General features: G+C 36.8%; 44 protein-coding genes, 2 tRNA genes and 1 riboswitch. Of the genes, 22 read left to right on the top strand and 24 right to left on the bottom strand.

Annotated elements, in window-relative coordinates:
- Positions 1-8 precede the first annotated feature (8 nt).
- The 6 genes from AWW83_RS10040 to AWW83_RS07590 are packed head-to-tail and all read right to left on the bottom strand — an operon-like array spanning position 9 to position 3,284.
- Entirely contained in the window at positions 9-344 is a 336-nt protein-coding gene (locus AWW83_RS10040; protein WP_092350521.1) for a co-chaperone GroES, read from the bottom strand.
- Positions 345-377: 33 nt separating this feature from the next.
- Entirely contained in the window at positions 378-626 is a 249-nt protein-coding gene (locus AWW83_RS07610) for a glutaredoxin family protein (protein WP_420021894.1), read from the bottom strand.
- A gap of 5 nt (positions 627-631) precedes the next feature.
- A complete protein-coding gene (locus tag AWW83_RS07605; protein WP_092350517.1) occupies positions 632-1,993 on the bottom strand; it encodes a CoA-disulfide reductase in 1,362 nt (453 codons plus the stop codon).
- A 9-nt stretch (positions 1,994-2,002) separates the two neighbouring features.
- A complete protein-coding gene (gene pdo / locus AWW83_RS07600; protein ID WP_092350515.1) occupies positions 2,003-2,677 on the bottom strand; it encodes a protein disulfide oxidoreductase in 675 nt (224 codons plus the stop codon).
- A gap of 17 nt (positions 2,678-2,694) precedes the next feature.
- Positions 2,695-2,979 (bottom strand): ArsR/SmtB family transcription factor, encoded by a 285-nt coding sequence (locus tag AWW83_RS07595; RefSeq protein WP_092350513.1) that lies wholly within the window; start codon positions 2,977-2,979, stop codon positions 2,695-2,697.
- Between the two features lie 5 nt (positions 2,980-2,984).
- Positions 2,985-3,284 (bottom strand): ArsR/SmtB family transcription factor, encoded by a 300-nt coding sequence (locus tag AWW83_RS07590; protein WP_092350511.1) that lies wholly within the window; start codon positions 3,282-3,284, stop codon positions 2,985-2,987.
- 211 nt (positions 3,285-3,495) lie between these two features.
- On the opposite strand from AWW83_RS07590, the gene AWW83_RS07585 reads away from it, so the two are divergent.
- The 3 genes from AWW83_RS07585 to AWW83_RS07575 are packed head-to-tail and all read left to right on the top strand — an operon-like array spanning position 3,496 to position 6,206.
- A complete protein-coding gene (locus AWW83_RS07585) occupies positions 3,496-4,194 on the top strand; it encodes a (Fe-S)-binding protein (protein ID WP_092350509.1) in 699 nt (232 codons plus the stop codon).
- A gap of 18 nt (positions 4,195-4,212) precedes the next feature.
- Positions 4,213-5,604: a LutB/LldF family L-lactate oxidation iron-sulfur protein gene (locus AWW83_RS07580; RefSeq protein WP_092350507.1), complete on the top strand. Its 1,392-nt coding sequence runs from the start codon at positions 4,213-4,215 to the stop codon at positions 5,602-5,604.
- Positions 5,601-6,206 (top strand): LutC/YkgG family protein, encoded by a 606-nt coding sequence (locus AWW83_RS07575; RefSeq protein WP_092350505.1) that lies wholly within the window; start codon positions 5,601-5,603, stop codon positions 6,204-6,206. Before AWW83_RS07580 ends, AWW83_RS07575 begins: the two co-directional genes overlap by 4 nt.
- Here AWW83_RS07575 and AWW83_RS07570 read toward each other — a convergent pair.
- The gene (locus tag AWW83_RS07570; RefSeq protein ID WP_092350503.1) at positions 6,196-6,732 is read right to left on the bottom strand and encodes a CDP-alcohol phosphatidyltransferase family protein; all 537 of its coding nucleotides are present in this window, start codon (positions 6,730-6,732) and stop codon (positions 6,196-6,198) included. The two genes, AWW83_RS07575 and AWW83_RS07570, sit on opposite strands and share 11 nt — an antisense overlap.
- 13 nt (positions 6,733-6,745) lie before the next feature.
- The gene (locus tag AWW83_RS07565) at positions 6,746-8,101 is read right to left on the bottom strand and encodes a prenyltransferase (protein WP_092350501.1); all 1,356 of its coding nucleotides are present in this window, start codon (positions 8,099-8,101) and stop codon (positions 6,746-6,748) included.
- An 84-nt stretch (positions 8,102-8,185) separates the two neighbouring features.
- Here AWW83_RS07565 and AWW83_RS07560 point away from each other — a divergent pair, with 84 nt between their 5' ends.
- The 12 genes from AWW83_RS07560 to AWW83_RS07505 all read left to right on the top strand — a co-directional run bounded on the left by AWW83_RS07560 (position 8,186) and on the right by AWW83_RS07505 (position 19,342).
- On the top strand, positions 8,186-9,244 hold the full coding sequence (locus AWW83_RS07560; RefSeq protein WP_159421144.1) for an MBL fold metallo-hydrolase: 1,059 nt from the start codon (positions 8,186-8,188) through the stop codon (positions 9,242-9,244).
- 61 nt (positions 9,245-9,305) lie between these two features.
- Positions 9,306-9,408, top strand: a riboswitch (TPP riboswitch).
- A gap of 144 nt (positions 9,409-9,552) precedes the next feature.
- Positions 9,553-12,072, top strand: a complete 2,520-nt coding sequence (locus AWW83_RS07555; protein WP_092350497.1) for a TonB-dependent receptor — start codon at positions 9,553-9,555, stop codon at positions 12,070-12,072.
- Between the two features lie 68 nt (positions 12,073-12,140).
- Positions 12,141-12,779, top strand: a complete 639-nt coding sequence (locus tag AWW83_RS07550) for a thiamine diphosphokinase (RefSeq protein ID WP_159421143.1) — start codon at positions 12,141-12,143, stop codon at positions 12,777-12,779.
- The gene (locus AWW83_RS07545; RefSeq protein ID WP_092350493.1) at positions 12,776-14,176 is read left to right on the top strand and encodes a sodium:solute symporter family protein; all 1,401 of its coding nucleotides are present in this window, start codon (positions 12,776-12,778) and stop codon (positions 14,174-14,176) included. The genes AWW83_RS07550 and AWW83_RS07545 overlap by 4 nt, the downstream gene beginning before the upstream one ends.
- A 77-nt stretch (positions 14,177-14,253) precedes the next feature.
- Positions 14,254-14,727 carry a 50S ribosomal protein L13 gene (rplM, locus tag AWW83_RS07540; RefSeq protein WP_092350491.1) on the top strand — a complete coding sequence of 158 codons (474 nt, stop codon included), beginning with the start codon at positions 14,254-14,256 and terminating at the stop codon, positions 14,725-14,727.
- 23 nt (positions 14,728-14,750) lie between these two features.
- Complete coding sequence (rpsI, locus tag AWW83_RS07535; protein WP_092350488.1) at positions 14,751-15,143, top strand: 30S ribosomal protein S9; 393 nt, start codon at positions 14,751-14,753, stop codon at positions 15,141-15,143.
- A 142-nt stretch (positions 15,144-15,285) separates the two neighbouring features.
- Positions 15,286-16,008, top strand: coding sequence for a 30S ribosomal protein S2 (rpsB, locus tag AWW83_RS07530; protein ID WP_092350486.1), 723 nt, complete (start codon positions 15,286-15,288; stop codon positions 16,006-16,008).
- 24 nt (positions 16,009-16,032) lie between these two features.
- Positions 16,033-16,638 carry a translation elongation factor Ts gene (gene tsf / locus AWW83_RS07525; RefSeq protein WP_092350484.1) on the top strand — a complete coding sequence of 202 codons (606 nt, stop codon included), beginning with the start codon at positions 16,033-16,035 and terminating at the stop codon, positions 16,636-16,638.
- 71 nt (positions 16,639-16,709) lie between these two features.
- Positions 16,710-17,450 (top strand): UMP kinase, encoded by a 741-nt coding sequence (gene pyrH / locus AWW83_RS07520; RefSeq protein ID WP_092350482.1) that lies wholly within the window; start codon positions 16,710-16,712, stop codon positions 17,448-17,450.
- Between the two features lie 22 nt (positions 17,451-17,472).
- Positions 17,473-18,045 (top strand): ribosome recycling factor, encoded by a 573-nt coding sequence (frr, locus tag AWW83_RS07515; RefSeq protein ID WP_200753998.1) that lies wholly within the window; start codon positions 17,473-17,475, stop codon positions 18,043-18,045.
- Positions 18,046-18,054: 9 nt separating this feature from the next.
- On the top strand, positions 18,055-18,624 hold the full coding sequence (locus AWW83_RS07510; RefSeq protein WP_092350480.1) for a 5-formyltetrahydrofolate cyclo-ligase: 570 nt from the start codon (positions 18,055-18,057) through the stop codon (positions 18,622-18,624).
- Positions 18,625-18,691: 67 nt separating this feature from the next.
- On the top strand, positions 18,692-19,342 hold the full coding sequence (locus AWW83_RS07505) for a PspC domain-containing protein (protein WP_234697277.1): 651 nt from the start codon (positions 18,692-18,694) through the stop codon (positions 19,340-19,342).
- A gap of 3 nt (positions 19,343-19,345) precedes the next feature.
- Here AWW83_RS07505 and AWW83_RS07500 read toward each other — a convergent pair whose 3' ends face one another.
- Genes AWW83_RS07500 through pyrF form a run of 5 tightly spaced genes read right to left on the bottom strand, consistent with a single transcriptional unit; the run spans position 19,346 to position 23,920 of the window.
- Positions 19,346-20,770 carry an aldehyde dehydrogenase family protein gene (locus AWW83_RS07500; RefSeq protein WP_092350478.1) on the bottom strand — a complete coding sequence of 475 codons (1,425 nt, stop codon included), beginning with the start codon at positions 20,768-20,770 and terminating at the stop codon, positions 19,346-19,348.
- A 21-nt stretch (positions 20,771-20,791) separates the two neighbouring features.
- Positions 20,792-22,489 (bottom strand): proline--tRNA ligase, encoded by a 1,698-nt coding sequence (locus AWW83_RS07495; protein ID WP_092350476.1) that lies wholly within the window; start codon positions 22,487-22,489, stop codon positions 20,792-20,794.
- 26 nt (positions 22,490-22,515) lie between these two features.
- Positions 22,516-22,923 (bottom strand): DUF5618 family protein, encoded by a 408-nt coding sequence (locus AWW83_RS07490; protein ID WP_092350474.1) that lies wholly within the window; start codon positions 22,921-22,923, stop codon positions 22,516-22,518.
- Positions 22,924-22,982: 59 nt separating this feature from the next.
- Complete coding sequence (locus tag AWW83_RS10145) at positions 22,983-23,114, bottom strand: hypothetical protein (RefSeq protein WP_268761462.1); 132 nt, start codon at positions 23,112-23,114, stop codon at positions 22,983-22,985.
- Positions 23,111-23,920 carry an orotidine-5'-phosphate decarboxylase gene (gene pyrF / locus AWW83_RS07485; protein ID WP_092350472.1) on the bottom strand — a complete coding sequence of 270 codons (810 nt, stop codon included), beginning with the start codon at positions 23,918-23,920 and terminating at the stop codon, positions 23,111-23,113. Before pyrF ends, AWW83_RS10145 begins: the two co-directional genes overlap by 4 nt.
- A gap of 132 nt (positions 23,921-24,052) precedes the next feature.
- Here pyrF and AWW83_RS07480 point away from each other — a divergent pair.
- From AWW83_RS07480 to AWW83_RS07450, 7 genes are all read left to right on the top strand, one after another.
- Positions 24,053-24,125, top strand: a tRNA-Met gene (locus AWW83_RS07480).
- Between the two features lie 71 nt (positions 24,126-24,196).
- Entirely contained in the window at positions 24,197-25,597 is a 1,401-nt protein-coding gene (tilS, locus tag AWW83_RS07475; RefSeq protein WP_092350470.1) for a tRNA lysidine(34) synthetase TilS, read from the top strand.
- Entirely contained in the window at positions 25,590-26,138 is a 549-nt protein-coding gene (hpt, locus tag AWW83_RS07470; protein ID WP_092350468.1) for a hypoxanthine phosphoribosyltransferase, read from the top strand. The genes tilS and hpt overlap by 8 nt, the downstream gene beginning before the upstream one ends.
- A gap of 23 nt (positions 26,139-26,161) precedes the next feature.
- A complete protein-coding gene (gene ftsH, locus AWW83_RS07465; RefSeq protein WP_234697276.1) occupies positions 26,162-28,186 on the top strand; it encodes an ATP-dependent zinc metalloprotease FtsH in 2,025 nt (674 codons plus the stop codon).
- Positions 28,140-28,886 carry a diacylglycerol/polyprenol kinase family protein gene (locus tag AWW83_RS07460; protein ID WP_234697275.1) on the top strand — a complete coding sequence of 249 codons (747 nt, stop codon included), beginning with the start codon at positions 28,140-28,142 and terminating at the stop codon, positions 28,884-28,886. Before ftsH ends, AWW83_RS07460 begins: the two co-directional genes overlap by 47 nt.
- A gap of 14 nt (positions 28,887-28,900) precedes the next feature.
- On the top strand, positions 28,901-29,980 hold the full coding sequence (locus tag AWW83_RS07455) for a DUF4837 family protein (RefSeq protein ID WP_092350466.1): 1,080 nt from the start codon (positions 28,901-28,903) through the stop codon (positions 29,978-29,980).
- Between the two features lie 59 nt (positions 29,981-30,039).
- On the top strand, positions 30,040-31,032 hold the full coding sequence (locus tag AWW83_RS07450) for a DUF4097 family beta strand repeat-containing protein (RefSeq protein ID WP_092350464.1): 993 nt from the start codon (positions 30,040-30,042) through the stop codon (positions 31,030-31,032).
- Here AWW83_RS07450 and AWW83_RS07445 read toward each other — a convergent pair.
- The 11 genes from AWW83_RS07445 to smc all read right to left on the bottom strand — a co-directional run.
- A tRNA-Arg gene (locus AWW83_RS07445) sits at positions 31,033-31,105 on the bottom strand.
- Between the two features lie 17 nt (positions 31,106-31,122).
- Positions 31,123-31,815 (bottom strand): 2-C-methyl-D-erythritol 4-phosphate cytidylyltransferase, encoded by a 693-nt coding sequence (gene ispD, locus AWW83_RS07440; RefSeq protein ID WP_234697274.1) that lies wholly within the window; start codon positions 31,813-31,815, stop codon positions 31,123-31,125.
- Positions 31,812-33,668 carry an APC family permease gene (locus tag AWW83_RS07435; RefSeq protein WP_092350462.1) on the bottom strand — a complete coding sequence of 619 codons (1,857 nt, stop codon included), beginning with the start codon at positions 33,666-33,668 and terminating at the stop codon, positions 31,812-31,814. Before AWW83_RS07435 ends, ispD begins: the two co-directional genes overlap by 4 nt.
- A gap of 26 nt (positions 33,669-33,694) precedes the next feature.
- On the bottom strand, positions 33,695-34,735 hold the full coding sequence (queA, locus tag AWW83_RS07430; protein ID WP_092350460.1) for a tRNA preQ1(34) S-adenosylmethionine ribosyltransferase-isomerase QueA: 1,041 nt from the start codon (positions 34,733-34,735) through the stop codon (positions 33,695-33,697).
- Between the two features lie 60 nt (positions 34,736-34,795).
- Entirely contained in the window at positions 34,796-37,600 is a 2,805-nt protein-coding gene (ppdK, locus tag AWW83_RS07425) for a pyruvate, phosphate dikinase (RefSeq protein WP_092350458.1), read from the bottom strand.
- Positions 37,601-37,618: 18 nt separating this feature from the next.
- Positions 37,619-38,299, bottom strand: coding sequence for a gamma-glutamyl-gamma-aminobutyrate hydrolase family protein (locus AWW83_RS07420; RefSeq protein WP_092350456.1), 681 nt, complete (start codon positions 38,297-38,299; stop codon positions 37,619-37,621).
- A complete protein-coding gene (gene lpxK, locus AWW83_RS07415; protein ID WP_092350454.1) occupies positions 38,296-39,348 on the bottom strand; it encodes a tetraacyldisaccharide 4'-kinase in 1,053 nt (350 codons plus the stop codon). Before lpxK ends, AWW83_RS07420 begins: the two co-directional genes overlap by 4 nt.
- Positions 39,345-40,493: a lipid-A-disaccharide synthase gene (gene lpxB / locus AWW83_RS07410; RefSeq protein WP_092350452.1), complete on the bottom strand. Its 1,149-nt coding sequence runs from the start codon at positions 40,491-40,493 to the stop codon at positions 39,345-39,347. The genes lpxK and lpxB overlap by 4 nt, the downstream gene beginning before the upstream one ends.
- 14 nt (positions 40,494-40,507) lie before the next feature.
- A complete protein-coding gene (locus AWW83_RS07405; protein ID WP_234697273.1) occupies positions 40,508-41,092 on the bottom strand; it encodes a methyltransferase family protein in 585 nt (194 codons plus the stop codon).
- Between the two features lie 30 nt (positions 41,093-41,122).
- Entirely contained in the window at positions 41,123-41,833 is a 711-nt protein-coding gene (locus AWW83_RS07400) for an MtnX-like HAD-IB family phosphatase (RefSeq protein ID WP_143713927.1), read from the bottom strand.
- Between the two features lie 4 nt (positions 41,834-41,837).
- A partial coding sequence (gene smc, locus AWW83_RS07395) for a chromosome segregation protein SMC (RefSeq protein WP_092350448.1) occupies positions 41,838-44,542 on the bottom strand: 2,705 nt, incomplete at its 5' end.

Below are 44,542 nucleotides of genomic sequence, written 5' to 3'. Positions count from 1 at the left end.
ATTTATTACTATGGGCGGAGCAGGGAATGGTCAAATTGGAAAGTTTTTAATTGGCGGAGACGGTATGAGAATTTTACAAACAAAGAAAGAATTCCTTTTATGAAAATAACCTTTTTTTCTTTACCAGTCATTTCAATTTCTTCACCGCCATACTTTGCGAACAAAATTTTATCACCTTCTTTAACCTTTTCACGCAAATCTTCGTCTGTTCCAACTGCTATCACAATCCCAATTCTTGGTTTTTCTTTTGCAGTGTCGGGGATTATGATACCAGAACTTGTTCTTGATTCAACTTCTTCAAGCGGTTCAACAAGGACTCTGTCATCAAGTGGTTTTATCTTCATTTTTTCTCCTCAATTTGTTTTGTTTTTAATTTTTTATTTCAAACCAAGTAATTGGTCAATTTTTGCTCTATCAAATCCAACGACAGGTCTGTTGTTTATCAAAATAACTGGAACGCCTGTTTGTCCAGTAAGGCGTATCAAATCTTTAACTGCTCTCTGATCTCGGGTTACATCAACTTCTGTAAATTTTATCTTTTTCTGCATAAGATACTGCTTTGCTGCTCTGCACCATGGACAGGTTGGGGTTGTAAAGATTATAACTTTTGGTTGTTTTTGCTCCATCGTTTTCATTTTTTTATTTTCTTTTCAAGATCATTTGCAGCGATTAAAACTGGATCCCAAACTGGCGCAAAAGGTGGAGCATAACTTAAATCAAGTTGACCGATTTCATCAATTGTTAACTTCGCATGAAGAGCTGTTGCAAAAACATCAATTCTTTTCGCAACCCCATCTCTTCCAACCATCTCAGCTCCAAGCAATCGCCCAGTTTTTCTATCAGCAATAAGCTTAACCCTTATCTTGCTACCGCCGGGATAATAGTGAGCTCTTGAACCGTGCTCAATCACCGTAGAAACATAATCAAAACCCTCGGCTTTCGCCTGCTTTTCGGATAAACCAGTTCGTGCAACTTCAAGATCAAAAACTTTAAAAACCGCAGTTCCAACAATTCCTTTGAAGATAGCATTTCCACCAGCTGCATTTTCACCTGCAACTTTACCTTGTTTATTTGCCGTCGTTCCAAGCGGAATGTAAACCGGGCGATTCAATACGAGATGAAATGCCTCAGCACAATCGCCAGCTGAATAAATCCCCGATATGTTCGTCTCCATTCTTTGATTTACTGCGATTGCTCCCGTGCGCCCGATTTCAATTCCAGCTTCTTTCGCAATTTCAGAATTCGGTTTTATCCCTGCACCAATCAAAACAAGTTCAGCGTCAACAATTTCACCATTGCTCAATTTTGCCTTTCTGACATATCCATTCTCACCAATAAACTCATCAACAGAAGTTGACTTCAAAAGTTTTACACCATTTCTTTGAAGCTCCTGTTCAACAACCTCGTTTATCTCATCATCCATCGTCCCAAGTATGTTTGGCATTTGCTCAACTATTAAAACATCCATCCCAACCGAAACAAGAGATTCAGCCATTTCCATGCCGATATAACCTGCGCCAACAATTAATGCTTTCCTTGGGGAATTTTCTTTGATGAAACTTTTTATCTCAATTCCATCTTCAAGAAATCTTATCGTGAAAATTCCTTTCAAATCAACTCCTTTAACATTTGGTCTAACAGCACGTGCGCCAGTTGCGATTACAAGCTTGTCGTATTGAACTTCAAATTCTTTATCGTTTTCTAAATTTTTGACAAGTAAAGTTCTTTTCGCCGGAAAAATTTTCAATGCCTCGTGATGTGTGAAAACATCAATGTTTCTTTTCTCTTTGAAAAATTTTGCATCGTATACGACAAGATTTTCAGGTGCTTTAATTATATCCGAAACGAAATAAGGCAAACCACAGGAGCCGTATGACACGAACCCACTTTTTTCAAAAACAAGTATTTCAAGATCGGGTCTTAATCTTCTTGCCCTACTTGCTGCGCTCATGCCCGCAGCAACTCCTCCTATGACAACAAGTCGCTCTGTCATGTCAAGTGCTTAACTTTGTTCTTTAATCATTTCTTTTGTCTTTCTCGCTGCTTCAAGAACTTTATCAACATAATGTCTTTCCGGCAACGCCCCTTCAAAATAATAAATATCGTTCATCACAACTTTTGGAACACCCATAACCATATACTTTTCCGCAAGGTCTGGAAATTCTATGGCTTCAACCATATCCGCAGTTATTAAATCATTTTCCATCGCAAGCTGATGCGCAAGATGAACCGCACTCGGACAATACGGACATGTAGGCGTCACAAAAACCTGAATATGAACAGGAACATCAATCTCTTTTATCTTCTCAATGCTTCTTTGACTTAATCCAGATGTCCCTCTTGAAACCATTTCAATGTCCGAAAGTAGCGACGCAAATTCATAACCCGACGGAATTCCAAAATATCTTATCCCATAATCCTTTGTTTCACTTGCAATGACAGTTGCAGGAACTTTATCTATCTTGAATTCTGCAACTTTATCTTCATCAGTATAAAAGTTATAAATCTCAAGTTGAATCTTGTCCGAAAGCTCCGCAAGTTCTGTTAAAAGTTGTTTCGTCTCCCTACAATATTGACAATCAAGTTCCCTTGTGAAATGAATTAACCTAACCTTGTTCACAAGATTTTGTTCAAATCTTTTCCTCAATTCTTCCCTATCATCTGCGTCAAGAAACATAGCTTTTTCCTCCTTATTTAATTTTGTTTTTGAATTAGTTTCAAAATTTCAATTGCGATTGGATTTATAATTGAGTAATAAACCGTATTACCTTTTCTAACACTTTTGATGATGCCATTGTGCCTTAACACCGCAAGATGTTGGGACACAAGTGCCTGCGAAAGCCCGACCGCTCTCCATATCTGCGAAACCGTCTTATCCGAATCTATAAGCTCACCAATTATCTTCAACCTTATCGGATGCCCCAAAACCTTCAAAATCTCCGCTATGTTAACATAGTCGTTCATCTTATTTTTTGCCATAATTTTTAATCTTTTAACTTTTCACGCTCCAAAAGTTTCGCAATTTTTATCACAAGCGGATGAACAACTCTGTATCTTATATTTTGACCTTCTCGTTCAGCTCTGACAATGCCTTTTGCCCTCAAAATGGCAAGATGTTGCGAAATTTTCGGCTGTGGCTCACCAAGACAATCTTCAATATCGCTTACACACAATCCCTCACCAAGCAATCCACAAACAATCTTCAACCTCATCGGATGTCCAAGAATTTTAAATATCTCCGCTTCCTCTTCAAAACTTATGTTCTTTGCTTTCTTTATGTCCATATTCAAACATTCAAATATCTTTATATTGCAATACAAATATAATAAATTTTTTCGTCTTTGTCAAGAGACACTTTGACAGACAAACATCATTTAAACGCAAAAAACCAATGACTATTAAAAACTTTTAAAACCACGAAATTTGCTCAACTTGAAAAAATGACATTTTAAATTTATTTTTACTTTGTGTTAAACTTAAACATTGTAATCGCAAATGAAAATTGGCTTGTTTATACCCTGTTATATTGATCAGATTTATCCACAGGTTGGAGTTGCAACGGTTAAAATTTTAAAAAAATTGGGCGTTAAATTTGATTATCCCTTAAATCAAACCTGCTGTGGTCAGCCCGCATTCAACACTGGATACTGGGAAGAAGCAAAAACAATTGCAGAAAACTTTAAAAATATATTTTCCGATTTTGATTATATCGTCTCTCCATCTGGCTCTTGCACAAGTATGGTAAAAAATTTTTATCCAGAGATTTTACAAGATTCAAATGATTGGGAAAATAAAACTTTTGAATTGAGCGATTTTCTTGTAAATGTTCTCGGCGTTGATTCAACAGGTGCTGAATTTCCACACACAGTCGCATATCACGATTCTTGCCACGCTTTGAGAGAGCTTGGGATTAAAAACGAGCCAAGATTACTTTTAAGAAATGTCAAGAAATTAAAACTCGTTGAAATTGAAAACTCCGAAGATTGTTGCGGATTTGGTGGAACTTTCTCTGTTAAGTTTCCTGAAATATCAACCGAGATGGTAAAAGATAAAGTCAAAAGCATAGTCAACTCTGGTGCTGAATTTGTCACATCAACCGATTCAAGCTGTCTTATGCATATTTTTGGCTATGCAAAGAGAAAAAATTTCAAAGTCAAAATAATCCATATCGCTGAAATTCTCGCAAACTTTTAAAAAAATTTATTTTTCAAAATGAATTATACTCCGCAAAAATTTTCAATAAACGCCAAAAGAGCTCTTGAAAACGAAAAATTACGAGCGAACTTAACACGTGCAATCAAACACACGCTCACCAAAAGAACCGAAGTCGTATCTGAATTATCAAATTGGGAAGAATTACGCCAACTTGCACACGATATAAAGAAACACACGATTGAAAACCTCGGCTATTATCTTGAACTTTTTGAAAAAAGAGCAATTGAGAATGGGATAAATGTCTTGTGGGCAAAAGATGGAAATGAAGCGAGGGAATTTGTAATTGAAATTGCTAAAAAAGCAAAAGCAAAATTATGTGTTAAGTCAAAATCAATGGTGACAGAAGAAATTGGGTTAAGAGAATTCCTTGAAGAAAACGGAATTGAAACTGTTGAAACAGACCTTGGCGAATTCATCGTTCAACTTGCAAATGAAATGCCATCGCACATAACAGCTCCAGCAATGCATAAATCCAGAGATGAAATTGGGGAACTTTTTGCTGAAAAACTTGGAGTTGAATTGACGACAGAACCCGAAAAATTAACTGCGATAGCCAGAAAAATTTTGAGAGAAAAATTTTTAAATGCAGACATTGGAATATCGGGTGCGAATTTTCTCGTTGCTGAAACAGGTTCAATCGTTATAGTTGAAAACGAAGGAAATGCTGGTCTTACAACAACTCTTCCAAAAATTCACATTGCAATCGCTGGGATAGAAAAAGTTATACCACGACTTGTTGACTTGACGATTTTTTTCAAAATTCTTGGACGAAGTGCGACCGCACAGAGATTTACAAGTTATGTTTCAATTATAAACTCACCAAGAAAAAACAAACCAGATTCACCGGAAGAAATTTACATAATTTTACTTGACAACGGGCGAACGGAACTTTTAAAGTCGGAAAAATTAAAACCAGCACTTTACTGCATAAAATGTGGCGCTTGTATGCTTGCCTGCCCAGTTTATCAAAGAGTAGGTGGGCACACATACGGTTCAATCTATCCTGGACCAATTGGTTCTGTTCTCACTCCAACGATGTTCGGTTTCAACGAAGCGAAAGTTTTACCGTTTGCTTCATCTCTATGTGGCAGATGTTATGAAATTTGCCCCGTCAAAATTGAAATTCATCACATTTTGCTATGGTTGAGACATGAAGCTGTTCAAAAAAATTTAACATCAAAACTTGAAAAAATTGTTTTCAAACTTTGGACAATATCAATGCGAAATGTCAAGTTATATGAACTTGGTGCGTCGCTAATGAGATTTGTTTCAAAAATTGGTTTACAACCAAAATTTAAAAACTGGACGAAAACGCGCGATTTCCCTCAACTTGCTGAAAAATCTTTCAGAGAAATTTGGCGTAAAGAACTAAAAAACGATTTCAAATGAATTCAAGAGAACAAATACTCAAACTTTTGAAACAGCATCAAACTAATAAAACTCCATTGCCGAAAATTGATACAACAGCATTGCTTAATGTTAATCTCGTTGAGAAATTTAAATTTGAATTTGAAAGGGTCGGCGGGATTTTCATAAAAACGGCGTTTAATAGAATTTTTGATGAGATTTCAAAAATCATAACAACGGAAAATTTGAGAAAAATTTACGCTGAAAATTTTGACAACGAAATTAACGCTATCATAAAAAATCTTCAGGTTGACGAAATCATCACTCAACCACACTCATACAGACAAATTTCAATCGTTGATGCGTCAATAACCTCGTGCGATTTTTTAATTGCTGAAACTGGAACGATTGTTTTCATACACAGAGATGAAAAATTTAAAAGTGCGGTTTTGCTTCCGCGCGTTCATATTATCATAGCAAAGGAGAAACAAATTGTTGGGACGCTTGAAGAAGTTTTTTCAATTTCTGGTGGAAATTTTGACTCCATATTTTTGATAACTGGACCAAGCAGAACCGCAGACATAGAAAAAGTCATAGTTCAGGGTGTGCACGGACCTCAAAAAGTTTATCTTATCATCGTTTGAACAGCGCTTTCATTCCGTTGAGAAATTCCGGTAGTGTATGCTTTGGAAACCTTGGCCAGGTGACGATAACAACAAACGCAATCCAGACGATTAAAAGCATCCCATAAGTTGGTGCATATTTTAAAGCATTCAAAATCATCAGTCCATACGGAGGCGCCTGCAATCCCCAAGCAAGATGTTCTGATTTGAAATAAAGAAGAAGTAAAGCACTTAACAAAATATATCCAAGCCCAATCCACATTGGAATTAAATCTGAAAATGTCAAAAACAACCAGCAACCCAAAGCAACCGTAACATCAGCGGTTAAATCATGTCTTCCGATCCATGTTTGAACTTTTCTCGGATCAAGCCGTGAAATTGGTCCATCAAGTAAATCAGTAACCCATGCGATCCAGAGCAAAGTTGATGCGCTTGCCACACCCTGCGTTGTTTCATAAACAGAAAAATGAATAATGTAAAGCCCAAGAAAGAATCTTAAACTTGTCAAAAGGTCCGCTGCAAATTTTAAACTTAATGTGATTCGCATTTTGAAATAGAAATTAAGTTAAGAATTTTTCAATTATCAAACCTATGATGAGAAGCACTGAGAAATAAAGTTGAAGTTTTGCCGTTAAAAGGTCAAGAAATGTAAAATTAACAAGCGCTTGATTAAAGGACACCTTTATATTTTTAATTGCAACAGGCAAACTAATAAGTGCAAGCAACCCAGAAAAAGGCAATAAACCTCTAAAAGCAAAGTAAAGGATGAGAAGATAAGCAAATAAAACAAGCAAAGCGTAATAATAACTTGATGCTTTCACACCAATTAAACCAGCAAAAGTTTTATAACCTGCCTCAAAATCTTCTTTTATGTCCCTGAAATTATTTCCGTGTAAAATAGCAGTCGTCAAAAGTCCAATTGGAATTGAAAGAACGACAGGCAACCAAGAAAACTCTCTCGTTTGAATATAATAAACACCTGCTGTCATAATTGGACCAAATGCTAAAAACACAGCAAGGTCTCCAAGAGATCTGTATTTAAATCCAAGAGGAGGTGCTGTGTAAAACACACCGAGAATTAAACCCGGAATTATGAAGTATAAAATTTTGTAGTCAATTTCAAAAACAAAATAAAGTCCAATCGCAAGCGAAATTAGAAGAAGTGCGATTCCAAGCGCAAGATGATGTTTTGGTTTCATCAAGCCATCAACGAGGACACGACTTGAACCTAAAACTCGCCATGTATCCGCTCCTCTTATGTAATCAAAATAATCGCTCAAAACATTAACCGCAGAATGAGCAAGCAAAAGCCCAAAGAAAACAAGAATGAACAAAGGAATTGAAATAGATGGACTTATAAATGTCCCAAGCAAAACAGGAGCAATAGTTGCAGGAAATGCAAAAGGTCTAATTGCCCTGTAAGCAACTTTCCAGAAACTATATTTTGTCTTCAATTCGGTTTGAAAAACTTTTAAAACTTCATCCGTCACCTCAATCTCCGCTCTTGGTTTCCATTCCTCTGTAAAATCTGAAATGTAAAGTTTTGTTGGTCTTATTCTGAACAATGTGACACCCGGGATTTTTTTCGCATAGACAACAAGTTCAATTGCTTTTCTGAAAATTATGCTTCGCTCTGGTCTTTCCGTTATATCTCCAAGTTTTTCGGCAATTCCCTCACCTTGAATAAATCTATCCGGAACGCCGTGTTCAATCACAAAAAACACATGTGGATTTTCAATTACATTTTGATAGTTTCTTCCTTTTTCAAGCGCAACATAAATGTAGCCATCTTCTTCACCGAAATAAACTTTCCCCGCCCAAACTCCGTTTTTACCGTTACTCACAAGGGTTAGCGTCTTATTTTCCTCAAAAACTTTTTTAGCAGTTTTAAGATATGGTTTGTATTTCTCAATCATATCGGGCTTGATATTTTGTTTGGGAACTCATTTAAATTTAGCAATGTCTCAAAAATAAAACAACCAACAAAAAACAAGATGAAGATGATGCTAATTACTGCAATTTTCCCGATATTGCTTGGAATCTTTAGCATAGACGAAAATAAAATAAATCGTTTAAAAACCGAATACGGAAGCATAAACATAAACGGGAAGTTTTACAACCTTGATCCAAATTTCAAACGTGGGAAATTCTCTGTGGCATTTCCATTCATAGTGAAAAGAATTTTTGAGATGTTATTCGGTGGCGGAGATGAAAGAAGGATGTGTAAATTTGAATTTGATAAATTTGACAGGAGAATTTACGATAAAAGAAATCCATCAAACAAGATAACTTGGATTGGACACTCAACTTTTCTTGTCCAGATGGATGGTGTTAATTTCATAACTGACCCAATTTTCAGTGCTAAGGCAGGTCCTTTCGGGAATAAAATTGGCTCAAAAAGATATACGCCTCCGCCCTTTGAAATTGAAAATCTTCCAAAAATTGACTTCATCATAATTTCACACAATCACTATGACCATCTTGATATAACGACGCTGAAAAAGATACACACTTTGAATCCCGATGTAAAAATTTTTGTTCCGTTGAAAGTTAAAAAACTTCTTGAACGAGAAGGACTTGGCGAAAATACGGTTGAACTTGATTGGTGGGATGAGGTTGAATTTAAAGGTTTGCGGATAATTTTTACGCCGACGCAACATTTCTCCGGTCGTTGGATAAACGATTCAAATGAGACACTTTGGGGTGGATATGTGATAATCGGGACCAAAAAATTTTATTTTGCGGGTGATACGGGATATTTCTTTGGTTTCAAATTGATCGGCGATGTATTTGGTCCAATTGATGTTGTCTGCCTTCCAATAGGTGCATACGAGCCAGCTGAGATGATGAGACCTGTTCATATGAATCCAGATGAAGCGGTAAAAGCCTATCTTGATTTGCGTGGCAAAATTTTCTGCGCAATGCACTGGGGAACATTTGATCTTTCAGATGAGAAATGTGATGAGCCACCGAAAAAATTGTTAAGTTATGTTGACAGTTTAAAACTTGATAAAGAGAACTTCAAAGTTTTCAAGCACGGTGAAACGATTGAATGGTAAATTTGTTTTTTAATCTCACGGGCGTTAAATTTTAAATGCAAAATTTCGTTCTTTAACTTTTTGCGACCCGTGGGGGTGCTTCCCGGGATCTCGGGAGGCTGAGATTATACCCCTTGAACCTGATCTGGGTAATGCCAGCGTAGGGAAACGGGTCGGCGACTACAGAATTTCTGTTAAGCCGTTTTTCCCTATGCTGATTTCTCTGTGGAAAAACGGCTTTTTTGTTCTCTTCTTAATCCCTCCCGACCTTCCCTCACCCCCACGGGCTTGAATCTCAATCCCAAAAAATAAAAAACGGAGGTAAAAACATGCTTAAAAAATTAGTTTTGACTCTATCGCTTGTTTCAATTCTATTCTTAAATTTGCTCTCACAAAGCAAAATCAAAGGTTATGTTTTTGACGCAGAAACAGATAAACCGCTTCCGGGGACGAATGTTTATATAGAAAATTTAAAACTTGGCTCAGCGACTGATCAAAATGGATATTTTGAGATAAACAATGTCCCAGCTGGAAAAATAAATGTTGTAGCAAGCTTTGTTGGTTATGAAAAGCAAAAAAAACAAATTGATTTAAGCCCGGGTGAAGAAATAAATTTGAATTTCTATCTCAAACCGACTGCTTTGCCTTCACAAACAATCGTTGTAACTGCACTTATTGCAAGTGAAAGAGAATCACCTGTTGTCTTTTCAAATCTTGATAAACAGCAGATAAAAGATTTTTACACAACCCAAGATGTCCCAATCCTACTTTCTGAACTCCCCTCGGTTTTATCATATTCATGGTCTGGAAACGGAATTGGATATAATTACTTAAACATTCGTGGATTTGATCAAAGGCGAATTTCTGTTCTTGTAAATGGAATACCTCAAAATGATCCAGAGGATCACGGCGTTTACTGGCTTGATATGCCCGACCTTCTTGCAAGTTCCAACGCTGTGCAAATTCAACGGGGCGCTGGAAGTGCATTCTACGGACCTCCCGCTATCGGTGGTTCTGTTAACATCATAACTTCAAACTTTTCACTTGAACCAAAAATTTCACTTTTTACAGGTTACGGAAGTTACAACACAAAAAAACATTCCATAGCAATCAATTCTGGCTTGATCGCAAACAGATATTCACTTTACAGCCGTCTCTCATACATAGCAACAGACGGTTATAGAGAAAAATCATGGGCTAAATTCCCATCATACTTTTTCAGTGCAATTAGATACGACGACAATATGACGACGCAGATAAATCTCTACGGTGGTCCGTTTGAAGATCACCTCGTATATCGTGGAATTCCAAAGGAATGGGTGAAAGACAAAACAAAAAGAAGAGCAAACCTGAACTATATGGATGTGACGACAAGAGATGATGAGATTGAAAATTTCAGTCAGCCACATTATGAACTTTTGCACGAATGGAGATTTGGAGAGAACCTAACACTTAACAATACTTTGTTTTATATTCGTGGTGTTGGTTTCTGGGATATGGATGCTTCTTGGGGAGATACAGTTTATTTTCGTTTATCAAAGCCATATGCAGAAAAATTTAACTTTGCTATTCCATCTGAAAACCCTGGCGAAGCAATCGCAAGATATTTCATTGACCTAAACCAGTATGGATGGCTACCGAGATTAACCCTCAAACATCAAAATGGCGAACTAACGATTGGGGCTGAATTCAGAATCCATAGAGGATTTCATTGGGGCAAAATCGTCTGGGCTCAAAACCTGCCAAAAGGTTTGCCAAGTGATTACAGATTTTATGAGTATAAGGGCGCAAAAGATATTATTTCGTTTTATATCCACGAATTCTGGCGTCTGAAACAAAATTTAAGATTGATGGCAAGTTTGCAGTTTGTTTATAACAGATACAGGGTTTACGATGAGAAAGAATTTTATGACTATGACACTGGTAAATGGGTAAGCAATGAATTTTCAGTGCCGTATTACTTTTTGAATCCAAAAATTGGGATAAGTTATGATTTAACGCAGAACATAAACATATTTGGAAGTTTCTCAATCACAAATCGTGAGCCAAGCAGAAGAGATTTATACGATGCAAGCGATGGACATTGGTATCCATGGGGGAAAAGACCGAATTTTGAAGTTAAACCAGATGGAACTTTTGATTTCACGAAGCCACTTGTAAAACCAGAGCGTCTTTTTGACCTTGAACTTGGCGCTGGATATTTTAGCGATGATTACAAATTCACAGCGAACTTTTATTATATGGACTTTAGAAATGAACTCGTCAAAAGCGGACAATTAAATATCTTCGGTGATCCAATCATTGGAAATGCTGAAAGAACAAGACATCTTGGAGTTGAATTAACAGCGGAGATTAAAAATTTGTTAATAAATGGACTTGAATTCACTGGAAATGCAACGATAAGCAGAAACAGAATAGTCAAACACGGTGAATATGTCTGGAAAAATCCATATACAGGAGAAAGTTATTCAACTCCGCAGAGAATTTCGCTTGATGGGAAGAAGATTGCAGGATTTCCAGATTACATTGGCTCGGCGAGGGTAAGTTATAGAAATTATGGATTTTTGATTTCACTTCTCGGGAAATATGTTGGTGAATTTTACACAGATAATTTTAATCTCGTCCCATCAAACAATGTCGCAAGGAAAGATAGAAAAGTTGATGCTTATACTGTTTTTGATCTAACCATTGCATATAGATTTGAAAAGATTCTGGGCTTGAAAAACATTGAGTTGAAGTTGCAGGTAAATAATCTCTTCAACGCACTTTATGCTGGTTCTGGAGTTGGGGATGATTTTTATCCTGGTGCAGAGAGAAATTACTTTGTAAGTATTGGGTTTGACCTTTAAATTATATAGGGGGTGATTGATTTCACCCCCTTCTTTTTCCCACGATTTTCCAGAAAATTGAGGTCGTCTTGAAATCTCTTTTAATCTGCAATGGCAATGTCCCGAAAGCGAAATTTTTGCGAAGTATCATCAAAAATTATGATGCGATCGCTTGTGCCGATGGTGGTGCAAACATAGCATTCAAATTCAGAATTTTGCCCGATTTTATCATCGGCGATCTTGATTCAATAAAGCAGGATGTTAAAAAATTTTTTGAGCGTAAAAATGTCAAGATAATTCACGACACAGATCAAGATAGCACTGATATAGAAAAATCCGTAAAGTTTCTTTTATCTCGGGGATTTACTCAAATTGATATTGCCTCCGCAATTGGCGACAGAATTGACCATAACCTTGGGAATTTAAGTGTGCTTGTAAATTTCTATGCAAAAGCAAAGTTGAAAATTATTGACGAAACAATGGAGATATTTTTCACGAAAGATAAAATAACTTTTAAAACAAACAAAGGTGATTCAATTTCACTCATACCGCTTGGATTAAAAGCAGATGGAGTCAAAACGAAAGGTTTGAAATTTAAACTTAACAACGAGACATTAATTTTCAGCGGTAGAGGTGTGAGCAATGTTGCAATGGGAAAACGAGTTTCAATTGAAATTAAAAGAGGTGGATTGTTTGTGATTAGAAAAATAACTTCGCCTGAATTATGAGAGCAAATCTTGCGATAGAGGACATAATTTTAATAGTTCTTTACTTTGCGAGCGTTCTTTTCATTGGATTTAGAGCAAAGAAAAAAGATAATGACGCAGTTGAAGAGTATCTCCTTGCTGGCAGAAGCATAACGCTTCCGATGTTTGTTGCGACGCTTGTTTCAACTTGGTATGGTGGAATTCTCGGTGTTGGAGAATTTACATACAAGTATGGAATCTCGGTGTGGCTTGTGTTTGGGTTACCTTATTACATCTTTGGAGCATTGTTTGCTTTTCTTCTTGCGGAGAAAGTTCGCAAATCAAAACTTTTCACTATTCCAGATCGTCTTGCACAGGTCTATGATAAAAAAACCTCGTTTCTCGGAACGATTCTCACATTAATCCTTGTAACGCCAGCACCTTACTTTTTGATGCTTGGTGTTTTATTCCAGATGATATTCAATCTTGATTTAAAATTGAGCATAGTTTTAAGCACGATTTTATCCGTAAGTTATCTTTTCGCTGGTGGATTTAGATCAGATGTTTACACAGATATTTTTGAGTTCTTTTTGATGTTTGCTGGTTTCGGTTTGATAATTCCTTTTGCGAGTGCAAAATTTGGTGGGATTGATTTTTTGCTTTCAAATCTGCCAGATCAAGCGTTGAGTTTAACGGGTGGAAATTCAATTCAATATATAATTGCATGGTTTTTGATTGCGATATGGACGCTCGTTGATCCGGGATTTTATCAGCGATGTTATGCAGCAAAAGATGGGAAGACCGCAAAATATGGGATTTTAATAGCAATTTTATTTTGGATGATTTTTGATTTTATGACTATGACCGCTGGTCTTTACGCAAGAGCAATTTTACCAAATCTTGATCAACCAATTATGGCTTATCCATCGCTTGCGGAAGTTGTTTTGCCAAAGGTTGCCAAAGGTTTATTTTACATCGGGATGCTCGCAACGATTATGTCAACACTTAACACATTAACATTTATATCTGCTGTTACGATTGGAAATGATATAATCTGGAAATTAAAAAAGACACATAACAACGAAGCAAAGATAAATTTTTACACAAGGATTGGACTTTTGATAACCTTGATAACATCAATTCTTTTTGCGATATATTTTCCGTCCGTGGTTGACCTGTGGTATATAATTGGGACATTGACAATTCCGGGGCTTTTGATTCCTGTCATCACAACATATTTTGAAAATTTGACACCGACGCCAAGAGTTGCTTTTCTGACGATGCTTTCGGGTTTTTTGTTTTCGCTTCTTTCGTTTGTTCTTGGTTATATTTTCAAATCATCAGATGGGACGCCATCATATCCATTTGGTCTTGAGCCGATGTTTCCGGGGCTTTTAGCATCACTTTTGGTTTATATTGCTGGAAAATTGCGGGAGTGAAAAAAATTTGTTTTTTAAAGCCGAAAATGTTATTTTTACAAACAAAAAATTGAAAATTTAAAGGCAGGTTTCCTGATATGGCTCGTCTTGATGTAATTGCAAATAAGACATATTCACCAAAGAAAGAAGAAGTTCTCAATCAGAGGAAATGGTATCTGATTGATGCAGAAGGACAAACGCTTGGTAGATTGGCAAGCAACATAGCCAGAATTTTAAGAGGAAAGCATAAGCCCATTTTTTCACCGCATGTTGATTGTGGGGACTTTGTCGTAGTTATAAACGCTGAAAAAATCAAAGTCACAGGAAAGAAAGAGGAGAAAAAATTATATTTCAGCCACTCTGGGTATCCGGGTGGAGAAAAATTTGAAAGTTTGAAAGACCTTCTCAAGAGAAAGCCGGAATGGGTTCTCTGGCATGCGGTTAAACTTATGTTGCCCAAAAATCGCCTTGCGAGAAGAATAATTCGCAAACTTAAAATTTACGCTGGTCCAAACCATCCACATCAAGCGCAAAAGCCTGAACCAATTCCGGAAGAATTGCTTTTAAAGTAAAACAAAATTGGACTTAAACGACAATGGCTGTAATTTCATATGATGCGGTTGGAAGAAGAAAAACATCAGTTGCAAGAGTGCGACTTATCCCGGGAACTGGGAAAATCACCGTGAATAAGAGAGATTTTGAAAACTATTTCCCTATTGAAGCACACAGAGTTGATATACTTCAACCATTCGTTGTGACAAATACACTTGGGCAATTTGATGTTATAGCGAGAGTTGAAGGCGGTGGTTTAACAGGTCAAGCTGGTGCAATTCGGCTTGGGATAGCAAGAGCTCTTTTAAAAGTTGATGAGACATATAGAAAAATTTTGCGTCAATATGGACTTTTGACAAGAGATCCACGTATGGTTGAACGCAAGAAATACGGTCAACCAAAAGCGAGAAAAAGATTCCAATTCTCAAAGAGATAATTTTTCTATCACACATACTCTCCGAGTCCCGTGTAAAATCGGGATAATCTTCGCAAGGGTGTTCGGGTCATTTAACCCGAATCTTGCGAAGATGTGAGGAGAGTAGAGGTTAAACCAAAACTAAAACGGAGGAGAAATTTTTATGCCAAGAGTAGAACTTCAGCAACTGCTTGAAGCGGGAGTCCATTTTGGACATTTAACACGCAGATGGAATCCAAAGATGAAGCCGTTCATTTTTATGGAAAAGAACGGCATTCACATCATTGATTTGAAAAAGACGCAAGAATATCTTGACATCGCCTGTGAAGAGGTTAAGAAAATAGTTTTGCAGGGGAAGCAAATTCTTTATGTTGGAACTAAAAAGCAAGCGAAGGAAATCATAAGAACTGAAGCCGAAAGAGCTGGGATGCCGTATGTGATTGAAAGATGGCTTGGTGGAACTTTGACGAATTTTGTGACTATAAGAAAAAGTGTTAAGAAGCTTCAAAACATTGAAAAAATGGAAGCAGATGGAACGATTGATGAATTGACGAAAAAAGAGAGATTGAAAATTTTGCGTGAGAAAGAAAAGTATCAGAAAATCCTTGGTGGCATAAGAGATATGACGACGCTTCCAGGAGCTGTTTACATCGTTGATATAAAGAAAGAGCATATTGCTGTATCCGAAGCAAGAAAATTAAATATACCTGTCTTCGCAATGCTTGATACAAATTGCGACCCTGACCTTGTTGATTACCCAATTCCAGCAAACGATGATGCAATTAAATCAATTCAACTTATAACACGTGTTTTCACGGATGCTATCCTTGAAGCAAAAGCAGTTCTTGAATCTGAAAAATCATTAGTTGAAGCTGAAAGAAAATAAAAACAAAATTTAAAGGTCGTAAAAATGGAAATAACTCTTGAACAAATAAAAACACTTCGTGAGAAAACGGGCGCTGGCGTAATGGATTGCAAAAAAGCACTTATGGAGACAAATGGAGATATTGAAAAAGCTATAGAATATCTCCGCAAGAAAGGCGCATCTGTTCTTGAAAAACACGCAAATAGAGAGACAAAACAAGGATTAATTGAAGCTTACATTCACGCTGGTGGAAGAGTTGGGGCAATTGTTGAAATAAATTGTGAAACTGATTTCGTCGCCAGAACAGATGAGTTCAAACAGTTAGCTCGTGATATAGCAATGCAGATAACGGCGATGAACCCAAAAGTTGTGAGCAGAGAACAACTTCCAGAAGAGGTTGTGAAAAAAGAATTTGAAATTTATAAAGAACAGGCACTTGCTGAAGGTAAACCCGAGGAGATTGCAGAAAAAATAGCGCAAGGCAAACTTGAAAAGTTCTTTGAGGAAGTATGCTTGCTTGATCAACCATTTATCAAAGATCAGGGCAAGACGATAAGAGATTTAATTCACGAAGCAGCTGCTAAATTTGGAGAGAACATCGTCATAAGAAGATTTGTAAGATATTACCTTGGGGAGGATATTGAAAAGTAAAAGAAAAAGGTCTCAGGTTTCTGAGACCTTTTTTTATATTCTGACGAAATAAAACAAAAACTTGCAATAAAATGAACCAGCCAATTTATAAGAGAATTCTTCTTAAAGTCAGTGGGGAAGCTTTGATGGGAGAGCGTGGCTATGGGATTGACCCAGTTGTTTTGAACAGGTTTGCGGATGAAATAAAAGAAGTTCATGAGCTTGGGGTTCAAATCGGAATTGTCATAGGCGGGGGAAACATTTACAGGGGTGTTGATGCCGTGGCTGAAGGAATTGACAAAGTCGTCGGCGATCAAATGGGAATGCTTGCAACAGTTATAAATGCGCTTGCTTTGCAAAGTGTTCTTGAGAAAAAAGGCGTGATGACACGACTTCAAACCGCAATCGTTATGGAACAAATCGCAGAACCATTCATAAGAAGAAGAGCCATAAGACATCTTGAAAAAGGAAGAGTTGTGATCTTCGCAGCTGGAACGGGAAATCCGTATTTTACGACGGATACAGCAGCTGCTTTGAGAGCAATTGAAATAAAAGCAGATGTGATTTTAAAAGGCACAAGAGTTGATGGCATTTATGATTCAGACCCTGAAAAAAATCCTCTTGCGGTTAAATTTGAGCAAATATCTTATCTTGATGTCTTAAAGCTTGATTTGAAAGTTATGGACTTAACAGCGATAACATTGTGTCGGGAAAACAATCTCCCGATAATCGTCTTTAATATGAATGTCCCGGGAAATTTGAAAAGAATAATTCTCGGCGAAAATGTAGGAACAAAGGTTGTCCATTCAAGCGAAGTTTTATCAAATAGATAAAAAACAAAATGGTTTTAAAACTATGACAGTGCCATCAACAATCCCGGAAATACTCAAAGATGCAGAAGAAAGAATGAAAAAATCAGTTGAGATAACAAGACAAGAATTAGCAAGAATCAGAACTGGCAAGGCAACGACAGCTTTGCTTGACGGAATAAAAGTTGATTACTACGGACAGCATTTACCAATTAACAAAGTCGCCACCGTAAGCGTCCCCGATCCACATACTTTAACTGTGACCCCGTGGGACAAATCACTTATTCCTGTGATTGAAAAAGCCATATTAAGCTCTGACCTCGGTCTTAATCCGACAAATGACGGGAATGTGATAAGAATTCCAATTCCTCCACTTACAGAGGAAAGAAGAAGAGAAATTGTAAAACTTGTCAAAAAATTTGGAGAAGAAGGCAAAATTGCAATTAGGAATGTGCGAAGGGATGCGAATGAGCATTTGAGACGCATTGAAAAAGAACAACATATTTCCGAAGATGAGAGAAAAAGAGCTGAAGATCAAGTTCAAAAGTTAACAGATAAATACATAAAAGAAATTGACCTTCTTTTGGAGCAAAAAGAGAAAGAGATAATGAGCTTTTAACATCGTTCAATGAATCCAGAGAAAGAAGCAATAAGACAAAAGATTTTATCACTCCGAAATTCACTTTCACCCGAAGAAGCAAAGAAAAGAAGCAAACTTATTTTCCAAAACCTAAAAAAATTATCCGTATTTGAGAAAGCCCAAACAATTCACACTTATGTTTCTTCAAAGAAAAACGAAGTTGACACAATTGAAATCATAAACTATCTTTTTTCAATCAACAAAAAAGTGGTCGTCCCCGTCGTTGACAGGATAAATAAAATTCTCATTCATTCTGAATTAAAAAATTTAAGCGAGTTAAAAGAATCTACATTCGGAATTCTTGAACCCGTGGAGATAAGAAAAGTTGAGATTGAAGAAATTGACATCGTTCTTGTTCCTGCAATCGCAGTTGATAGATTTGGAAATCGCATCGGTTTTGGCGGTGGATATTATGATAAATTTTTAAGTCAAGTGAAATGCCCAAAAGTTGCCCTTGTATATGATTTTCAAGTTGTTGAGAAAATAAATCCATCGCCGGGTGATGTCCCTGTTGATTTTATCATAACAGAAAGTGAAATTATAGAGGTTAGAGAATGAAACACAAGCGAGTTAATTTCGTATTAAAGTTTGCGAACCTATTTGAAAAACAAAACCGAATTGAGGAATGAAACGGCTTTATAAATCAAGAGAAAATAGGATAATTGATGGCGTCTGCGGTGGAATCGCAGAATATCTTGGCATTGACCCGGCGATCGTAAGAGTTATCTTTGTTCTTTTGTTTTTTATGGGTGGAGTGGGACTTTTGCTTTACATAGCCGGAATGTTGATAATTCCGCCAAATCCAGAACATAGAAAAGCAGAAGAAACACAAACAAAGCCCACGTCTGGTAAAGGGATACTTTTCATACTTGGTTTATTGCTTATTCTCATCGGGGTTGGATTGTTATTAGAAAATTTTGGTTTTGCATTTTGGCACTTTTTGAAATCTGCTTTTAGTTATCTTCTGCCAGCTCTATTTATCGCAATAGGGTTATTTTTGATAATTTCATACTTCACTAAAAAGTCGGAAATTTTGAAGGAGATAAAAACTGAATCAGAAGAAACAAAATCAGAAACAGGGGAACAGGTGAAGCGTTTATTTAGATCAAAGAAAAACAGAATGATATTTGGCGTCTGCGGTGGGCTTGGTGAATATCTTAACACAGATCCAACGGTCATTAGAATCCTTTGGGTTATACTTGCAATTTCTTCGCTTGGGATAGCGATCCTGCTTTATCTCATAATGGCGATAATTGTTCCAGAAGAGCCTGCTTGATGCTCAAACAAAATTTAAAACCATAAGTTTTAACTCTGTCATTTCCTCAATCGCATATCTTAAACCTTCTCTTCCGAAACCGCTATCTTTTACTCCACCATAAGGCATGTGGTCAATTCTATAAGTTGGGTAATCGTTTATTATCACCCCGCCAACTTCAATTTTTTCAAAAGCATAAAAGATTTTTCTATAATCCGTGGTAAAAACACCCGCTTGAAGACCGTATTTTGAATTGTTAACTTTTTCAATTGCTTCCTCAAAAGAATCGTATTTTTCAAGCGTGACAACGGGAGCGAAAACCTCCTGACAACTTACTTTCATATCTGGCTTGACATCAACGAGTATCGTTGGCTCGTAAAAAGTCCCGTTTCTTTTTCCACCTATTAGAATTTTAGCTCCACTTTGAACTGCTTCATTGACCCAGTTTTCTGTTTTAATTGCTGCGTTTTCGTCAACCATCGGTCCAACTATTGTATCTGGCTCAAATGGGTTTCCAACTTTTAATTTTTTCGTTTCATCAATAAATTTTCTCTCAAATTCATCATAAATTTCTTTGTTGACATAAATTCTTTGAACTGCTATGCACGATTGCCCTGCCTGACCAAAAGACCCGAGAGCGATTCTTTTGACAGCGTAATCAAGATTTGCATCTGGTTCAACGACCACAGCTGCGTTTCCACCAAGTTCAAGTGTGACTCTTTTCTTCCCAGCGATATTTTTTAATCTCCAACCGACATCACCGCTACCTGTGAATGTAACCATTTTAATTCTTTCATCTCTTACGAGAAGTTCAATTTCATCTGCTTTACAAGGCACAAGGTTAAATCCGCCAGCTGGATATCCAGATTTCTCAATTATCTCCGTAAGCATTACACTTACAATTGGAGCTTGTGAGGATGGTTTCAAAATTATTGAATTCCCACTTGCAATAGCTGGCGCAACTTTATGGGCGACAAGATTGAGCGGAAAATTAAACGGAGTTATAGCAAGTATAACACCGATTGGAAATCTTCTGACAAGTCCGAATCTTCTTTCAGAGTGTGAAGCGAGGTCAAGTGGGATGATTTCGCCGTTAATTCTTTTTGCTTCTTCACTTGCAATTTTAAATGTAAAAATTGCTCTATCAACTTCTGCACGAGAAAATAAAATCGGCTTACCCATCTCTTTCGTTATCATCTGGCTGAATTCCTCACGGCGTCGTGCTATCTCATTTGAAATAAATTCAAGTATTTCAGCCCTGCGATAAGATGGAAGTTTTCTCGTCTCCTCAAATCCTTTCTGAGCTGAAATCACAGCATCTTCAAGGTCGTCAGGTGAAGCAAGGTAAACTTCCCCAACAATTTCGCCATTAAATGGACTTTTGACCTGTAATTTTCTTGGTGAGGTTCTCCACTCGCCGTTGATGAAAAATTTATATTCCGGGACCATGGCTGTTAAATGTTAAGTTTTTTATAATTCAAGCATCTCTTTCACTTTTGAGACAACATCTTCAATTCCAACGAGAATTCTTTCACCTGTTTTTCTGACTTTGATTTCAACCCGATTATTTTTCAAATTTCTCTCGCTTACAATAACCTGCAATGGCATACCAAGTAAATCAGCGTCTTTGAACTTAAACCCAGGGCTTACATCAACTCTATCATCGTAAATAACTTCTATCTTTTCAGAGTTGAATTTCTCATAAAGTTTATCAGCTGTCCAGACAACATCGGGATTTTCTGTATTGACCGAAATTAAATGAACATGAAACGGGGCTATCGCTTTATCCCAAATTATTCCATTCTCGTCGTGATTTTGCTCAATGTGGCAGGCAATTATCCTTTCAACGCCGATCCCATAACTTCCCATTATGATTGGTTTCTCCTGACCATTTTCATCAAGAAAAGTCGCTTTCATTGCTTCGGAATACTTTGTCCCAAGCTTGAAAATATGACCTATTTCAATAGCGTTTACAATTCTCAAAGGCGAGCCACAATTAATGCAGGGTTCTCCCTCTTCAACCTTTCTCAAATCAAAATATCCATCAACTTTAACATCTCTTTCCATATCAATGTTGGCAATGTGATAATCATCTTTGTTTGCACCACTTATCAAATTATTTGCTCCTTTTAGGCGATTATCCGCAATGATTTTGAAATTTTTCAATCCAATTGGACCAATTGAACCTGCGTTTGCACCTGTTAATTTTTTAAGTTCTTCCGGCTCCATAGGTGCGATCTCTCCACCGCCGAGTGCCTTCAAAAGTTTGGCTTCAACAAGTTGATCGTTGCCAAGCATTAAAATTAAAACCGGTTGACCATTATGTTTATAAACAAGCGACTTCGCAAGTATTTCAGTTGATACATTCAAAAATTCAGCAAGTTCGTTTATCGTTCTGACATTTGGAGTGTAAATTTCTTCAAGCGGTTTGCTTTCGGGATACCTTTTCGCAGGTGGAACATTTGATTGTGCTATTTCGGTATTTGCTGCATACCCACAATTATCGCAAATAACAACTGTATCTTCGCCATAAGGCGATTCAACCATAAATTCTTCTGATGCGGAGCCACCCATTGCCCCAGTTGATGCACCAACGATGAAAAATTTCAAACCACATCTTGTGTAAATTTTTATATACGCCTGTTTGTGAAGTTCGTAAGATCTATCAAGCCCTTCCCATGATGCATCCAAACTATATGAATCCTTCATTATGAATTGTCTACCTCTTATAACTCCGCTTCTTGGTCTTGGTTCATTTCTGAATTTTGTTTGAATTTGATACCAGATTTGAGGTAAATCTTTGTATGATTTTATGTGATGTTTTGCTATGTGGCATATAACCTCTTCGTGTGTTGGAGCTAAAACCAATGGTCTATTTTTCAACTGAAAAATCACATCTCCAAAATCTCGCAATCTTCCCGTTTCTTCCCAGAGTTCAACTGGATTTAGCGCAGGAAGATGAAACTCCTGCCCGCCGATTGCGTCCATTTCCTCACGAATTATTTGCATAACTTTTTTTGCAACTCTCCATCCAAGTGGCAAGAAAGAATACACGCCTGCTGCAAGCGGTCGGACAAGCCCAGCTCTTATCATAAGTTTATGACTTGGCATAATTGCATCTGATGGATCTTCCTTCAAAGTCGGCACAAAGCCAGTGGATAATCTCATTACGGAATTTATCTTTTGTTTTTAAATTATCTTTCCTCTGCCATTCTTATGATCTCCTCCGCAACTTCAAGACCATCTGACACAACACTAACTCTATTTGTTCCATCATAATAACCAGAAAGATGAAGTATGTTATACGCAGCATTAAAATAATCAAGCATTTTTTTGTTCAATTTACCAAGTTCACGTCGGTAATCCTCAACGCTTTTTCTTCCTTTCTTTTTTATTTCTCTGCCCTTTTTAAGCAAATATCCATCAACAGCCAGAAGCACAGCGCTATACGCAATTCCACAAGCCATCTTAACATATTTGACATCGCGATAGAAACCATCTTCAACTCTTGAATTTTTCAAAACATTTTTCGCATTTGCAAGATATCTTCTCGCTTCACGAATGTAATGCTCAAAATCATTATTTCTCGTTCCCTTCGCCATAATGCGAAAAACAAAAATTTTTAAAATTTTACTCAATCAAATTGAAAAAATCAAACTGCTCAACCAATTTTCGTCTGTAGATACCAAACAATGTAAAGAAGCGCAAGCGTGAAAATAATGTAAAGTATGTAAACGAAGTTTGAAAAGAATTCTTTAAACAAGTTCCAGATTTCAGCAAATGATTGTCTCATAACCTTTCAACAATTTTGTTTATTTTATCTCTAAATTCAATCGCTTTCAAACGAACTTTTTGTTTAAAATCTCCCGAGTCGGACGCATAAATTATCTCACGACCGACATTTATCAAGCAAATTTTATCTCTGTTGATTCCATATCTCAAAGCAATTTCAAGATCTCCCTTTTGCACTCCTATGCCCGGAATTAAAAATAATTTTTCGTCTGACAAATTCCGAACAAGTGAAATATCCTCTCCCCTTGTTGCACCAACGACAAAACCGACATTTGCAAATTTTTCGCCCAAAAACTTTTCCGCAATTATTTGAAACAAAAATTTATCGCCACATCTTAGATACTGAAAGTCAAAAGCACCTTGATTTGAACTTAACACAACAACAAAAACAAATTTATCATCAAATTGAATAAACGGCTCAATCGTTTCAACTCCAAAATAAGGATTGAAAGTAACCGCGTCAGCTCCAAATTCAACGAAAACGCTTTGGGCATACATCTCAACGCTTGAAGTTATATCACCTCGCTTTGCATCAAGTATAACTGGAATTTCATCAGGTATATTTTCAATTGTTTTCTTCAAAATTTCAAAACCACGCGCTCCAAGAGCCTCATAAAACGCTGAATTAAGTTTATAGGCACAGACGACATCATAAGTTGTTTCAATTATACTGCAGTTGAACTCAAGAATTGATTTTTTCTCCCTTGGGAATATATGCGGTAGTTTATTCAAATTCGGGTCAAGCCCTATGCAAAGCAGAGAGTTGTTTTTTGAAATACACTTTTTTAGTTTATCAAGAAATCTCATAATTCAAATTCGCAATTTATCAAGAGCAAATTCACTTTTAAAAATTTAATACATTGCGATTGAAAATCAAATTTCCAAAGTTTGATTTTTTCATGTCAGATTTGTATATTTTTAATGAATTCAAATACCTGTGGCGGGTTAGCTCAGGTGGTAGAGCAGCGGAATCATAATCCGCGTGTCGGGGGTTCGAGTCCCTCACCCGCTACTAATTTAAAACCTTTCAGTCCCGAGCGTGGCTGGAAGGTTTTTTTGTATAAAGACATAAACTAAAACCTTATGGTAAAGGACTTCATAAATCGCTTCCGTGAATTCACTCAAAAAAACAACCTTATAAATCCCGGCGATAAAATAGTTGTTGCAGTAAGTGGTGGAGTTGATTCAATTGTCTTACTTGATGTCTTAAATGAGATTAAAAATCAACTCAAACTTGAACTCATTGTAGCACACTTTAATCATAAATTAAGAGGCGCTGAATCCGACGAGGATGAAAATTTTGTCAGAAAATTTTCAGCAGAACTGGGGATTGATTGTTATGTCCGAAGCGAAAACACAAAAGAATATTGCAAAGCAAAAAAAATCTCAATTCAAGAGGGAGCTCGCGAGTTAAGATATAACTTTTTTGAAACATTGAGATTGTTAAAGGGCTTTGATAAAATAGCAACTGCTCATAACGCAAATGATAATGCAGAAACCGTTCTTTTAAATCTTTTCCGCGGTTCAGGTGTAAATGGACTTGCCGGAATTCAAATTAAAAGAGGAAGCATCATAAGACCTCTTCTTTTTGCAACGCGAGATGAAATTGAAGAATATGCAAACGAGAAAGGTCTCTCTTATAGAATTGACTCATCAAATTTAAAAACATCATATCGCCGAAATTACATCCGACTTAAACTTTTGCCATTGATAAGCGAAAATATAAACCCGGGAATAATTGAAACATTAAACAGAACTGCGCAGATATTTTCTGAACTAAGCGAGTTTATACGACACGAGGTTTCAAAAATAATTAAATTCGTGGCAATAGAAGAAAGCCCCGGAAAGGTATTCGTTGATATACAAAGATTGAAAAGTTATCTTTATTTCATTCAGGAAAGTGTGATAATTTCAATTGCCGAAACATTCTTTAATGAAAGAATTGATTTCGCAAGAGTTCTATCAATTTTAAATTTGATTGATTCAACACCCGGAAGTTCTGTGATGATCTCAGGTGATTTGTTTGTTTACAGAGATAGACAACATCTTGTATTTTTACGCAAGCCGGAATTTTTTGAGACCGAGATATTTTTATATGTTCATCCCGGAGAAAAATATGAAACTGATTCATTCGTTTTCTCGTCTGAATTTGTCAAAAGAGAAGATGTTCAGTTCCATCGCGATTCACAGGTTGAATATATTGACGCCGATTTAATTGCCGATGAACTTATTTTGAGAAACTGGCAACCCGGAGATTGGTTTGTCCCACTCGGTATGAAAGGCAGGAAAAAGATAAGCGATTTTTTAATTGATCTTAAAATTCCAATTTACGAGAAAAGAAAAATCCTTGTTCTTGAATCCGAAGGTAAAATCGTATGGGTTTGCGGTCTGCGACTTGATGATAGATTTAAAATAACAGATTCAACAAGTAAAATTTTGAAAATTGAATTTCATCCAAAACAAATTTCGCGGATAAATGAGTGATGTAGTTTACATCAACGGAGAAAGATTCAAAATTTTAATTCCAGAAGAAAAAATAAAAGAAAGAGTCAAGGAACTTGGTGAACAAATAAGTCGTGATTATCAAGGTAGTGTTCCAATTTTTATAGGCGTTTTAAATGGCTCGGTTATATTTTTTGCAGATTTAATTCGTGAGGTGAAAATTGATTGCGAAGTTGACTTTCTCAAACTATCAAGTTATGGAGATGAAAAAATTTCATCAGGACATGTAAAACTTCTCAAAGATCTTGACTGTCAGGTTACGGGCAGAGATATAATCGTGGTTGAAGATATAATTGACTCGGGACTTTCAATCAAATTCATCAAAAACTTAATTATGCTCAAAAACCCGAAATCTTTAAGGATAGTTACATTGTTATATAAAAAGAACAGAGTTCAGATTGATTTCAAAATTGATTATATTGGTTTTGAGATAGGAGATGAGTTCGTGATTGGCTACGGGCTTGACTATGCGCAGAAAGGAAGGAATTTGAAAGGAATTTATGTGATTGATACACAAAAATAAACTTGTTGAGGAGGTTTTGAAAAATGTTCAGAGAATTCTTAAATTCAAGTGATAAATTCAAAAAGAACGATAGAAAAATGAGGAAACCTCAATTTGACAATGGCGATAACGACGATTTCAACTGGGGAAGAGCAATGCGAGTGATTTTAAGCTGGCTTATCATTATTTCCGCAGTTTTTGCACTTATGGTCTGGTTCAGAGGAAATCAAAAACTTGAATATGAAATTACATTTGACCAATATCAACAATTTTTGAAAGCTGGAAAAATAAAAGAAGCAATCGTCAAGAAAACGGATGTAAATAATTTTGACTTCCACGGCGTTCTCAAAGAGCCAGAAGAAATGATAACGGTTGACGGGAAAAAAGTCCGCGGTGATAAATTTGTTGTCTTTCTGCCGAATGCTTCCGATTCAAGGGTGATAGATGAATGGACGAGAAGAGGGATTAAATTTAACTTCGTTAAAGAAAGCGATCAATGGTTGAATGCTCTTTTGAGCATAATTCCGTGGGTTCTCTTGATTTTTATCTGGTTTTTGATTATGCGAAGAATGCAAGGGACGACGACGAAAAATATATTCACATTCGGAAAAAGCAGAGCAAGAGTTATAACCAACAACATTCCGAAAGTTACATTTAACGATGTCGCTGGGGTTGAAGAAGCGAAAGAAGAATTAAAAGAGATCATAGAATTTCTCAAAGATCCTGCAAAATTTCAGCGTCTTGGTGGAAAAATTCCGAAAGGTGTTCTACTACTTGGACCCCCGGGAACAGGAAAAACATTGCTTGCAAAAGCAGTTGCTGGTGAAGCTGGTGTGCCTTTCCTCTCAATAAGTGGAGCTGAATTTGTTGAAATGTTCGTTGGAGTTGGAGCAAGCAGAGTGCGTGATCTTTTTGAACAGGCGAAAAAACTTGCACCGTGTATAGTTTTTATTGACGAAATTGACGCTGTTGGAAGACACAGGGGCGCTGGACTTGGCGGAGGTCACGATGAGAGAGAACAAACTTTAAATCAACTTCTCGTTGAAATGGATGGCTTTGAAGAAAACAGCGGAATAATCGTAATTGCTGCAACAAATAGACCTGACATACTTGACCCAGCACTTTTGAGACCCGGAAGATTTGACAGACAAATTGTTGTTGATAGACCCGATGTGAAAGGACGACTTGAAATTTTAAAAGTCCATACACGAAGGTTGCCTCTTGCCCCGGATGTTAATCTTGAAATAATTGCAAAATCAACCCCGGGATTTTCTGGAGCAGACCTTGCAAATCTTGTAAATGAAGCTGCACTTTTAGCTGCGCGCAAAAATCACGACCTTGTGACGATGCAGGACTTTGAAGAAGCAAAAGACAAAGTTATGATGGGAATACAAAGAAAGAATGTTGCTATCTCAGAGCGTGAAAAAAGAATTACTGCTTATCACGAATCCGGACATGTTCTCGTTGCAAAGATGTTGCCAGAAGCTGATCCAGTTCACAAAGTCACGATTATCCCACGTGGCAGAGCTCTTGGAGTGACAACATATCTTCCAATTGATGAAAGGCACACTTACTCAAAAGAATATCTTGAAGCGATGATAACTTATGCTCTTGGTGGAAGAGCAGCTGAAAAATTAATTTTCAACTCTCTCACAACCGGAGCAGCTGACGATCTTGAAAAGGCAACGACAATTGCAAGAAAAATGGTCTGTGAATGGGGAATGAGCGAACGCCTTGGACCTTTGACCTATGGAACAAAAGAAGAAGAAATTTTCCTTGGAAGAGAGATTACAAGACAGCAAAATTATAGCGAGCAAACCGCGATTTTGATAGATGAAGAAGTTAAAAGAATTGTCACCACCTGTATGGAAAGAGCAGAAAACATCCTGCGCGAAAACATTGACGCTTTACATCGTCTTGCGAATGCTTTGCTTGAAAGAGAAACGCTAACGGGTGAAGAAATAGATAAAATCATCAAAGGTGAAGATTTGCCCGCCATCCAAAAGAAAGCCAACGGTCAAGATGAAGCAACTCCAAGAGTATCTGCAAATCCTGAACCAAAAAATTAACGGACGATTTGAATCACCAGATTATTCAGAAATACTCATTGATTTTAGCAAAAACATTGACCGAAATTACAAGGCAGAATACATCCGCAAGGCGATACATCAGTTTTCAATGTTAATACCGGTGATTTACTATTTCACACCCCGTGATCTCGCAATAAAAATTTTAATCATCCTAACATTTGGGTTCGTCGCAGTTGATATCGCAAGATATTACAGTCCAACTGCGCAAAAACTCTTTTATAAATTTTTTGGCTTTATCCTCAGACATCACGAAAGAGATCATAAAGCAAAAAACTTGAACGGTGCAACCTGGGTTTTCATTTCAGCGCTCGTCTGTGTCATCATTTTTCCTAAATTTATCGTCATAAATGCGTTTGCAATTTTAATCCTTTCCGATGCAAGCGCAGCTGTTTTCGGGCGAAAATTCGGGAAACATAAATTTTTCAAGAAATCACTTGAGGGAACGATCGCTTTTATAATTGCTGCAATCCCTGTTGTATTTCTTGCCCCGAAAGTTCAGAATTTGCCGGGTGAATACATCATAACGATGATCGCTGCAATCGTCGGCGGAATCATTGAAGCTGCCTCAATTGATCTCAAAGTTGATGATAATCTTTCCATCCCCGTCAGCATAGGCGCGACGATGTGGATTTTATATTCAATTTTTTACCCCAATCTTGACCTCTACTTTTTAAAGTAAAAAGAGAGCAAAAGATGAAAAAATTTTTTTCAATCGCAATAATTTCGCTCTTTCTAATCTCCTGCACTCAGCTAAAACCCAAAGCAACCGGAGACGAGACAGAGATCATAACCTACGTTGATTCACTTCTTTACACTCAAATTCAAGACCCGTTGAAATCAACATTTCAGCGACTTCTTTACACCCCACAACCAGAAAGTTTATTTATCATAAAGCCAGAATTTCAAATTTATTCAATTGACAATCTCAAAACGCGAAAAAACATTATGTTTGTCTCAACGCTTGATAATAAGAGCGACATCGGACTTTATGTTTCAAATATGCTTGACCCAGCTTCAAGAGAACTCGTTGAAAAAGATTCTGCATTTCTTTTCATAAAGAAAGACCTTTGGAGCAAAGGACAAATCATTGTCGTTTTGGTTTCAAAAGATAAAGAAACTCTTTTAAAACATCTAACGAAAGATAGAAACGAAATTTATCTTTACTTTCGCGACGAATTTTTCAAAAGAGAACTTGACGCAATTTATTCCGAAGGTCACAACAAAAAGGACATTGAGAGATATTTTCTTAAAAAATATGGGTGGACAATTTTTGTTCAGCACGATTATTATATCGCAAAAGATTCAGCGGAAGAAAAATTCGTCTGGCTCAGAAGAAGAACTCCCGAAGATATGGAAAGATTTATCTTCATTCACTGGATTGACTCGGTTGAAAATCCGTATAAATTTTTCAATCAAGTATGGATAGCAGAGAAAAGAAACGAATTGACGCGAAAATTTTACAGGACAACACGAGATGACGCTTGGGTCGTGATAGCAGATGATCCGGAAAGCATAAAATATCTTTACTTTTTCCCAGTGAATTTCAACGGAAGATATGCAATAAGGGTTCAGGGTTTATGGAGATTTAACGATTTTACAGGGGGAGGACCTTTCATCTCGTATGTTTTTTACGATGAAAATCAAAAGCGAATTTATTTTATTGACGGTTCAATCTTTGCGCCAAGATACGAGAAGAAAAAACTCGTGATTCAGATTGATGCGCTCCTTCATACTTTCAAAACCGCTGGCTCAGGGGAAATTGCTTCACATTGAAACATCTATTCACAGACCTGCGTATTTACGAAATTAGAAAAACAAAAAATTTTTCTAATATGAAGACAAAGTTTCTCATTTTTATTATCACGGGTTTACTTTTTGCCGGCGGTTTGCTTCTTTGCTCAAATATAAAAACCGGTGAAATTAAATTTGAAATTCAACCTGAACAAACCGAAGAATTAAAAATCTCCAAATCTTTCAACATAACTCCGGGCATCCTTATGATTGAAGCAAGCATCGCAGATGTCATTTTAAAACCACATGAAGAGAAAAATATAAAAATTGATTTTTCCGCAAGAGGTTCAGCAGACCAACTGAAAAATTTTGATGTCTCATTTGAAGAGGGAAATGGTTTCTTTAAAATCAAGATCAAACACAAAAGAGAGTTCAAATGGTATAACTTTTTCAAACTTTTTGACTTAATTGAGGGAAGCAAGATTGAAACCGCACAACTTGTTGTATATGCGCCGGGGTTTTTGAACGGGGATATTAAGACCGCTGGCGCGGATATAAAAGTTGAAAAATTCACAGGAACTTTTACACTTTCATCATCTGGTGGAGATATTTATTGCGAAGGAATTGATGGGACTATCAACGCATCTTCGGCTGGTGGGGATATCAGATTTAAAAATTGCTCTGGAACTGGAACAGCAAGAACATCTGGTGGCGATGTGTTTGTTAGCAATCATTCCGGTATAATTGAAGCAAAATCAGCTGGCGGAGATGTGAGAATTAACAAAATTTCTGGCTCGGTTGTTGCATCTTCATCTGGTGGGGATATAGAAGTTGAATTTATAAAAATTGAAATGCAAACGAATTTAACTTCATCTGGCGGGGATATAAAAATTTTTGCTCCATCGGATTTAAATGCTTATGTTGATTTTGAAACTTTTGGCGGAGATATAAACTTTGATTTCCCGATTAAAACGGAGATGAAGACAAGTTCAAAGATAAAAGGATGGATTGGTAAAGAAGATTCAGGTGTAAAGATTAAAGCGACGACATCAGGTGGAGATATAGAGTTAAGAAAAAGAGATAAGGGGATTTAGCGCGCCTGGAGGGACTTGAACCCCCAACCCGCGGATCCGAAGTCCGCTGCTCTGTCCATTGAGCTACAGGCGCCTTTTTTAAAATTTACATCAAAATTTATTTTCCCTCAAAATCATCTTCGCAAATTCAATGTCCTCTGGCGTCGTTATCTTTATGTTTTCGTAAAGTCCTTCAACAATTTTCACTTTGACGCCAAGACGTTCAACAAGTGATGCATCATCCGTCCCGTAAAATGAATCTGTGTAAGCTTTTTTATACGCCTGCTGTAAAACAGTGTAATAAAACGCTTGCGGTGTCTGAACAAGCCAAAGCGAATTTCTATCAAGCGTCTTTTCAACAAATCCATTCCCAGCATCAAGTTTAACTGTCTCCTTTGGTCTTACCGCAAGTATTGCTGCGCCAGTTTCTTTACAAGCAGAAATAACTTCACAAATTTTATCACAAGTTATAAAAGGTCTAACTGCATCGTGAACAACAACTATTTCAGTGTGATGATAAACCATCATTTGCAGTGCGTTATAAACAGAATCTTGCCTCTCGTTCCCGCCAACGGTGACCTCAACAACTTTGGTTATGCCAAATTTTTTAACGAGATTTTCAACTTCAATAAAAATCTCCGGCGCGGTTGCAATTATTATAGCGTCAATACAATCGCAGTTTTGAAACTTTTCAAGCGTATGAATTAAAATTGGTTTTCCTTCTATCTCTATCAATTGCTTGTGTATGCCCGCATTCATTCTCTTACCATATCCTCCAGCCGGAATTATAGCGGTTACCTTCAAGATTTATTTCCCCTATTTTGTTCTTCAATTCCGGTGTAATCAATATGAAATATAAACTCTGGAAATTTCCTCGGCAAACTTATGATGTTGTAAACCATTATTCCAGTTGACATTCTATCAAGCCAGGAAGAAAGTGGCCAGCCAAAGTGTATGTGAATCTTTTTATCAGCCGGAAGTTCATACTTAATCGTTTTCAAAAGTCCAACAATCATATCAAATAAATTCGTTCTTGGTTGAATTGATATCCAGAAATGTCTCGGAAATTTTTTCTCAGGTCTATCAAGTCGTGGAGAGTAAAAGCTTACATAGATTGAATTGTCATCAAGGTTTTCAATGTTTTCTTTTGGTCTTTTAAAGTGAATGTGAACTTCATTGGAATCAATTTCTGCAATCGCAAAAACAACATCCATCGGGCTATCGGTAATTCTTCGCACGGGGATTTCCGGCGCCTTCGTCCTTGAAATTTTTAATCCAGCGATAAGGAAAAATAATGTCATAAAAAGCCAAAGCAAGGCACCATACAATCTGTGCAGGACAATGTAAATAAATATGCTAAATGTGATGATGAAAAGAACCAAAGTTCCAGTTCTGGATGTGTGATAAGTTATCTCTTTTGTCCCCATCAAATATCTGTAAATTATGAGCGATCCAATGTTAATTGTGAAACTTGCAACAAGCCCAACAGCATACATTTCTGCAAGGATTGCTTGGCTTCCACTTGTTATCAAAAGTATGATTGAATAAAATGTCGCATTCAAAATATGAACGCGGTAAAGCGAACCACGGCGATTTAACTTTATAAGCCACTGGAAATTGTATCTTTCGCATATTTTTTCTATCAATTCAGATGAAGCAACCATTGCTGTATTTACAGCCATTATCAAAGTAATGCTTGCAAGAACACTGACAACTAAACCAAATGCGGGTCCATTTACTTTTTCCGCAAATGTCGGGATTAAATCTGTTTCGTGCTTTTCAAGTTCTATGTTTGATGAAAGAGCGAAAAGAGCAATTAACGGCGTGAAGATGCCAACTGTAAGAGCAAGGAAAATGTATGCTTTTCTGATATCGTGCCAACTTTTGACAAGTGATGCAGTTTGAAGAACGGATTCAATTCCCGAATAAGCGAGGATACAACTTCCAATTCCAGTGACAAGATTTGCGTATGATTTAAAAATTGACGAATCGTTTAAATCAGAAACAAAAAGAGAGAAACTTTCCTTTACCTTTGACGCAGCTGATGAATCAAAATTGAAAATTCCACCAATGACTAAATTCAAAAGCACAAATGAAGCAAAAATGAAAATTGCAAATGTAAACTTTGCATTTTCTCTTATCCCGAGAATGTTAAGCCCAGCAATTAACCAGATGACAAGAATCTTCAAAAAGAATTTTAAATGTTCGGGCATTGAAAGGAAGGCAAGACCATTTTCAACGGCGCTGACAGTTGAGATTGAAGCTGTTAATATATACACAACGAGAATTGATGCAACAGCGATAAATGAAACGCTTGGACCAAGGACAAGATATGAAAACGAATAAACCCCGCCACCTTTTATATTATGAACTTCAAGAATTTCAGCTATCTCAACCATCCTCGTTGAAAGAAAACGAATGAAAAGTGATGTCAAAGCAATATAAACAATTGCCTTGATCCCGATAAACCTGTATGCTTCAAAAGGTGCATAATAAATTGATGTGAGTTCGTCCATCAAAGTTATAATTGAAACCGCAAACCAAGTTATCCACCATCTTCCAGCTTCAAAATAACTCAAAAGGTTCTTTTTTCGGAGCAAATTGAGAAAAATCAAAAAAATTAAGAGATTGACAGCGATAAAAATTGATGTTTTCATAGGTTGAAAGGATTGGGTAAGTTAGTTTAGATTATAAGCATTGCATCGCCGTAGCTTAAAAATCTATACCCGTTTTTTATTGCATGTTTATATGCCTGCATAAGAAAATCAAGACCAGCAAATGCAGCAACAAGCATAAGCGGTGTTGACTCAGGAGCGTGAAAGTTGGTTATAAGTTTATTCACAATTTTAAACTCATACGGTGGATAAATAAATTTATCCGTCCATCCTTTATACGGTTTAACATGCCCATCTGCGCTCACGCTTGATTCAAGAGCTCGCACAACGCTTGTCCCAACAGCAACGACGCTTTTCTTTTTATCAATCGTTTCATTTATCAAACGAGCGCTTTCCGCAGGAATTTCAAAATACTCCGAATCCATTCTATGTTTGCTTAAATCCTCAACTTCAACTTTCCTGAAAGTCCCGATCCCAATATGAAGAACTATTGGAACATTTTTAACCCTTTCCTTTTCAATTCTTTTTAGCATTTTTTTTGAAAGGTGCAACCCCGCCGTAGGAGCTGCAACCGAGCCCACGACCTCGGCATACACAGTTTGATACCATTCTTTATCGCCTTCCTCAGGCTGTCTCTTTATGTAAGGTGGAAGTGGAACCTGTCCATATTTTTCAATGAATTTAAAGAAATCACCTTCATAATGAAACTTCAATGTTCTACCGCGAGATGTTGTATTGTCAATGACTTCACAATAAACCTCGTTATTATCGCCGAAATAAATTTTATTCCCAATTCGCACCTTCCGAGCTGGCTCAACAAGTACATCCCAGAGATGCTCTTCAGGATTTAATTCCCGAAGCAAAAGAATTTCAATTTTCGCACCCGTCTTCTCCTTTCTCCCAATTAATCTCGCAGGAAAAACTTTCGTCTTGTTCAAGACAAGCGAATCTCCTTCTTCAAGATAATCAATTATGTCTGTGAAAACTTTGTCCTCAATCGTTTTATTTTTTCTGTCAAGAACAAGCAAACGCGCACTATCCCTTGGCTCAACCGGATATTTTGCGATCAAATTTTTCGGAAGCTGATAATTGAAATCTGAAAGCTTCATGATCACCGAAAATTTTATTGTTAAATTTAAAAGCGGGGGAATTTTATCCCCCGCTCTTTTTTATTTCGTTCGTTTAACTTTTGACTTCGCTTTTGTTTTTTGTCTCACTTTTTTAGACGGTTTCCTATCCGTCTTTTCCAATTTTTTCTTTACACCGTTATACAAAAGAGCAGCTCTTGCAGCAGCAAGTCGTGCAATTGGCACACGATACGGAGAACAACTCACATAATCAAGTCCAATTTTATGGCAGAATTCAATCGTTGCAGGATCACCACCGTGCTCTCCACAAATTCCAACTTTCAAATTCGGTCTCACAGAACGACCTTTTTCAACGCCAATTCGCATCAACTCACCAACACCTTTTACATCAATTGTCTGGAATGGGTCTTTATCATAAATTCCAAGATCAAGATATTTGTAGATGAACTTTTCGTAATCATCCCTTGAAAGCCCCATTCCCATTTGTGTTAAGTCATTTGTCCCAAATGAGAAGAATTCAGCAACAGTTGCAATCTCATCAGCAGTAATAGCAGCGCGTGGAACTTCTATCATTGTTCCAACAGAGTATTCAACCCTTATCCCCTTTTCCTGCATTACTTTTTCAGCAACCTCACGAACTATTTTTTCTTGATTTTTAAGCTCATTCACATGTCCAACGAGCGGGATCATTATTTCAGGTTTTACTTTTATTCCTTCTTTTGCCACCTCACAGGCTGCTTCAATAATTGCTCTTGTTTGCATAGCCGTTATCTCCGGATACACAATCCCAAGACGGCAACCTCTGAAACCAAGCATTGGATTAAACTCCTTCAACTCGGCAAGACGTCTGCGTATTTTCTCCTCCGGAATTCCCGTTTTCTCAGAAAATTCCTTTATTTCTTCATCGGTATGTGGTAAAAATTCGTGTAAAGGCGGGTCAAGCGTTCTTATCGTAACAGGTCTATCACCCATAACTTTAAAGAGCCCGTAAAAGTCTTGTCTTTGGAGTGGTAAAAGCTCATTCAACGCTGCTTCTCTCTCTTCCTTTGTATCCGCAAGAATCATCTTTCTCATTGATATAATTCTATCTCCCTCAAAAAACATGTGTTCAGTTCTTGTCAACCCAATTCCTTCAGCTCCGAATGCGACGGCAACCTGCGCCTGATTCGGTAAATCTGCATTTGTTCTAATTCTTAATTTTCTCACCTCATCAGCCCATTTCATCAACTTTTCAAATTGCTTATAAACCGGCGCTTTCTCCGGATCAAGCGTTTTCTCAACGAGAACTTGCAAAACTTCGCTTGGCTTCGTCGTTATTTTACCAAGTATAACTTCACCCGTTGAGCCATCAATTGAAATATAATCCCCTTCTTTTATCACTTGACCATTAACTCTCATTTCCTTCTTAACATAATCAATGTCAAGAGCTCCACATCCGACGACGCAAACCTTACCCATCTGCCTTGCAACAAGGGCAGCGTGTGATGTCATACCCCCACGAGATGTAAGAATTCCCTCTGCTGAATACATTCCTTTTATATCTTCGGGCGATGTTTCAATTCTCGCAAGTATCACCTTCTCACCACGCCTTGCCCATTCTTCTGCATCCTCGGAATGGAAGACAACCCTTCCGGTTGCTGCACCAGGTCCAGCAGGAAGCCCTTTTGCAAGAAGACGACCATCTTTAATTGCTTTCTCTTTCTCAACAGCATCAAAAATTGGTCTCAAAAGATGATTTAACGCATCCGGCTCAATCCTCAAAAGTGCTTCTTCTTTTGTGATTAAACCCTCTTCAACCATATCAACTGCAATTCTTACAGCTGCGAAACCTGTCCTTTTTCCAGCTCTTGTTTGTAGCATGTAAAGTTTTCCACGCTCTATCGTAAATTCAATATCCTGCATATCCTTCAACCTGCTCTCAAGAATTTTTCTTACTTCAAGAAGTTGCTCATAAACATGTGGCATAACCTCTTTTAACTTTGAAATTGGAAGCGGTGTCCTTATCCCTGCGACAACATCTTCACCTTGCGCATTCATCAAAAATTCTCCATAAAACTCATTTTCTCCTGTCGCTGGATTTCTTGTAAACGCAACCCCAGTTCCTGAATCATTGCCCATATTCCCAAATACCATAGTTTGAACATTTACAGCAGTCCCCATATCATCCGGGATATTGTAAATTTTTCTATACGCAACTGCCCTCGGATTCATCCACGATCTGAAAACTGCACCAATTGCACCCCAGAGTTGCTCCCAAGGATCTTCCGGAAAATCAACACCCTTTTTCTTCTTAATCAACTCTTTAAATTCATAAACAAGTTCTTTCAAATCTTCCGCTGTTAACTCAATATCTTGCTCAACTCCTCTTGCTTTCTTCTTTTCCTCAATTAAAACCTCAAACGGATCTCTCTCTTCTTTTGACTCCGGCTTCAAACCAAGAACAACATCTCCATACATCTGAACAAATCTTCTGTAAGCATCCCACGCAAATCTCTCATTCTGTGTCTGCTCAATCAAACCCTTAACAGTTTCATCGTTTAAACCAAGATTTAAAATCGTATCCATCATTCCTGGCATTGAAACAGGTGCACCTGATCTGACGGAAACAAGAAGTGGATTTTTCGGGTCTCCAAATTTTCTTCCAACAAGTTTTTCAACTTTTGCAAGTGCTTTTTTAACCTGTTCTTCAAGACCTTTTGGATATGTTTGATTATGCTTATAGTAATAACTACAAACTTCGGTTGTGATCGTAAATCCAGGTGGCACAGGTAAACCGATGTTCGTCATCTCCGCAAGATTTGCACCTTTACCACCGAGCAATTTTTTCATTTCCGCTGTTCCTTCTGCTTTGCCACCACCAAAAAAATAAACATATTTTTTCGCCATTACTTCTTACCTCCTGATTTATTTTTGAACAATTGCATTGATAAACGCCTCAAGCAAATTTTTTGAAAATGAACTCTCAAAATTTCTCATCCTCTCCGGATGCCACTGAACAAGCAAAACAAATCTCTCATCCCCGTCCCATTCAAGACCTTCTATAACTCCATCATCGCACTTTGCACTTACACGCAAATTCTCACCTATCCTATCCGCAGATTGATGATGACTGCTGTTTACAACTCCTTCTCTTTGACCAACGATCTTGAAAAGATTTGAATCTTCAAGAACAAAAACATTGTGTAACCTATCTTCGCCAGTTGTCTCATCCTTACGATGATTTGTTCCAATCACAGTTTGAATATCAAAAACCAAACTCCCACGCAGATATACATTTGTAATCTGCAATCCTCTGCAAATTCCAAGAATTGGAACTCCCTTCGCAAAAGCAATGTCAAGAAGTTTAAACTCAAACCAATCCCTATCACGATTGTATTTATCGCCTTCTCTTTCTGGCTCGCCATAAAACTCCGGATGCACATCATCTCCACCCGTAAGCAAGAGAGCATCACACTTTTTCAAATCATCAGCGTTAAGTTCTTTATAAGATAAAATCACCGGCTCAACAGATACATTTGCTCTCTTTAACCAATTTATGTAATTTTCAAGTTTGCTATCACAATATGAAACTCCAACTTTTATCATCTCACAACCTCTGCGATCTTTTGTTTAAGTTCGTCCTCCCCTTCATAAAATTCAACTTCAATTTCCGCATAAAAAAAAGGAAAATTTCTTAACTCTTTCATCCCATATAACCTCGCATAATCTTTTTCCGTCGTGATCACAAATTCAGCACCACTTGAATTAAATTCCTCCATTATCCTCGCTATGTCTTTTCCACTGTAATTGTAATGATCTGGGAACTCAAAATTTTTTACAATTTCAAAATTATTGTCTTTCAATAACTTTATAAAACTTGTATGTTTTCCGATGCCTGAAAAAGCCAGAATTTTTTTTCCTTCAAACGGTTTTTCAAGTAAAATATAATCAAAAAATTTCCGTATTTCAAGAAGTTTGTATCCAAAATTGCAAATAATCCAATCTTCACGAGGAAAATACTTTTTGAAACTTTCTTTATCATCAAAGTTGCGAAAGCAAACAACATCTGCCCTTTTGATTGAGAACAACGGTTCTCGCTTCAATCCCGCTGGAATTAAAAACTCATTTATCTCATCTCCTGAAAACAAAACTATATCAATATCCCTATGCAAATCCCGACGCTGGAAACCATCATCAAGTATGAAAACATCAACATCATAATTTTCAAGAACTTTAATTCCGGCTTCAAATCTATCCTCACAAACTGCAACTATCCATCCAAAATTTTTCTCAACTGATTTCAAAGCCATCTGAAATGGTTCATCTCCACACTCCTCTGGCGTCGCCAAAATCCGTTTTCCATCAGTAGCAAGAAAAAAACCTTTTGTCTTTCTTCCGTATCCACGACTTAAAATGCCAACTTTCTTCCCCGAACTTGAAATGTATTTTGCAAGCCATTCAACAAATGGCGTTTTCCCTGTACCACCAGCAATTATATTCCCAACAGATATAACTGGTTTTGGCAACCTTTTGATTTTAAAAACCCTATGGTCATATAGAAAATTTCTTAACACAACAACAATTCCATAGAGAAAAGAAAACGGCAGGAGAAAAAAAGAAAATTTTCGCCAAAGATTAAAAAGTTTTACCCTCATAAATTTGAGATAATTTTTTCCGCTACAATCTCTGATGTTGACTTATTAGAGTTCTTCAATGAAAGCAAATCTTTTATCTTCAAAAGTTCTGATCTAAAGTTTTTATACTTTTCCTCATCTGTTAAAAGATTGCGAACCTCTTCAAAAATTTTCCACTCGTTGAAATCATTCTGAATTAACTCCGCTACAAGTTTTTTTCTTAACACGATATTTGGCAAAGAGATGCTATCTACCACATCCGTTTTTATAAGCATTCTCCCGATTAGATAATTCAAAAACGATGTCTTATAACAAACCACCATCGGAACACCCAAAATACCTGCTTCAAGAGATGTTGTCCCGCTTTTCACAATGGCAATTTTAGAAAAACGAAGAAGTAAATGTGAGTCATCAACAAATTTAAAATTTCTTATCTCATCACCACCAATTTTTTCTATTTCAGAATCGCTAATCGTTTTTGCTTTGCTGAAAACAATTTCAACATCAAAATTTTCTTGTAACTTTTTTCCCGCTTTGAGCATTGTCCCAAGCATTGATTTTACCTCCTGCACCCGACTTCCCGGAAAAAATGAAATTACTTCTTTGCGACTTATTCCATACCTATCAAAAAAATCTTCTTCACTTGCGCTCTCAACATTTTTCAAATCTTCAAGAAGCGGATGCCCAACAAACTCCGCATCAACTCCAAATTTCCTGAAAAATTCTTCTTCAAACTCAAATATCACAAAAAGTTTATCAACATAATTTTTTAAATCTTTAACTCTTCCCCTACCCCACGCCCAAACCTGTGGTGCGATGTAATAAAAAACTTTAAAACCATTTTGCTTTGCAAATTTTGCAAATCTCAAATTAAACCCCGGATAATCAACAAGCAAAACTGCATCAGGTTTTCGTTCAAGCAAAGTTTTAGCGCAAAAATTTCTAAACCCCGAGATTCGTTTTAAATTTTTCAAAACATCAATAAAACCTATAAACGAAATTTTTGATATGTCATAAATAATCTCAGCCCCACACTTTCTCATCTTCTCCCCACCAACGCCAAACACTTCAATTTCAGGCGAAATTTTTTTCAACGCACATATAACTTTGCCAGCGTGCGAATCACCCGACGCTTCACCAGCGACAACCATTATCTTTTTTGACATCGCCCTCCCAACGCTCAAAATTTGTTTCTGAAAAAGAAAATCAAAATGTTGAGCAAAGTAACCCCAAAAAATGCTTGTAAAGTTCTTTTCTCAGACCTCAACGCCTCTTTGATGTCAAACTTAAAATTTGAAGCAAACTTATATCTTCTCAATCTCGGTATAAACCTTCGCACATTCTCAAAATAAAGTTTATACTCATCTCCAAATCTCCCACTCAAATACTCCTCTTCAAGCGTCACGATCAAATAATACTGAACAAAAAAATAAATCAAACCCAAAATTTGAAAATACGGAAAAAGAGCCATTGACATTATCCCGAAACCAAGATAAATCAGCATATTTCCAATGTAAAGTGGATTCCTCACATAAGCATAAGGTCCATTTGTCACAAGTTTGCTACCCCCAACAGGTCCAGTTGTCCTCGTTTCTCCACCAGCATACCCAACTCCCCAAATCCTTATCAATTCACCAATTAACGCAATTATAAAACCAATTGCCAAACTCCACAAACTTGGCTTCGCAAATAAAATCATAACTATCAAAAAAGGTATTGGCGTATAACTTCTGTAGGAAAAAATTTTTTGCCTTAAATCGGTCACAATTCAAGAATTTTATTTTTTGTTTTTATTTCACTCCCTCATAAAAACTTCTCTTCTTTTCAACTCCGCCTGCCATCTCTTTCGCAACTTTTTCTTCCCGCTTAAAAATCTTTGAAACTGCTCAATCACATCTTTAAATGTCTCAAACTCATAAACAGGTATATTTCTCTCCCTGCAAAATTTCAAAAGTTCTTTTTTCCCGAAGACGACATCTGCATATTCAGCAGGACATCTATCCGAATAACCATCGCCTATGTAAATGATGATATCTTCATCCGCAGAAAGAGTTAGCATATGATTTCGTTTGCAATTCCCACAAATGCGACATACTGAATCTGGATATGGGAAATCAAGCACGACTTTGCCATCTTCAATCCATAATTTATTTGAGAAAAACTTAACATTGTCCAATCCATTCTTTTCAAGAATTTTTTTGATATAAAAATCAAATCCATCGCTTACGATAAAAATTTCAATCCCATTATCCCTGCACAACTTCACAAAATCAATAAAATACGGATCAATTTCCTGTGAAAGAATTAACTTTTCCATTTCGTCCTTATCAACCTTCACTTTTTCAGCAATTTTCTCCCGCATCTCCTTTGAAGAAATCTCATAATCTCTCCACCTCTCAACAAGCCAGCGATAAAAATTTTTATCTCCGAATGTTTCAAAAAACAAATCCCCAACATCATTCTTTGTTATCGTCCCGTCAAAGTCGCAGAATACTTTTATGTTCATAATCTCATTGCTCAATTTCTTGTTTAAATCTAACTGAAACTATTTTTGAAACGCCTTCTTCTTCCATCGTCACGCCATAAAGAGTGTCGGCAGATTCCATCGTTTTCTTGTTGTGCGTAACTATGATAAATTGCGTATCCTTTGAAAATGTCTTCAAAAGATTTATAAACCTTTCAATGTTCGCATCATCAAGCGGAGCATCAACCTCATCAAGCACGCAGAAAGGACTTGGCTTAACAAGATAAATTGCAAATAGCAAAGCAATTGCTGTTAATGTCTTTTCACCAGCAGATAGTAGATCAATTGATTGTAATCTTTTTCCCTTTGGTTTCGCCATTATTTCAATTTTTGATTCAAGCGGATCAATTCTCCCATTCTCATCTGGAATAAGTTTAATATCTGCTTCACTTTCTGGACCAAAGAGCGTCTCAAATGTCTTTTTGAAATTTTCCCTTATCTTATCAAATGTCTCCATAAATTTCCTCTGTGCTGTCGTGTTAATCTCGTCAATCGTCTCCGTCAATGTCTTCTCCGACTCAATCAAATCATCCCTTTGAGAGATCAAAAACTCAAGCCGTTTCTTTTCCTCTTGATAATCGCTGAACGCAAGAAGATTCACAGGTCCAAGAGATTTAAGTTTCGCCTTCAAATTTTCAACCTCCTCCCTTAAAACAGCAATGTTAAATGTGTCCTGATCTGGAAAATCTTTATACTCAATCTCAACCTGATACTCTTCCCTTGCTCTTTCTTTTAAAGTTTGCATTTTAAATTTTATCTCGTTTATCTTGATTTCAAGATCGTGCATCGCACTTACATACTCTTCATATCTTGCCCGTTCTTCTTTTATCTTTCTCTCAAGCGTCTGAATTTCAACAAGTTTATCGCTATGTTGTGCCTGAACCTCCTTCAATCTTTCACGAAGCATTAAAACCTCATTTTCAAGAATAACAATTTTCTCATTCAACTCAACAAGGTTAAGTTCTATCTCTTCAATTTTAATTTTGCTCTCTTCAATTTCTGTTTCATACTCGCTTATCTTTCTTGAAATTCTCAACATCTCATCCTGAATTCTCTTTATCTCCGATTCCGTGTTTTTCTCATCGTTTTCAAGCGAAATTATCTTGATGTTCAACTCTGAAACATAACTTGCTTTTTCGTTCCATTCACTTTCAAGCGTTTCAAATTCAGATGTCACCATTGAAAGTTTATATTCAATATCTTCTTTCTCTTTTTCAAGCGTGATGATTTCATCTTCAAGTTTTGTCAAAATTTCATCAAGCGTTTTTATTTCATTTTCAAGTTCAAATTTTTCTCTTTCAATTTCTGCAATGCTCTCCATCGCTCTCGTCTTCTTGTATTCAGATTGATTTATCATCTTCTCAACCTCTGCAATTGAAACCTGTATGTTTCTCACAATATCTGCAAGTTCCTTTAAATTTATCGCCTCAACCTCACGATTCTTTTCATCAATCAAATTTTGGACATTGTTAAGTTCTTCTCTCAACTTTTTGACATCGTTCTCAAGTATTTCAATTTGTTTCCTTTTACCTATCACGCTTTGTGTTGAGCCATTTGTGCTCCCGCCTTTTATCAATCCTTCATCAGTGAAAATTTCTCCTTCAAGCGTAACACATTTAACATTGCCGTAATTTTTCAACGCTTCAATCGCCGAATTTTTATCTCTCACGACGAGAAATTCATCAAGAAGAAGGTCAACAACTTTTTTAAATTTCTTTTCGCAACTTATTAAATCATTTGCCCAACCGATAACACCACTTCCGTTAACTGGCAAATTTGTTGCGTAATTTTCTGGAATTTTTTCAAGACAGATAAATGTGACCTTGCTTTTGTTTTGCGCTTTTAAAATTTCAATTGCCTTTTCCGCTTCATCAACAGTGTCAACTATCAAATATCCCGCCGATTCACCAAGTGCCGACTCAATTGCGTGAGAATACTCTGGATCAACATCAATCACATCAGAAACGCTTTTAAAATTAGGATTATAATTTTGAACAAGATATTGCGCCCCCTCGGATAAATCAACATGCTTTTCAATTAAATCTTTCAGAAAATCAATTTTTGAAACCTTTTTCCCTATCTCACTTTGAATTGCAAAAGATTTCTTCTGAAGTTCCTCAATTTCAACTCTCAAACTTTCCTTTAAAGATTCTTTCTCCCTCAAAATTTTCTCCGCACTTGCAAGTTCATTTAAAAGAATTGCCTTCTTTTCAAGCAAAGTGTTAAGTTCAACATCCGCATTTTTTATCTCATCTTCATAAGAGCGTTTCTCCTCCGTTAAAAGTTCAATCCTACCCTTGAAATTTTCCATCCTTGCTCTCATCTTTTCAACCTCGCCTCTTTTCGCAGTTATCTCATTCATTTTTTCAATTAAATACTCGTTCAAATTCTTCACGCTTATTCTTTTTTCATCAAGCAAACGAGCAAGTTCATCAAGATTTTGTTTCCTTTGAGAATAAATTTCACGCAAATTAAACAAGTCAGACCTCAAAATTTCAAGCGTTAATTTCTTTTCGTTCTCTTTCTCCGTTAATTCAAAAAGTTGATGTTGCAAATCAAGTTTCTCCCGTGATGCCTTTTCAATTTTCTCAATAAATGCTTTCTTTCTCTCTTTTAAAAGTGCAATTTCCTGCTCCATTAAATTTAAATCTCTCGTCCTTGCTTCAATTTTTGAATGAACTTCCTCAATTT

This window comes from Candidatus Chryseopegocella kryptomonas (assembly GCF_001536065.1).
GTDB classification, from domain to species: domain Bacteria; phylum Bacteroidota; class Ignavibacteria; order Kryptoniales; family Kryptoniaceae; genus Kryptonium; species Kryptonium kryptomonas.
The sequence above is the reverse complement of the archived record's forward strand: the minus strand, read 5'-3'. Positions and strand labels throughout refer to the sequence as shown.

Bases quoted from the DNA above. Each gene is read 5' to 3' on its own strand.
- AWW83_RS07560 (WP_159421144.1), top strand. From the start codon at position 8,186: ATGATGCTAATTACTGCAATTTTCCCGATATTGCTTGGAATCTTTAGC.
- pyrF (WP_092350472.1), bottom strand. From the start codon at position 23,920: ATGAGATTTCTTGATAAACTAAAAAAGTGTATTTCAAAAAACAACTCT.
- AWW83_RS07420 (WP_092350456.1), bottom strand. From the start codon at position 38,299: ATGATAAAAGTTGGAGTTTCATATTGTGATAGCAAACTTGAAAATTAC.
- AWW83_RS07455 (WP_092350466.1), top strand. From the start codon at position 28,901: ATGAAAAAATTTTTTTCAATCGCAATAATTTCGCTCTTTCTAATCTCC.
- queA (WP_092350460.1), bottom strand. From the start codon at position 34,735: ATGAAGCTTTCAGATTTCAATTATCAGCTTCCGAAAAATTTGATCGCA.
- AWW83_RS07495 (WP_092350476.1), bottom strand. From the start codon at position 22,489: ATGAGATTATCCACTGGCTTTGTGCCGACTTTGAAGGAAGATCCATCA.
- AWW83_RS07490 (WP_092350474.1), bottom strand. From the start codon at position 22,923: ATGGCGAAGGGAACGAGAAATAATGATTTTGAGCATTACATTCGTGAA.
- rpsI (WP_092350488.1), top strand. From the start codon at position 14,751: ATGGCTGTAATTTCATATGATGCGGTTGGAAGAAGAAAAACATCAGTT.
- AWW83_RS07400 (WP_143713927.1), bottom strand. From the start codon at position 41,833: ATGAACATAAAAGTATTCTGCGACTTTGACGGGACGATAACAAAGAAT.
- AWW83_RS07460 (WP_234697275.1), top strand. From the start codon at position 28,140: ATGAAGCAACTCCAAGAGTATCTGCAAATCCTGAACCAAAAAATTAAC.
- tsf (WP_092350484.1), top strand. From the start codon at position 16,033: ATGGAAATAACTCTTGAACAAATAAAAACACTTCGTGAGAAAACGGGC.
- AWW83_RS10145 (WP_268761462.1), bottom strand. From the start codon at position 23,114: ATGAGACAATCATTTGCTGAAATCTGGAACTTGTTTAAAGAATTCTTT.
- AWW83_RS07585 (WP_092350509.1), top strand. From the start codon at position 3,496: ATGAAAATTGGCTTGTTTATACCCTGTTATATTGATCAGATTTATCCA.
- AWW83_RS07580 (WP_092350507.1), top strand. From the start codon at position 4,213: ATGAATTATACTCCGCAAAAATTTTCAATAAACGCCAAAAGAGCTCTT.
- hpt (WP_092350468.1), top strand. From the start codon at position 25,590: ATGAGTGATGTAGTTTACATCAACGGAGAAAGATTCAAAATTTTAATT.
- AWW83_RS07510 (WP_092350480.1), top strand. From the start codon at position 18,055: ATGAATCCAGAGAAAGAAGCAATAAGACAAAAGATTTTATCACTCCGA.
- rpsB (WP_092350486.1), top strand. From the start codon at position 15,286: ATGCCAAGAGTAGAACTTCAGCAACTGCTTGAAGCGGGAGTCCATTTT.
- AWW83_RS07610 (WP_420021894.1), bottom strand. From the start codon at position 626: ATGGAGCAAAAACAACCAAAAGTTATAATCTTTACAACCCCAACCTGT.
- AWW83_RS07500 (WP_092350478.1), bottom strand. From the start codon at position 20,770: ATGGTCCCGGAATATAAATTTTTCATCAACGGCGAGTGGAGAACCTCA.
- AWW83_RS07505 (WP_234697277.1), top strand. From the start codon at position 18,692: ATGAAACGGCTTTATAAATCAAGAGAAAATAGGATAATTGATGGCGTC.
- pyrH (WP_092350482.1), top strand. From the start codon at position 16,710: ATGAACCAGCCAATTTATAAGAGAATTCTTCTTAAAGTCAGTGGGGAA.
- AWW83_RS07435 (WP_092350462.1), bottom strand. From the start codon at position 33,668: ATGAAAACATCAATTTTTATCGCTGTCAATCTCTTAATTTTTTTGATT.
- frr (WP_200753998.1), top strand. From the start codon at position 17,473: ATGACAGTGCCATCAACAATCCCGGAAATACTCAAAGATGCAGAAGAA.
- pdo (WP_092350515.1), bottom strand. From the start codon at position 2,677: ATGTTTCTTGACGCAGATGATAGGGAAGAATTGAGGAAAAGATTTGAA.
- ppdK (WP_092350458.1), bottom strand. From the start codon at position 37,600: ATGGCGAAAAAATATGTTTATTTTTTTGGTGGTGGCAAAGCAGAAGGA.
- AWW83_RS07590 (WP_092350511.1), bottom strand. From the start codon at position 3,284: ATGGACATAAAGAAAGCAAAGAACATAAGTTTTGAAGAGGAAGCGGAG.
- AWW83_RS07570 (WP_092350503.1), bottom strand. From the start codon at position 6,732: ATGCGAATCACATTAAGTTTAAAATTTGCAGCGGACCTTTTGACAAGT.
- lpxK (WP_092350454.1), bottom strand. From the start codon at position 39,348: ATGAGGGTAAAACTTTTTAATCTTTGGCGAAAATTTTCTTTTTTTCTC.
- AWW83_RS07565 (WP_092350501.1), bottom strand. From the start codon at position 8,101: ATGATTGAGAAATACAAACCATATCTTAAAACTGCTAAAAAAGTTTTT.
- AWW83_RS07545 (WP_092350493.1), top strand. From the start codon at position 12,776: ATGAGAGCAAATCTTGCGATAGAGGACATAATTTTAATAGTTCTTTAC.
- AWW83_RS07595 (WP_092350513.1), bottom strand. From the start codon at position 2,979: ATGGCAAAAAATAAGATGAACGACTATGTTAACATAGCGGAGATTTTG.
- lpxB (WP_092350452.1), bottom strand. From the start codon at position 40,493: ATGTCAAAAAAGATAATGGTTGTCGCTGGTGAAGCGTCGGGTGATTCG.
- AWW83_RS07605 (WP_092350517.1), bottom strand. From the start codon at position 1,993: ATGACAGAGCGACTTGTTGTCATAGGAGGAGTTGCTGCGGGCATGAGC.
- ftsH (WP_234697276.1), top strand. From the start codon at position 26,162: ATGTTCAGAGAATTCTTAAATTCAAGTGATAAATTCAAAAAGAACGAT.
- AWW83_RS07555 (WP_092350497.1), top strand. From the start codon at position 9,553: ATGCTTAAAAAATTAGTTTTGACTCTATCGCTTGTTTCAATTCTATTC.
- AWW83_RS10040 (WP_092350521.1), bottom strand. From the start codon at position 344: ATGAAGATAAAACCACTTGATGACAGAGTCCTTGTTGAACCGCTTGAA.
- AWW83_RS07450 (WP_092350464.1), top strand. From the start codon at position 30,040: ATGAAGACAAAGTTTCTCATTTTTATTATCACGGGTTTACTTTTTGCC.
- AWW83_RS07575 (WP_092350505.1), top strand. From the start codon at position 5,601: ATGAATTCAAGAGAACAAATACTCAAACTTTTGAAACAGCATCAAACT.
- tilS (WP_092350470.1), top strand. From the start codon at position 24,197: ATGGTAAAGGACTTCATAAATCGCTTCCGTGAATTCACTCAAAAAAAC.
- rplM (WP_092350491.1), top strand. From the start codon at position 14,254: ATGGCTCGTCTTGATGTAATTGCAAATAAGACATATTCACCAAAGAAA.